Here is a 57,671-nt window from a genome sequence, read left to right on the forward strand (position 1 = left end):
CAGTGCGGTTCGCATTCCTTTTACAAAGCAAGGTATTGGTGCCGATGCTGCACTGAGTACTATTCCGATTGCCGGTGATGTCGCTGGTTTCGCATTGACGTGTTATGCGATTTATAAAGCCAAACAAATTGGTGTGCCTCAACATAAGCTAACGCCAGTCATCAAACTCGCTGTTGTAGATGCAGTAGTCGGATTTGTTCCTGTGGCTGGGACTATTTTTGATATTTTTATAAGACCAAGTCGAAAAGCACTAGATGTAGTTCATACGCATATACGGGAAGAATATGCGATTCAGAGTGATATTCATGTCGTTCATCCATACTTACATGAAAAACTCGAAAAGAAGCAGCAGAACTCAGCTTTTTGGCGCAATCCTGTTGTCAGTTGGTTATGGTTGCATATTCCCGATTTAGTAGGTGCATTAGTACTGCTTTTAATTGGCTTAGCTGTTTGGTGGGGTGCAAGCTATCTTTGGAGTCTTTATCAAACCATGTAATAAAAAATAAAGCCTCCATTTGGAGGCTTTATTTTTACATTAAACGTTTTATGGGCAATCTAATTGATGTAAAGCTGCCACACGTTGTTCAATTGTTGGGTGGGTTTGGAACAAAGCAGCTAAGCTGAAACCTTGTTCTTTACCTTCCGCAATTGCGAAGGCTTTCATTTCTTTTGGCATTTGATCTGGCATTTCTGTCTCAGCTTGGAGACGTAATAATGCAGAAATCATTGCTTGTTTACCTGCTAAACGTGCACCAGCTTCATCAGCACGGTATTCACGATAACGAGAGAACCACATCACAATGGCAGAAGCGAGAATACCAAAGACGATATCCAATACCATGGTAATAATGAAGTAACCCATACCCGGAGCTTCATCGTCTTGACGACCAAAGACATTACGGTCGATAAAGTCACCAACGACACGAGCAAAGAACATAACAAAGGCGTTCACAACACCTTGGATGAGCGCTAGGGTAACCATGTCACCATTCGCAACGTGACCAATCTCGTGCGCAAGCACTGCACGTAGTTCATCTTTGTTCATACGTTCAAGTAGACCAGATGAAACGGCAACTAAGGCATCATTTTTGTTCCAGCCTGTTGCAAAGGCATTGGATTGATATGATGGAAAAATACCAACCTCTGGCATGTTGATACCAGCACGTTGAGAAAGTTCAGCGACTGTTTGCAATAACCAGCTCTCAGCTTGGTTACGAGGAGCATTCGGGTCGATCAGTTCTGTACCGGTCGTTTTCTTAGCCATCCATTTTGACATGAATAACGAGATTAAAGATCCCACCATACCAAACACAAAACAGATCACTAAAAGGTTGCCTAGATTCAAGCCACCCGCGCCATGGTAACTACCGACACCGAAGAGTGACAAAATAATGCCAGCTACAACCAGTACCGCGAGGTTGGTAAGCAAAAACAAACCAATCCGCATCATTGAGAAAATCCTCTTATAAATAAAATGTTATCTGATTTACAAATTCGAAATCATGAAGCTAATATGCGGGGCTTGGGGGAAAAATTCAAGAAAAAAATAAGGAATTGATACATTCTTTCACGTAGCAGAATGTACCTAAATTTAAAGAATAATTGGCTAAATTCGTCAAAATGGTAAAGATCAGGTAATAGATCATTACAATTTAAAACATCTGAACTTACCTAAGAAGAACTGCGAACTGCCGTTCTTCTTTACTGTTTATTCAATTCTTATATGGGCAATTGCGGTGGCATTATTGGTGACATAAGTGCCTGTTGGTGCATCGGTATAGGTACCGTCAGATAAAGTCACGATTTGACGAGAAGATGAATATTTAGGTGATTGAGTCGTAATTTGAGCTGTTGTGTTTTCTGCCAAATTAGAAGGATGTGAAACGGTTTGTACTGAAGCATTAGTAAAAGATGAGAAACCTGAACCCGATGCATATAGGTTTTGGTATCGACTTGTTACACGGCGCACATAATCTTGTGTTTCACGGAAAGGGGGGATACCGCCATATTTGTCGACATTACCTTCACCGGCATTGTAAGCCGCAAGCGCCATTTGTGTGTTTCCATTAAAACGCTTGAGCAACCAACTTAAATATTTAGCGCCTGCAAAAATATTTTGTTGCGGGTCATAGGCGTTAGAGACATTAAAACGACGCGCAGTCGCAGGCATGAGCTGCATTAAGCCTTGAGCACCTACTGGCGAACGAGCTCTTACGTTAAATCCTGACTCGGTATGCATAACGGCTTTAATTAGACCTTCTGAAACACCATGTTGTTGTGCAGCTTGTCTAATAATGTGGTCGAAAGCATTTTTATTCTTATTGTAGCTTGGCAAAACAGAAGCTTCGGATGCTCCCCAGTTTGTATAACTATGAATATTACTATCAGGGTAATAGGTCACTTTTACTTTTTTAAGAGAGTGGTCATAGCTTTTTCGGTTGGTGAGTAATGTACTACCGTTTTTATCTTGGTAAATATACATTTGACCTGCTGAACTCGAAGTTATGCCGACCGTAAAAGTGGTCATCCCCAGCAAACAAGAAATAAGAAATTGAACCGAATTTTTCATTTTATGTTATTCACAATTTTTAGGTACTCAAAACTTGCAAAAGAGTTTATCAAAAAATATTACTTAAAGAAGATTTGTGTAATTTTTTTTATTTCGACTCTTTCAAAAAATCAAGCTGATTTGTTTGAATGCTCATCAAAAAAAATTAAAAAATTTTTTTAAAATGATTCTATTGACATGGTTAACTTGTTGATTATTAAAAATAAAAAACATTGGTTAAAAAATGATCAATTTAAAGAAAACCCTTAACAGAAGGCCAAAACAGTTTGTCAAGTACGAAGAAATCCACAATTTTATCCACAGGTTTTGTGGAAAACTGTGGAAAAGTCCAAAAAGTAAGCATTTTGCACAAATTTTGAACGCTTCAGTCAAAATAGAGCATGTGTTTTGCATCATGCACGAGCAATGTGACGACTTCAAGAATTGAAACTATTCTTTTGATGCGATTCTCTTCTGAATCATATAAAATTGCGCGGTATTTTTATTTATGGGTATATCTCGTCTATGTACGCGCCAGTTGAGTCCAATCAGGGATTTAATTTTAAGCCTGAACTTCCAACAAGCTCGGCCTATTACCGTTTGCTCAAGAAGCTTCGCCGTCAAGTTGGGCATGCTATTCGTGACTTCAATATGATTGAAGATGGCGATAAGGTCATGGTGTGTGTGTCTGGTGGTAAAGACAGTTATACCTTGCTCGATATTTTGTTGCAGTTTAAGCGTATTGCACCAATCAATTTTGAGGTGGTTGCGGTTAACCTTGACCAAAAACAACCAGGCTTTCCTGAAGATGTTTTGCCTCGTTATATGGAAGAGAACAACATTCCATATTACATTTTAGAAAAAGATACCTATACCATTACTAAACGCTTAACGCCGGAAGGTAAAACCTACTGTGCAGTGTGTTCACGTTTACGCCGTGGTTCTTTATATGGCTTTGCACAAGAGATTGGTGCGACTAAAGTTGCTTTAGGTCATCACCGCGATGACATCATTGCAACATTCTTCTTGAATTTGTTCCATGGCGGTAGCTTAAAGGCGATGCCTCCAAAGCTTTTATCGTCAGATAAAAAGAACATTTTGATTCGTCCTTTGGCATATGTTGAAGAAAAAGACATTATTAAATATGCCGAGATTCGTCAGTTCCCAATCATTCCATGTAACCTTTGTGGTTCGCAGGAAAACCTACAGCGTGCCATGCTTAATGAAATGCTACGTGAATGGGATAAACAATATCCGAAGCGCTTACACAGCATTTTCGGGGCATTACAAAACGTATCTCCGTCTCAGTTAGCAGACCGCGAATTGTTTGATTTCGAAGCTCTAGATTCTCAGCGCGAGTTGGATATTAAAGATCCGGAAGAGCTTAAGAACCGTTTAGATGTCGTGAACTTAAGCTTCGCTGCTGAATAAACGCTAGCATAAAGAATGTTAAAGGCACTTTATAAACAAGTGCCTTTAATGTATCAAAATACTAAAAAATGAATGTTCCGTACAAAAAGTCATAGCCCAAAATTTAAATTACATGCTATAACAAGCCACAAGCAGAATTGCTTCACATGATGTTGTCTGGATAGACAACCAGAGAAATTGAACAAATAAATTTGAGGAAGAATCATGCCTGCATTTTTAACTGAAGATTGGTTTGCGACTGTCGAAAAATTAACTGCTGAAGCAGGTGATCTTAATTTGCCGCCCGCTCTTGCGAACTTGGCAATTAATTTAGTAGTTACAGATGCTTCTGGAAATACCGAATTAGCTTTAGATGGGGGTAAAATCCAAAAAGGTTTGTCTTCAAATGCCAAAACAACTTTAAATATGGATGCTGAAACTTTACGTAAAGTATTCTTAGAGTTTGATATGGCTGCTGCTATGCAGGCATTCATGACTGGTAAAATTAAAGTTCAAGGCGACATGTCTCAATTAATGGCTTTACAAACAGCTAAGCCAAGCCAAGAACAAAAAGATTTGTTTAAGAAAGTATTAGAGCATACTGCTTAAATCTAAAAGAATTCATATAAAAAGCTTACCCATAGAGGTAAGCTTTTTATTTGTACAAACAATGAATTTATCAACTTTTAAAAATAAAAATTAGATATTGATTCGTGTTTGCGCCGTTTTGATATGTTCAAGATAAGCACGGATACGAGTGACATATTGAACCGCTTGCTTATATCGACCATTACGCGTTTTATTACTTTGCAAATAGTCATAGAGATTGACCCATTTGTTCGGATCTTTCCCTTGAGACTGCAAGCGCTTTTGAATCTGACTTACCGCACCCGGTCCCATGTTATAAGCCACAAGTGCATACCAGTTCCGATCAGGGAACGGAATATTATCAAATTCGGTAAGCATCAGATCGTAATACTTCGCGCCGCCCTGAATACTCTGAGCAGGATCGCTACGATTGCTTACACCCATTGCTCGAGCAGTGCTATTGGTTAACATCATTAAGCCGCGAACACCTGTGGGAGAAACAGATTCTGGCTTTAAATATGACTCTTGATAACCAATTGCGGCAAGTAAATGCCAATCTAGATCATACTTCGCTGCGCTTTGCTTAAAGCTCGCTTTGTAGATCGGTAAACGTGTGCTTAAGTCACGTTGAATGGTTGACCATGCTTCTGGTTTCACCACATTGCGGTTATAAAAAGAGGCAAGCTGTTGGGTCACACCATTTTGCTTACTTTGGCATACAAAGCCGCTGGCGGTCTGTGTGAGTGGGTCATCAGCCTGTTTAAATACCCAACTCAACTCAGGATTTAAGCCATTTTTTTGCAAATTTGCTGTGTCACCACAACTTGCAGAAAACGACATTAAACCTTTGTTTTCGATTGTGCTTAAACCTGCTGTAGTCATCGCAAAGTTTGCTTTACCTTGCTGAACCCATCTAAGAGCAGTGGCATTGTCTGCCACGATTTTAAAGTCCAGCTTTACATTTAGGTTCTGTGCATAGTTACGTGCTAAGTCGTAACCAAAACCGTGTAAAAACTGATCTTCTTTGAAAACGGTTGTCGGGCTTTCTACCGCAACAACAGTTAAAGTATTTGTGTTAACTACAGTATTGTACTGTAGGGTTTTTCCTGCATTAAGACTATGAAATGGGAGAAATATAGTACTGAGTGCAAGAGCTTTTAACGGGAGAGAAGAAAATAAAGAGTTAAGGCAAAGCCTCGACCCAGAACTTGAATTACTGTGCATGTTGTCTCCGCTACAGATAATTTATGCCCTAAAAGTCAGACAAAAAGCTGCCATAACTTCTAAAAGTTGATAAATTCAATAAGGGGTGGGCAGTCATGACGTCATTCAAAATGACATGAAATGAAAAAAACAAACTGTGTAGATAATCTACATAGTTTTCGAGTGGGTTAAAAAATGCTCAACATTTAAACTGCGCGCATCATAATATTGAAAAAAAGTAATGTCAAATTTTGTACAATTAAAACTTCGATATATCATCATAAACACATGAATTTCTTAAGGAAGAAAATTTATACACTTCTGATGTGAGAAAATAGGGTATAAAATGCTACATCTTGTAAGCGATATGTTGTTGAACAGTGGTTTTTTATCATGAAATCTAACTTAATCACTCGGTCAGGACATGACAAATTAGTTGCTGAATTAAAACAACTTTGGCATGAAGAACGACCGGAAATCACTAAAAAAGTAAACTGGGCTGCAAGCTTAGGTGACCGCAGTGAAAACGCGGATTATCAATATAATAAGCAGCTCCTTCGAAAAATTGATCGACGCGTACGCTATTTAGGAAAACGCTTAGAAGAATTAAAAATTGTTGATTACTCTCCTGAGCAAGACGGCAAAGTTTATTTTGGCGCTTGGGTCGAGATTGAAAACGAAGAAGGTGAGCAAAAAACTTTACGTATTGTTGGAATTGATGAAATTTATGATCATCACCCTCAACATATCTCGATTGAGTCACCTATGGCTCGCGCATTGCTCGGCAAAGAAGTTGATGATGAGATTGAAGTACACACGCCATCTGGAAAAAAGCTGTGGTATATCAATACAATTCGCTATGAAAAGACGGAAAACTCAGAAATTTAAACAGATTTGTGTTTATTTTGAGCGGTTGAATTAAAAATTAAATAAAAGATTTGCCAACTTCAATTTTTATTTATATTATAGCGCTCGTTGGAAGCGTGGCAGAGCGGTTTAATGCACCGGTCTTGAAAACCGACGAGGGTGTGAGTCCTCCGTGAGTTCGAATCTCACCGCTTCCGCCAGATTCTTAAAAGCCCTTGTTAATGACAAGGGCTTTTTTTTACCTGTAATTTTAAACTGTTCAAGTGAAGAAAAAATATAATATGGCGTGATTCAACATAACTATTAAACAGTAGGAATTGTTCCACCATCAATCACATATTCAGTACCTGTAATTGCAGATGCGCGGGATGATGCCAAAAATGCGATAAGATTTGCTATTTCATCTGGTTTAGCTGGTCGTCCCATAGGAATTCCTCCGATTGAATCCATAACTATCTGTTTACCACCTTCATAATCTGTGCCAGCTTGTAAAGCCAGTCGCTCTGCAAGAGCAATAGACGCCTCTGTTTCAATCCATCCTGGCGAGACTTGAACAACCCGAACACCTTTGGGGGAAATTTCTTTTGACAAGCTTTTACTATAAGTCGCTAGTGCTGCTTTTGCGGCAGCATAAGCTGTCGTGGCTTCAGGTAAAGGAAGTGAGCGTTGTATAGACGTAACGTGGATTACAACACCTTGACCTTGCTGAATCATATCGGGAATTAATTGACGATCAATACGTATTGCAGGCATCAGATTTAAGTGAAGTTCTTTGTACCACTCTTCATCGGTTAATGCTGCAAATCCGCCCGCTGGTGCAGATGAGCCACCAAGCATGTGTACAATGATATCTACACCACCTAATAACTCTTGTGCTGCTTGGACGACAGCTTCACAACCTTCTCGAGTTGTGAGATCAGCAGAAACAAAATATGCATTATTCGGTAAATAATCTGGTTGAGTTCTAGCAGTGGTTAGTACTGTTGCGCCGAGTTCATGGAATAATTGAACTGTGGCAGCGCCAGTACCTTTTGTACCGGCAGTGATTAAGGCACGTTTTCCTTTTAACGTAATAAAATCTTCCATTAATAAATCCTCAATTTAACAACTTTGCCATTTTCGAGTGTGAACTGAAACTTAAGTTTCACAGGGCTATTTGGAAAGTTGCCACTCCCTTGTGTTAAAACCGTGCTGATATGGTCTGTATTGGAAACCTCAATAATTTCAAGAGAGTACTGGTATTTTTCTTTCATTGTTAGCAACCATGTACGAATTTCCACAATTCCTTTGTATAGACTGCCATCATCTTCAACAATGGCAGATTCAGAAAAAATATGGTTCAAAGCGTCTACGTCGTTCGCTTGATCAGCATCAAAGTATGCGCTAACCACTTCTGGTATATCTTTCATGATTCTCTCTTTTTGAATGATCCTAATCGATGTCTTAAATTTTATAATTTGACGATTGTCCTAACAATCCGTATAAAATGGGATGTTTAGTTGAATAAATCAGGATAATGGAACGAGCAAATTTAAATGATCTAAAAGCAGTAATGGCAATCGCCAAGCGCGGAACTTTTCGTGGAGCTGCGATCGAACTCGGTATGTCAACAACCGCATTAAGTCATGCAATCGGAAAGTTAGAGGGCAATCTGGGTGTCCGCCTGTTTAATCGGACAACACGTAGTGTCTCATTGACAGAGGCTGGCAGACTTTTTGTGGAACAAGTGGGGCCTGCACTTCAGAATATTCATAGCGCGTTGGATATTGTACGTTCACAGAGAGAATCACCGTCAGGTACATTAAGAATCAATGCGGCTGCATTTGCAGCGAGAGAAATTATTTCTCCTGTGATTATTGAATTTCTTCGACGTTACCCAGAAATGAATATTGATTTGGTCACTGAGGGTAAACTTGTTGACATTATCGCTGATGGTTTTGATTTAGGCATTCGGGTCGCACATCTTGTTCCAAGTGATATGATTGCGGTGTCCCTTGGTAAACTTCAGAAATATGTGGTTGTTGGTTCACCTGAATATTTTAAGCGTTATGGGAAGCCACAAATACCAACAGATCTTTTTAGACATAAATGTATTCGAGTACGTCTACCTGATGGTGCACTATTTCGCTGGAAATTTGAAAAAAATGGAGAAATTATTCAAATTGATGTGCAAGGACCAATTACCCTTGATGAAGCAAGCTTATCAAGAGCAGCAGTATTAGAGAGCATTGGCCTAGGATACTTTATGGAACAGGATGTTCGTGCTGAAATTGAGTCAGGTCAACTTGTTTCTGTATTGGACGATTGGATGCCTTGTATGTCTGGTCTTTGTTTATATTATTCAGGAAGACGTAATCAATCTGCGGGTTTGAAAGCCTTCCTTGCCCTAGTTCGTGAAGTAGCCCTGAATAATGAGTAATTTGTTGTATATGAATTTTGAGGATTAGAATTATAAAAAGCTAGATTGTGCAGGATGAAGTTGGATGATTTTTAATTTAATTTTTTGAAATATATAATTTTATTTTTAAGCCGTATCAGAGAAGAGTTATATAAAAAATTGCTTCCGTCAGATTTTTAAAAAGTCCTTGTTCATGACAAGGGCTTTTTTTATGCCTAGTGTCTACATTACTGTAAGATTTAGCTTAAATATTGCTAACAAATCCTGAAAATTTCATATAAATCAAATGAGTATATATTTTAATCAAAATTATTGTATTTATATAATATATTTTTTGTTTTCAGTATCTTACTTGTAACGCTTCTATATATCAGAATCGAACAAGTTATTTGTAGATTATTCATTTATTGATATATGATGAGCCAATATTTAGAGACTGTTTCAAAACATAATTCTATTGTTCAGCGAGCAAGTTCAAGGAAGGAATGATGCTGAATTCAGTTTTCTAAACCCGATATCTGGAAATTATTTCCGCCCCAAAATTGTATTTTGACCCATTGGTTGGCAATGCCTGACTCTTTTGTAAGACAGGCGTTTCCTATTTTAGGATGTATCTATGAAAAAATTATTTAGTGTTCTGTTCAGCGCATCTGTTCTAACACTGACTGCATGTAATAAAGAACCTGCAAAAACTGAAAATACAGTATCAGCTAAAGACAAAACTGAGTCAGTTCGAACAATTAAACTGGTTTCAACAGGTTCAGACACTGACGTATGGAAATATGTTGCAACGCTTCCTGAAACTGCTCAAGCGGGCATTAAACTCGAAGTGACTAACCTGACTGACTATGTTGTATTGAATACATCTGTAGCAAGTGGCGAACAGGACGTAAATGCATTCCAGTCATTTAACTATTTGGCAGCTTATAACTCTTCAAATACAGCTAAAGTTGCTGCTGTTGCGACAACTTACCTAGAGCCAATGGGTATTTATGCAAATAAAGTTAAATCTGTTGAAGAGTTCCCACAAGGCGCAACTATCGCGATTCCAAACGATACTGCCAATGAAGCGCGCGCTTTAACATTATTACAGTCTGCTAAACTGATTAAACTCAAACCAGACTTTGATCCTGTAAAAGGGACGACCAATGACGTCGTTGAAAACCCTAAAAACTTACAATTAAAACCAATTCAAATGACTACGGCAGTTCGTGTTAAAAACGATGTAGACGCGATTGTGTTGGGTAATACATTGGCACTTGAGGGTGGCCTCAATGTAATGAAAGATTCTATCTTCCGTGAGCCTATTGACCAGTCTACAAAGCTTTATGTGAATTTGTTAGGTGTTGCTGAAGCAAACAAAAATGACCCGATCTATACAAAACTTGGTGAACTTTACCACTTACCTAAAGTTCAAAAGTTTGTGAGCGAAAAATTCGGTGGAACAAAAGTTGAAGTGAACAAACCTGTTTCTGAATTTGCAGACATCAAATAAGTAATTTTTTAATTTAAAATTATTTTTAAAAGCTAAGTCTCGGTAATCGGGGCTTAGCTTTTGTTTTATTTATTTTTAAAGGAAATCCAAAGTTATCGGAACTAGATTAATATTAATTTTAGAAGACTAGCTATCAAATAATTAATAGCATAATTAACTTATTGTCTCTTTATCTGAAAAATTTCTAAACCTTAAATTTTTACCATACAATCAAAAATCACAATAAAATTAAGGTGAAATAATGAAAAAAAATATATTGATTCTTAGCTTGTTAATTATCAGTGTACAGAGTTGGGCCGAATGTAAAATTGGTGATTTAGAGATTGATCCAAGCGCTTCACAAACACCAGAAGGGACACCAAATCCAAGCAACTATATAACAATAACTGGACAGAAAGTGTTAACTAAGGCTTTGGCTAATATAAACATAGGAACACTGATAAAAACTAAAACTGATACCAATATTGCTCAGTCTAATGTGATTGCTTTTGAATATATTTTCAAGAAACCAATAAATCTAAACTCAAATGAACTAGCTTCAGGATTTATCACAGGAACAAGTAATTATGACGGTATTGTTTTTGCCGCGCCAAGTTTTGGAAGTGCGTATGGTTCACAGCAAAATTTGTTCATGAGTTCTATTTCTGGAAACATAACCCCAAATCAGACACAAAAAGAAGTTTTAGCAAATGAAACAGTTAGAGTGGGAATTTATTACAATCAAATCAGCAAGAAAATTGGTTATATTGTAAATGGTGTAGATAGGGGATACATATGGAGTTATACAACTCCATTAAGCAAAATGAAGTTTGCTATTGCAATTGAAGAGGGATTTTATGCTTCTAACTCTAGTGCCCTTGGTAAAGAAATATCATATGAAATAGTTTCTGATCATTCAAAACTACAATTTACTTATCCAACAGGCACCACAGATATTTGTGGAACGCCTCTTTAAAATAAATTACATATCAAATACGCTGCCTCACTACTTTAGTTAGGCAGTTTTAAGGGTCTATTGAGTAATCTATTTTTTTTTCAATAAGCATCCATTCAAACTCTACGGTCATCCATATTGGTATTACCATTTATACTCAATAAATAGTTAAACTCTTGCAAATATTCATAGATTTCAGGAGTGAGATTATATTTTTAGAGTAGTGGTGCTGATGTCTGCTGTGTTCGTAAATCTGAAAATATCTCGGCTAAATCTACTGGGATTGGTTCACTGGTCGTGCCTTGGGTTTATAAATAATTTAATTGAAAATGCTTCTATAGAACAGGGGCTTTTTATAGCTAAACTATAATAATTTATACATTCATTAATATCTAATATATTAAATACATAATAAGATATTTTTATAATATTATGAAAATTGGAAAGCTTTAGGAAAAATTTTAAGAATGTATTTAATGCATATTTGGACATTTAAGTCTATGAAAGAAGGCGAATCTTTATTCGCCTACCAAATACAAAAAGAATTTGCAGATATTTTAGTTTCAATTTTTGATCAGGAAACACTTCCATTTATTTCTGATCTTTCATATGTAGATTACGATTTATATAGTGACAGACAGCTTTATCAATTAATTAACGAATTTAAAAAACTAATTGAAATTTATACAGCTTTTATAGATGAAATTTCTAAAATAATAAGCTTTTTAGAAAAAGCTATTGAGTGTAATGAAAAAATTCTTTTTGATCCCTTTAGAGAATCTATCTTGGGCCTAAATATTTTTTTGAATTTTCCTAAAAAATCAATACACCTCGTATGAAATGAATTAAGTATCTATAATAATGGGTGCATATAAAAATATATGAAGTTAAATATTTAAAAATTATGATACCGGTACAGCCATTCTCTTTTTTCACAATTTTTCTGTTGTTTATTGTTCCATTAATTGGTGTTGTACTAACACTAGGCTTGTTGGTGAAAGCACTATTCTTTTGGCGAAATAAGGCTCAAAAGCCTGTTAGGTTTTTTTCTCGAAAGACATTATTCATTACCGTATTGGCACTAATATGTGACCTATGGGCAGGTTATTTATTTTATATGATTGCATCGGTAGGGTATGAGTTTGCACTTAAAGAGCATTATAAAGAAAGTCGCAGCCATTTCATTTTATCTCAAGATGCGCCATATGGAGAACTGTTGATTCCCAAAGGGAGCTTAATCAGTCGTTATGATGCTTTTGACAACGGTGAGCCTCAATTACCCTTGAGTTTACGGGGATTACAAGCTGTACGTTTTCCTCATCCTGTACAAGTCGCTGGAATGTGGGTAACTGCGATGGAACCTCCTCGAATGGAATTGGCATGGGATCAGCAAATAGGTCCAGTTATGCGCTTTGACCCTAATGAGGAAAATGGTTATGGTAAATGGGTTTACGATACGAAGCGTCCCACCATCACCTGTTCTCGTGGAGACATCGTGTTACTTGAAATTCCATCCATTCATTATGATATTGCAAAAGAATTTGGTAAACCTGAACCCGATGGACCCAATGCACGTTTTCGCCCGAGTGAATGGGGTGTTCAACAATGCGAAAAAGGTCAGGGGCCAATTAAAGTTAGTCCTGCATATACTGGTACTGCACCAAAGAAACCTTGGTTTCAACCTTACTGAAAAGCTCTATTCGACCTCTTTAAAGATTAGGTCAGTAATCTTATGCATTTACATGATCAATTTTAGGTAGTTGTGAACAGAGTGCTTGAGCTTGTTTATGTCCAAATTCACTTAAAGCAATTGAAGCATGCGAAAGGGTTTTTCCATTAATATTGGCTTCACTCTCAGCATGTCGGATCAGAAAAATACTCATATTATTTTATTGTTCAATTGCACGTATAGCACCTAAAGCAGCTACTTTTCTTCCCGCTTTTACTTTTGATATGTCGCAATCTTGCCAAAGCTCAGGAAGGCAGTTTTCTTTAGCAGACTTTAAAGCCGCGTCTAAATAACCGGGTAATTCTATTGTTCCTCCTCCTATTACTAATTGCGATGGATTTAAAAGATTAATAACAGTTGCTATTCCAAGACCTAAAGCTGTGCCTGCCTCTTCTATAACAGTTAAAGTTGCTTGATCTCCATTGTTAGCCATTAATGCTAGATTAGATGGACTGAGTGCACATTGCTTGGTAATTGCTGAGCCACTTGCAACTTCATCTAGACGCTTAATTCCGTCATTACTTTTTACTGGTAGGTAACCTAGCTCACCAGCCCAACCACTAGCTCCCAGTAAGGGTTTTCCATTTATTATGAATGCAGCCCCAATACCTGTTCCAATCATAAGAATGCCGCTTGCAGCATGAGACGAGGAATCATTTAGTTCCGCATGCATGGCAGCTTTTACATCATTTAAGATAATTGTTTTACTACATAATAATTTTAATGCTTCATTTCCTTGCCAACCTGTAAATGCAGGGAGGACATCACAATTAACAATGTGCCCATATTCGTTAACTAGACCCGGCACTGCTAGGCTTATACTTTCGGGTTTAATTCCATGTTTTAAAATAAAAGATTGTAGGTGTGATATTAATTCTTCTGGGGTGAATGAAATTCCTGTACTAAATATCTCCTCAATTTCATCACATAATATTAATAATTTAGTACCTCCAAGATCTACACCAATTTTCTGTCTGTTCATCCCATGCCTTATGTAAAAATCATTTTTTTAAATTCTATCTCGTCTAGAGGATAGTGTTTTTATAATTATCAGTGTTTGTGTAATAACTTTTAAATTTAATTCAAATGAAGATCTATCATTTTCCTTACACTGAATATTCGCGTAAACATAACAAATAGTTGTTTACTAATTTTTCTGTTTTTCTCTCCTTTATAAACCCCCATTTAACAATAATCATCTCATTATTTATCCTTACTTTTTAATGATCTATTTTAAAACAAATGTCATTTTGTGTGCTTGACTGTAAAAGGACAGGGCACTATTCTTTGCCTGCTGGCCACATTGCCAGCCGGTTTTAGCAGACCGTGCTCAAGAACATTGAAAAAATTCATTTTTTGATGTAGACCCGTTCGTCTCCCTTTTTGTAGCGGTAGGACGGAGGGGGGACACCTTCGGGTGTGCTGGGTCTTGAGCCAGTCTGCTAACCCCCTTTCGTTCTGCCACCATAATTCCTATTCATGTCTGGCAGAACTCCCAATAAAAAGGAGTTGGCTTTGCACATTCTTAATTTCTTGGCAGCCTTTGCCAAAGTCTATATCGACACGACTTAAATTTATAAGCAGCTTGATAGCGATTAGCGCTTTCAGGTTTTAATTCGTCGCGACCAAAAACTTAATCAACAATAAAACTTGAGATGTGCAAAACACAGTCTTAACGGCTTTGCTATGCCTTTTTTTCTCCCAAAAAAGCATCTCGCTTATCTACAACAATAATTTTATAACGGTAAAACTATGCCACATTTAGTGATCTCCCCACGTGCCATACAAGTCGTAAATAAATCAATTGATCTGTTTCACCATCACGGATTTCATACCGTTGGAATCGACAGAATTGTGAAAGAATCTCAAATTCCAAAAGCGACTTTTTATCATTACTTTCACTCTAAAGAGCGATTTATCGAAATCTGCATGATCGTGCAAAAAGAACGTTTAAAAGAAAAAGTAGTTTCAATGGTTGAGTACACCAGTCAAACAAGTGTGGTGGATAAACTTAAGAAACTTTATGTCTTACATACCGATTTGGAGGGGCTTTACTATCTATTATTTAAAGCAATTTTTGAAACCAAACTGACCTATCCAAAAGCCTATATCACCGCAATGAGATATAGAACATGGTTGCTTAATGAAATCTATAGTCAGTTAATAAAACTAAAAAAAGATCTTTCCTTTCAGGATGCCAAATTATTTTTATATATGATTGAAGGAACCATTATTCAGCTTTTAAGCTCGAGTCAAGTAGGGGATAGAGAGATGATATTAGAATGTTTTTTGAAGCAGTTTAAATAGGATGAATGAAGCATGAAAATATCCATGCTAAATCTGCTTAAATAAGTTTGCTGGATGTTTCTTCAAGCCATTAATAATTGATACGACGTTTAAATGTCTAATTTAAAAAAGCCCTTTTTGTCTTAAGGGCTTTTGTTGTGGGGCTATTCTTTATATTGCCATGCTTTTAAAAAGGTACGACACACTTCTTCATTTAACTGTTTTAGTTCTTCTGGAGTTGGAATATTTCCACTAATCAACGTAGCGGGATAGGTATAGCCCATTACCGCACCGAGAAAAGCCTTTGTTGCTTCCTCTGGCTGATCAATTTTAACAATACCAGCATTGTGTGCAGTTGAAAGAATATCGGTTAGAGATCTTTTAATATTCCCTTGAGTACGTTGCTGAATTTTAGGAAGAATTTCTTTCATTTCAACTAAGGCAATAATCAGCAATCTTTGCAGGCGAATGACGTCAATATGATAAAAATGATTTTGTACAGACTGTCCAATTTCTAACAATAATTGATCTAGACGCTTATTTTTCAATTCATGCTGCTCAATGAAAGGTGCTTCCATTTCTGCTTTTAAATGATCAAAGACTTCAATGAGTAACGCTGTCTTGGTCGGGAAGTGGTTATATAAAGTTTGTCGATTTGTACCGGCTTTTGCAGCAACAGTCTCTAAGCGGACTTCTAATCCATGCTCAAGAAATAGTTCGCGTGCTGCAGCAATGATAGTAGGGCGAATTCGAGAGGGACGACCTGGAGATTTTTTTAACATATCGGTTTTCTTGCACATCTTATTTATTTACTTTACAGTAAAGTAAATAAATTGTCTATAAGTCTGGGGTCCCAGATATGCTTGATCTAAGTTTTAATTACCGTAAGTTTATATATTTATTGCCTTTATTTGTTTTTTTAAATGGATGTGATTCTGATCAGCCTGCCCCTAAAAATATTCAGCAGGTGGGTACGATCACTATAAAACCAGAGACGATTGAATCTACCTATCAATTGGCTGGAAGAACGGTGGCCTCTGAAATTTCTCAGGTCCGTCCACAAGTCAATGGAGTAGTAATAGAGCAATTATTTAAGGAAGGCACGCAAGTAAGCAAAGGGCAGCTACTTTATAAAATTGATTCATCACTCTATCGGGATAGTGTGGATGAAGCCGCTGGTAATCTTGCATTAGCAAAAGCCACTGTAAATTCGACTCGCCTTCAAGCCGACCGTTATAAAGAATTGATTAAAGTAAATGGGGTGAGTCAACAAGAGCTTGATAATGCTCAAAGTGCATATGAGCAAGCGAAAGCGACTGTTGCCGTAAATGAAGCTGTACTGAAAACAGCACGAACCAATTTACGTTACACACAAGTTAGTGCGCCAATTTCAGGACGAATAGGGCGTTCATCTATTACACGTGGGGCTTTAGTCACCTCTGCTCAAACAGAACCTTTAGCAACGATTCAAAAACTTGACCCCATGTATGTCGATTTGACTCAGTCGAGTGATGAATACATGGCGTTGCGTAAACAGCTTACTGAAAATGGAATAAAACCGACTGAACTTTCAGTGCGTTTGAAGCTTGAGAATGGCACTGCCTATGCAGAACAGGGGACTTTTAAGTTTAGTGATGTTGCTGTAGATGAGGCGACTGGAAGTGTCACCTTACGTGCAGCATTTCCCAATCCTAATAATGCGTTATTACCCGGCCTGTATGTGCGGGCAGAACTTGGAACGGGAACACGTCCTAACAGCGTCTTAATTCCTCAAGGTGCGCTGTTCCGAGACGCAGAAGGAAATCCACTTGTTTGGATTGTTGGAAAAGATAATAAAGCCGAGCAACGAAAAATTACTCTAGGCGATGCAATTGATAATCGTTGGTTAGTGACCTCTGGCTTGAAAGCGGGAGATCAAGTCATTGTTGAGGGGCTGCAAGGCTTAACTGCCGGCATGACGATTGAACCTACCCCAATGAGTTGAGGATTGCGTATGTTGTCGAGTTTTTTTATTGCACGACCTATTTTTGCTTGGGTCCTCTCTATTTGTATTATGGCGTTGGGGACGATTTCGATTTTAACGTTACCCATTGAGCAATATCCTGACATTGCGCCACCGGGTGTAAATGTTACTGCAAATTATCCGGGCGCATCGGCCAAAACTGTTGAAGACAGTGTTACACAGATTTTGGAGCAACAAATTAAAGGGATTGATGGTCTACTTTATTTTTCATCGAGTAGTAGTTCGGCGGGTCAAGCACGGATAAGTCTCAGTTTTGATCAGAATACCAATCCTGACACTGCTCAGGTGCAGGTGCAAAATGCTGTGAATCAGGCGCTGAGTCGATTGCCTCAAGAGGTCCAGCAGCAAGGGATCACTGTGACAAAATCACAAGGCGATAGTTTACTGGTCTTTGCGCTTTACGATGAAAGTGGGACTAGATCTTCTGTCGACATATCTGACTATATGGTGAGTACACTGCAAGATCCATTAAGTCGGGTCGATGGAGTGGGTGAAATCACCGTATTTGGTGCTCAATATGCAATGCGCATCTGGCTTGATCCTCATAAATTAAACAGTTACGGATTAATGCCATCAGACGTTAGAACTGCAATTGAAGCACAAAACACTCAAATTACAGCAGGAGAATTGGGCGCATTACCCACGCGTGATGGGCAGGCTCTAAATGCAACAGTAACAGCATTATCTCGGTTACAAACCGTGAGCCAATTTGAAAATATTATTTTGCGGACACAAACAAATGGTGCGGTTGTATTACTTAAAGATGTTGCCCGAGTCGAGCGTGGTGCAGAGAGTTATCAGACTTCTACACGTTTGAATGGAAAGCCAGCTTCGGGTATGTCTATTCAACTTGCTTCTGGTGCCAATGCATTAGAAACGGCTGAACGAGTTAAAGCTGAAGTCACACGGTTAACTGCCTCTATGCCAGCGGGTTTAAAAGTTGCATACCCACGCGACAGTACGCCATTTGTAGAAGCTTCGGTAAATGGGGTGATTAAAACTTTAGCTGAAGCAATTGTTCTCGTCATTATTGTCATGTTCTTATTTTTGCAGAGCTGGCGTGCGACTTTAATTCCGGCAATTGCAGTTCCGGTCGTATTGTTAGGTACATTTGGTGTGTTGAGCGTACTTGGCTATAGCATTAATACACTGACTTTGTTTGCAATGGTACTCGCAATTGGTTTACTGGTAGATGACGCGATTGTCGTCGTAGAAAATGTTGAGCGGGTTATGCATGAGCAAAATCTTGATGCTCGGCAAGCCACCCTAATTTCAATGCAAGAAATATCTGGCGCGCTCGTGGGTATTGCCATGGTACTCGCAGCAGTATTTTTACCTATGGCATTTTTTGGTGGTTCTGTCGGGATTATCTATCGCCAGTTCTCGGTAACGCTCGTATCGGCTATGGTACTTTCTGCAATTGTTGCTTTAACACTTTCACCTGCGCTATGTGCAACCTTACTCAAACCTGCAAATGAAAAACATAAGCAGAGAAAATTTTTTACTTGGTTTAACTATAAAGTAGAGCAAGGTCAAACAGGCTACCGCACAAAGCTAGTTGCTGTTTTAGGTAAACCCAAAGTCTTTATGGTCATATTCGTAGGTATTACAGCTTTGTTAGGTTGGCAATATACGCGTATGAATACGGGGTTTTTACCTCAAGAAGACCAAGGCTCGGTTATGGTTCAATTTAGTACGCCTGTAGGCACGACACTAGCTGAAACAGAGCGGGTTGGTAATCAGATTGCAGATTACTTTTTGACGAAAGAAAAGAATAATCTCAATGTGATTTTTATGGTGATGGGTAGAAATAACGCAGGCAGTGGGCAAAATGTGGGAATGGCATTTGCCGGACTCAAACATTGGGATGACCGAGAAGGTAGTGAAAATACAGCCGAAGCTGTGATTGCTCGTGCAAATGCACATTTTAAGTCACTGCGTAACGCACGTGTTCAGGTACTTTCACCCGCTGCTGTAAGAGGCCTTGGGCAATCTAGTGGCTTTGAATTTTGGTTGCAAGATGCTGAGAATAAAGGACGAGATGCTTTACTCGCAGCACAAAATAATGTGTTAAAAGCAGCAAATGCTGATTCTGGCCTAGCTGCAGTACGTTTAAATAGCTTAGAAGATAAAGCCCAGTTACAAGTCGATATCGATCAAAGAAAAGCCAGTGCTCTTGGATTAGCCCAAGCAGATATTAGTAATACGCTCTCATCGGCGTGGGGCGGATCTTATATTAACGATTTCATAGATCAGGGACGTGTTAAGCGAGTTTATTTACAAGGAGAGGCAATCTATCGTTCCTTACCCCAAGATATTGGGCAATGGTATGTTCGCGGTGCTACTGGTGAGATGACGCCATTTTCTAGCTTTTCTTCTGTGAAATGGCAGATGGGCCCTCAAATGCTGCAACGCTTTAACGGTCTTTCAGCCGTTCAAATACAAGGCTCTGCGGCAGCAGGTGAGAGTTCTGGTGGGGCTATGGATAAGATGCAGCAGTTAGTTGACCAGCAACAAGGTTTTAATCTTCAGTGGAGTGGGTTGTCTTATCAAGAGAAACTAGCGGGTGGCCAAACGATCTGGTTATATTTAGCCTCAATCATCTTTATCTTTTTATGTTTGGCAGCACTTTATGAAAGTTGGTCTATTCCTGTCTCTGTCATGCTAGTGATTCCTTTAGGTCTTATTGGCGCTGTAGGTGCTGCAAGTCTGGCAGGTTTTGTTAACGATATTTACTTTCAGGTCGCTATGCTTACCACCATTGGGCTTTCTGCCAAAAATGCCATTTTGATTGTTGAATTTGCGGCAGCCAAGTTAGAGGCTGGTCAGGCATTAATGGACGCTATTATTGAAGGTGCGGGTCAGCGATTACGGCCAATTATTATGACATCTCTGGCTTTTGTTGCAGGTGTTCTTCCATTGGCTGTATCTACAGGAGCAGGGGCTGTTAGCCGAAAAGAAATTGGTATAGCCGTAACTGGTGGGATGATTTCGGGAACTCTACTTTCTATTTTCTTTGTGCCTTTATTTTTTCTTTTAGTTCGTCGTTTAACCAATAAGTTAAACACCAAAAAGGCAAAATGATTTTACAAAACAGAATGTCATTAACAATTAGGCCCTCATGCTATAAATAGAATGAGGGCCTAAAATCTGACTAAAAACTTAGAATGTATTTTGAATAATGACATCGTCGTAAGGAAGTTTGCCCACGCGTGGGTAAGGCTCGGAAGCCGACTTACCAACAGCAATCATTAAACACACCACATGGTCTTCAGGTAAGTTAATGAGCTTTGCCATTGCGTCAAAGTCAAAACCATCCATAGGGCAACTGTCTAAACCATGCTCTTGAGCAAGAAGCATCAAGGTTTGAGCAAAAATACCAGCACTACGCATAACTTCGTCACGTTGGGTTTGTGGACGGTCACGGTAATATTGGTCAATTGCGCCAGCCATAATATTTTGTACTTCTGGAGTTGCGCCATCCCACACACGCTTAGCATCAACTTCCCATGTATTTACTTTTGCACACAACACAATAAGTAATGATGATTCTGTAACTTGTGGTTGATCCCAAGCAATGGTGCGAATTTTTTGTCTTAACTCAGTATCTTCAATGATGACTGGACGCCAATGTTGTAAGTTAAAAGCGCTTGGCGCATTTGCTAAAACTTCTTGTAATAACTGCTTTTTGTTATCGTCAGAGAGTTGAAAAGCAGGGTCGAAGCGTTTAACTGCGCGGCGGTTACGGATGGCATCAATAACATTCATAAGATTTTCCTACTTAAGAGTTGGGTAGCGGTACTCGTTAGTTTTTATAACGTTGGGCTACATCAGCCGAAGAAAAGTTTGGTAGTAATGTGATACGTGATTTTTCAAAATTATTCCATTGATTTTCGTCTTTCAGCACAGGAATTGTAATCGTTTCTTTGCGGTCAAAACCAATCAGAGCCGCATCGACCAAATCATTGACATCCATTAATGGTGGGACTTGGCTTAAGTCGATGCCAGAACGTTCCCAAATTTCGGTTTTAGTTGCCGAAGGCAATACGGCTTGAACATGCACGCCATGATTTTTTAATTCTAAATGTAAGCCTTGGCTAAAAAATTGGATGAAAGATTTACTTGCGCCATAAATGGTAGAACCTAATTCAGGAGCTAATCCAAGCACTGAACCTAAATTAATAATCGCGCCTTTACCTTTGCGTAGAAGGGGTTGCGAAATTGCATGAGACAAACGAACGACCGCAGTCATATTTAAAGTAATAAGTTTTTCAATCTCTTTAATATCTTGAGTCAAAAAGTTTCCGTTTAGTGCAATCCCAGCGTTATTTACCAAGATTTCAATATCAGCATCATTTTTGAGTACATCTTCAATCTTACTAATGTCTTGATCGTTTGATAGATCGGCCCGAATGAACTCGACCTGTACACCGTATTTTTCTTGAAGGTCTTTTGATATTTTATCTAAGCGGTTGGTGTCTCGTGCAACCAAGATTAAGTTATGGCCACGTTGAGCAAATCGGTCTGCATAGACAGAACCAATTCCTGACGAAGCTCCTGTAATAAGTACTTTTGATTGAGCTGACATGTGATGTCTCCACACTTTATTTTAGATTATGACTATAATCTAAAATATACAAGTTTTGATGTCAACCATAATCAATGTATAATTATGACGAGTAGGGTGAGTAAAAGTGGGTAGGCCAACATGAAAGTCAGTAAAACTCAGGTAAAAGAAAACCGAGAAAAAATTGTCGAAAAGGCGACTCAACTGTTTCGTAACAAAGGCTACGACGGTGTCGGCATTGCTGAATTAATGTCTAGCGCAGGCTTTACTCACGGTGGGTTCTATAAACATTTCAGTTCGAAAACAGACCTTGTCTCAATTACCGTTAAACATGGACTTGAACAGGTTCTAAAGAAAATAGAAGGTTTAAATTTAGCTCAATTTATTCAGCTTTATGTGTCCCGTACCCATCGAGATAACCGAGATTTGGGATGTACCTTAACAGCGCTATCTTGTGATGCTGCAAGACAGCCAGACGAAGTAAAAGTCGAGTTTGAAGAGGGCATTGAGCAACTTATCCAGTTCATTATGAATGAACGAGCAAAACAATTGTCTTTGGAAGCGCCAGAGTTGAGAAAGCAAGCTATTAATATTCTTGCTCAATCCGTAGGGGCAATTGCCTTGTCTCGCGCATGCCCAGACCAATCTGTGCTTAGCGATGAAATATTGGAAAGCTGTAAAGAGAGTCTTTTAAAATTAGCCGATTAGGCTTTTTTAGCATTTAAGCTGGTTTGGCTAAACTGAATTAATCTCGCTATATCGACTGTTCGCTCATAAATGAGTTCTGCTGCATGTTCGCAGGCGTGTTCTAGGGTGATGGGACCATTGGCTAGTGAAAAAGCAGCGCTTACGCCGTGCTCATAAAGCGCTTGGTAGTCTTCGCCTAATGTTCCTGCAATCACAATGACCAGAACGTTATGAGCTTTTGCAATTTGGCTTACCCCAAAAACTGTTTTGCCGCTTAAGGTTTGCTGGTCAAATTTACCTTCACTGGTAATGACCCAATCTGCGTTAGAAATTTTATGCTCAAGCTGATTCAGTTCAGCCACGACTTTAACTCCAGCTTTAAAGACTGCATCTAAATAACTTTTGGCTGCAAAGCCTAAACCTCCCGCAGCACCAGAACCCGCTTCATCTCGTTTATCGAAACCTAAAAGTTGTGCCGAGACATCGGCAAAATGGGCAAGCGCTTGGTCAAGTAACTTTACTTGAGTAGGGGAAGCCCCTTTTTGTGGGCCAAAAATATGAGATGCGCCGTTTGGACCGCAAAGTGGATTGCTCACATCGGCAGCCAATAAAAACCTCGTTTGCTGAATACGTGGGTCGAGATGTGTTAAATCAATTTTGGATAGGTGTCTAAGAGCAAGGCCGCCAGCTGGTAAAACGTTTTGATTGGCGTTGAGAAAAACTGCACCCAAAGCACTCAGTAATCCTGTGCCGCCATCATTGGTAGCACTGCCTCCCACAGTTAAAATAATATCTTTTGCACCTGCGTCTAAAGCATCCAAAATGAGCTGGCCCGTTCCAAATGTTGTACTGTGGCAAGCATCCCGCTCAGACGGTGGAATTAACTGTATGCCGCTCGCTTGAGCCATTTCAATGATGGCAATTCTTTGTTTTCCTAACCATCCCCATTTGGCTTGAACGGGCTGACCTAATGGCCCGACTACAGTTTTTTCACGCCATTCACCTTCACAGACCTCTAACACTGCTTCAATAGTTCCTTCGCCACCGTCTGCCATCGGGCATAAAATCGTTTCTGCATGAGGAAAAACTTCTTGCCATCCTTTGGCAATGGCCTGAGCTACATTTAAAGCAGTTAAGCTGTCTTTAAATGAATCAGGGGCGATCACAACCTTCATAAGTGCTCTAATATGGATAGATTTTTAATTGTTTTATACTGTTTAATGCGAAAAAAACATAGATAAAGACATGTAAACATCAATTTTAAAAGGCTTTCAATCTGTTAAAAATAAAAGCCAATAATGTTTTGATCTGTAAAAGGCAGAGTTTCTATCTTTTTAACTCATTGTTTTATATGTTTTTCTATAAATAGCGCGGTTGGCCTAAATGATTGTAATTGTAAAAAATATGGCACATATTATAAGAACAGTTGAGCCAGCTTTTTAAAATATGGTGAATAACATACCAAGCGGACTCTACCCCCAAGCTAGATAGCAGCGATTCTTAATATAAGCATAATTAAATTGTGGTTTTATTGGATCTGTTGAATGCCTAAGAAGAAATAAGAGGATGAAAAAGTGGATAATTCAGAAGAACAAAAGCATATACAGGAAAATAACGGTTTTGCGCGAATTGAGCCATACACTCATCCTGCTGGCGGGTGGGGTGCACTCCTTAGTGTTGCTCGAAACTTAAAGCGACAAGATATTTTAGGTAAAGGTTCAATTACCTTACTCAACATTAACCAGCCTACAGGGTTTGACTGTCCTGGCTGTGCATGGCCAGAAAAGAAAGATGCTCATGCCTTTAACTTCTGTGAAAATGGTGCAAAAGCAGTTGCCTTTGAAGCAACCAGTAAAACAGTGACTCCTGAATATTTCGCAGGGCATACCGTCAGTTGGTTATCAGAACAAAGTGACTTTTTCCTCGAAGACTTAGGCCGCTTAACAGACCCAGTTCGCTATGATGCTGCAACCGATAAATATGTGCCTATTTCATGGGATGAAGCATTTCAGATTATTGCTAAACACCTCCATGCGCTAGATCACCCCGACCAAGCGGCATTTTATACTTCGGGCCGTGCCAGTAACGAAGCGGCATTTTTATATCAATTGTTTGTGCGAAGCTTTGGTACCAATAACTTTCCAGACTGCTCGAACATGTGTCATGAAACCACAAGTGTTGGTTTGCTTGACTCGATTGGTTTAGGAAAAGGCACAGTCACCCTAGAAGACTTTGATTTAGCCGATGCTATTTTTAGTTTTGGTCATAACCCTGGCACCAACCATCCACGTATGTTAGGTACTTTACGTGAAGTGTCTAAACGTGGCGGCAACATTATTGCGATTAACCCAATTAAAGAACGAGGTCTTGAGCGTTTCCAAGACCCGCAAGCACCGCTTGAAATGATGACCAACGGCAGTACGCCAATTAGTCGTTATTATTTTCAGCCGAAAATTGGCGGTGACTATGCACTCATGTTGGGTATGTTAAAACACTTAAATGAGTGGGATAAAAAAGCGCTAGCTTCAGGTAAACCGAGTGTTTTTGACCGAAACTTTATTGCGGTGAATACCGTTGGTTTCGATGAAATGATTGCTGAGGTTGAAAGAACTGAATGGGCAGATATTTATAAACACTCAGGCCTATCGCCTGAACATTTAGAAAAACTCGCCAAACTCTTTTTAGAATCAGAGCGTTCAATTTTCTGTTGGGGAATGGGTATCACGCAACACCGCCACGGCACGGCTAACGTACATATGCTGGCAAATTTATTGTTGGCGCGTGGTCAAATTGGCAGACCGGGTGCAGGGCTATGTCCAGTTCGTGGGCATAGTAATGTACAAGGCGACCGAACCATGGGTATTAATGAACTGCCTAGCCCTAAATTACTCGACAACATTGACCGCGTGTTTGGTATTAAATCACCGAGAAAAAATGGACATGGTGTCGTTGAAACAATTAAAGCCATGGCTGAAGGTGAGGTCAAAGTCTTTATTGGTTTGGGTGGAAACTTTGCAGTTGCAACGCCAGATACGCCGTATACCCAAGAAGCACTTAGAAAGTGTAATTTAACTGTTCATGTTGCAACCAAGTTAAACCGTAGCCATTTGGTGTGTGGTAAAGATGCACTTATTTTGCCATGTTTAGGGCGTACCGAAATTGATGAGCAGCTTCATGGCCCACAGGCAATTTCAGTCGAAGATTCGATGAGTAATATTCATTTGTCAGCAGGACGTAACGCTCCAATTTCTGACAATATTTTGTCTGAACCAGATATTGTCGCCCGAATGGCCGAAGCAGTGCTTCCAGACAGTCAGATTAAATGGAAATGGTATATCGAAAGCTATGACCGTATCCGTGACTCAATTGCCGATGTCTTTGATGAGTTCCATGACTTTAATTTACGTGTTTATAAACCGGGTGGCTTCCACCTCGAACATCCAGCCAATCAGCACATCTGGAATACAAAAAGTGGTAAAGCGCAGTTTATGATTACACCGCTGAGTGAAGTCTATGCCGATAAAGAAAATCAGTACGCTGCCGCATATACCGACAGTAAAGTTTATACCTTAATGACCACGCGTTCTCATGACCAATACAACACTACTCTATATGGTCTAGATGACCGTTACCGTGGGGTGTTCGGTCAGCGCCGTGTGTTGTTTATGAACCAAGCTGATATTGATGAAGCTGGTTTTGAAGCAAACCAGTGGGTCGATATTGAAAGTGTTTTTTCAGACGGTGTGAAACGTATCGTGCATAGTTTCCGTATTGTGCCGTACAACATTCCGCGAGGCAGTTTAGCCGCTTACTATCCGGAAACTAATCCTTTGGTGGCATTAAGCAGTCATGATAAATATGCCAAGATTCCTGCTTCAAAAAGTGTTCCTGTGATTTTGCATCCCGGAAATGCGCCAGAGCATTTTAACTTGGCAACGGCAGTAGCCCCTGAAGATGCAGATAGAAAAGTCAGCAGCCTTTAAATCTAAGACGATATTTAAAATGTAATTCAAATAAATGGCGCTCTAAACAAGCGCCATTTTGAAATAAAGGAAATAATTTTGACACCACATTCTTATGGGGTTGAGACATTACTAGTACAGCGGTTTAACAAAACCGACTCTGAAAATGTTTTAGATCATATTGTTCAAGAGTACCCAATCGCCTTGGTGTATAACGGCATTTCGCATGCGGTGATGATGGCGACACCGACCGATGTTGATTTATTTGCTAAAGGATTTAGTCTCTCGGAAGGAATTTTAACAAGCTTAAAAGAACTATATGCGCTTGATGTACATCAAAATGAATTGGGCATTACGGTTGAAATGGCCATTTCATCTAGAGCTTTTGCTGCATTAAAAGAACACCGCCGCATGATGGTAGGCCGTACAGGCTGTGGTTTGTGTGGAATTGAAAGCTTAGAGCAGTTTCAGTTAGATGTTCCTAAAATTACAACGCATGCATCAAAAATATGGCTTGAGCAAATTCCGAGTGCCATTTCCCATTTAAAAGCCCAACAGGAAATTACTGCTTTAACGGGTGGCGCACATGCCGCAGCTTGGGTGGTTGATGGTCACATCGTCGCTTTATTTGAAGATGTCGGCCGCCATAATGCTTTAGATAAATTAATTGGTTATTTAGCACAACAAAACTACGACACCAGTTTAGGTTTTGTGGTGATGACCAGTCGGGCAAGTTATGAGCTAATACGAAAATGTGCTCAGCTGAACATCAGCCTATTGGCGTCAATTTCAGCGCCTACCAGCATGGCCATTCAATTAGCCAAGCAATCTGGCCTGACTTTGGCAAGTTTTTGTAGGGGAGACAGATTTGTTTTATATACAGAAATTTAAAATATATTGTTCAAGATGATGGGCCTAAAATAAAGCTCATCTGACATTTCTTTGGCTTTTAAGCTAAGGATAGGTTTTATGGATTATTATAAAACTCTAAAGGTTCAGAGTCTGTCCAAATGTCTTGGTTACAATCACTAAAAGAATGGGCAAAACGTCTAAAAAAACAAATTATTATGCTTTGGTTTGCATCAAAGCATCCTCAAATGCCATGGTTCCCAAAAGTTATTGCTGTGGTGGCTGTGGCTTATGCCTTTAGTCCGATCGATTTAATTCCAGATTTTATTCCTATTTTAGGCCTTTTAGATGAGGCCATTATTCTACCGATGCTGATTTGGTTAGCTGTTCGTTTTACACCTCAACAAGTCATTTTAGATGCGGAACAACAAGCTGAAGAATGGCTAAATCAACAGGAGCGTCGACCTCAAAATTATTTGGTTGCTGTACTCATAATATTAATTTGGATCACACTGGCAGTGATGGCCTATTTCTACTTTGGTGGTGGCTTGTAATTTGCAAACCGTCAAAGTTTAGAATCGTGAATTTAAAGGCATTAACATTGTGCTTTGCTACAACTCAAAGGATAATAATGTTTTTATAAGCTATGGGTTGCAGACAATGAAAATCGTCGCAGATGAAAATTTGGCATTTACCGATTACTTTTTTTCTGAGTTTGGCGATATTCAACACAAAGCAGGGCGTACTTTAACCCATGCAGATGTAAAAGATGCTCAAGCTTTACTGGTCCGCTCGGTTACTGCGGTTAACGCAAGTTTAATTGAAAACACAGCATTAAAATATGTGGGCAGTGCCACAATCGGGACCGATCATTTAGATATTACGGCGTTAGAAAAACAAGGAATTACATGGGCAAATGCGGCTGGTTGTAATGCGCAAGCGGTTGCTGAATATGTCATTACTGCTTTACTTCATTTAGATGCAAACCTTTTAGAACAACAAGAAAAATTTACCCTAGGCATTGTCGGTCTTGGCAACGTCGGTAAGCGCTTGGCTTATATGGCCCAGTTGTTGGGCTGGAACGTAATTGGCTTTGACCCATATGTGAAACTAGACATAATTGAGAATGTAAGCTTAGAAACTCTGTTGCAACAAGCCAATGCCATTTCAATTCATGTGCCGCTTACAAAAAACGGTCAACATCCGACATATCATTTGTTTGATGAAAAAGCTTTTGCAGCGCTTCAACCTGACACGATTTTAATTAATAGTGCACGTGGTCCAGTCGTGAAAGAAACCGCTTTAATGGAAGATATTCAGCGTACCCAGCGTAAAGTGGTGCTTGATGTATTTGAGCATGAACCAGTCATATCAGAAGAACTCATAGACATGTTGGCTTTAGCAACACCGCATATTGCTGGTTATAGCCTTGAAGGAAAAGCCCGCGGTACACAAATGATTTATGAAGCGTTTTGCCAAAAATTTGGATATGACATGAATAAGCGGTTTGAAACTCAACTACCTGCATGCGAAGACTATTTTTCAGGACATGATTTAAAAGTGGTGTTAAAGCAAAAACTATCTCAAATTTATGATATTGCTCAAGATGATGCCAACATCCGTGCCTGTGTTAAAGACGGCAAAGTAGAGCAAAAAGCATTTGATTTATTACGTAAGAATTATCCGCTGCGCCGTGAATGGGCAGCACATGGGGGACCACAGGCATGAGTTTAAGTTATCAACCTACTTGTTCAATTGATGCCTTAAAAGCACGTGCCAAGCTCTACACCCAAATTCGTCAGTTTTTTGCTGAACGTGGTGTTATGGAAGTCGAGACACCAATCGTTTCACAGGCAGGTGTCACCGATGTACATTTAGCTTCGGTTCAGGCTTTGCGTCATATTAACGGCAAATTGCAAACTCAATATTTACAGACTTCACCAGAGTTTGCCATGAAGCGTTTATTGGCGAGCGGTAGTGGGCCGATTTACCAGATTTGTAAGGTGTTCCGTGATGATGAACACGGGCGTAAACACAACAGTGAATTTACCATGCTTGAATGGTATCGCCCCGGTCTAGACTTAAAAGCGTTAATGCATGAAACAGCCGATTTATTGCAAACCTGTTTGCAGCATCGTTTTGGTGAAGTTCGTCCGTTTATTTTAAGTTATAAACATGCCTTTCAAGATCGACTTGATATCAACCCGTTGCAAGCGACTTTGAAGCAATTCAAAGATACCGCAAATCGTGTGGGGTTAAATCTCGACTTGGGCGATGATCGCCTAGCTTACATGGATTTGTTATTTTCTCATTTTGTTGAACCAAGTTTAGGTTTTGATGCTCCAGTTTTTTTAACTGACTTTCCACCAGAAATGGCCTCTTTGGCAAAAGTGAAAGTAGATGAAGATGGGGAAGAGGTCGCGGCGCGTTTCGAGGTTTATATTGAAGGCTTAGAGCTAGCCAATGCCTACGATGAATTGCTTGATGCAGACGTGTTACGTTCACGCTTTGAAGCAGATAATGCAGAGCGGGCTAAGCAAGGGCTTCATGTTATGCCTTTAGATGAGCATTTGTTAGCAGCATTGCCTCATATGCCGGAATGCTCAGGAATTGCTTTAGGTGTAGACCGTTTACTCATGGTTGCAATGGATCAGGTCAAAATCGAAAAAGTAGTTACCTTTCCAGCGGAAATTGCTTAAACGCTGACAAATAAAAAAGCCACAATATTGTGGCTTTTTTATTGAGGATTTATTCAGCTTAAGCTTGTTGAATACCTGCAACAACCCAGTCTTGCTGAGTGCCAGCAGGCTTAACAAAGTGCCAGATTTCGGTAAACGGTTGTGGCAAGCTGTTTAGATCTTCACTTACTGTACCAGTGAAACGTACGCTTACTACGTATTGACCATTTTCAGTCGCACTGTCTACAACCATCGCATTCAAGTTACTAAATTCAGCAACGTCTTGATCTTGGTTTTCCATGATGTCGTTATACATAGAACTATAAAGTTCTGGTGTTAAGTAACGGCGAATTTCTTCAATGTTACTTGCAGTATTCATCGATTGGATGTGATTAAAACGTTGACGTGCAATACGTAAGAACGCAGCAGGTTCACTACCATCTGGAAGTTGATTGCCATTGCTCGTGGTTACACCACCAAAAGGCGCTTGCGTTGCTGCACCGCCACCCACAGATTGACCAAAGATATTTGTATTATCGCCAGCATTACGTGGAGCTGCTTGTGGTGCAGCAGAACGGCCAAATGGGTTTTGACCGTTGCTATTTGGTGCGTAAGGGTTGTTACCTGCTAATTTTTTTTTTGATCCCAATTTACGGAATACAAAGAAAGCAAGAGCTGCAGCAAGCAATACCCAAATCCAACCTGGGATTCCGCCTTTTTTCTCTTCTTGAGCTTGAGCCTGAGTGGCTTGCTGTTCAGTTGATGTCGGTTTGTCATCAGCTAAAGCATTTGCTGCAACAGCACCTACGGCAGCACCAGCCACACCAGCTGCAACCATTGAACCAACACCTGGACCAGATTTCTGAGGCGCTGTAGTGGTTTGTTGAACTGGAGTCACTTGACGAGGTTGTTGATAAGACTGGCTTGAAGTAGTCGAACGTGCCATACCGTGGCTTTTACCACCACCTGCACGTTTAGCTTCAGCAAGAGGAGAAATTGCTAAAGCAGCCATTAAAATACCGGTAATCAAGCCACGCTGGTGTACTTCCATAGGAAATTCCTGTTTAAAGTTAATTTGTAATAGTATTTATGCAGGCTTTTACTCTAAATTTCAACTATAAAAGTATGTTTTTTTATGTCAATTCATCACTGAGTTGCATAGCTTCTGTCAATGCTTCATGCAAGCGCGCAACAGCAATAACTTGTACGCCCGGAATTGCCTTTTGAGGGGCGTTTCCTCTTGGTAAAATGACATATTTAAAGCCATGTTTCGCTGCTTCTTTTAAGCGCTCCTGACCGTTAGGAACAGGGCGAATTTCACCAGAAAGACCAACTTCACCAAAAACTGCAAGCTGTTGAGGCAATGCTTTAGTACGTAAACTTGAAGCACATGCAAGTAAAACAGCCAAATCAGAACCTGTTTCGGTAATTTTTAAGCCGCCTACAATATTAACATAAACGTCTTGTCCAGTAGTTTGAACACCGCCATGACGATGCATGACAGCAAGCAGCATATTTAAACGGTTTTGTTCAAGACCAAGTGCAACACGTCGTGGTTGTCCTTGAGCATCATCAACTAAAGCTTGTACTTCGACCAAAAGAGGGCGAGTTCCTTCACGGCTAATCATGACAATTGAACCGGGAATCGCTTCATCGTAACGACTTAAGAAAATGGCAGAAGGGTTAGCCACTTCACGTAAGCCTTTATCAGTCATGCCAAATACGCCAAGCTCATTCACTGCACCAAAACGGTTTTTAACAGCACGAATCATTCGATAACGTGAGTCTGATTGACCTTCAAAGTAAAGTACGCAGTCCACCATATGCTCTAAAACACGCGGACCTGCCAGTGCACCTTCTTTGGTCACATGGCCAACAATGAATAGCGCTGTGCCACTATTTTTTGCATAACGGGTTAATAAAGCAGCTGATTCACGAATTTGTGAAACTCCACCCGGAGCAGATTGGAGAGTTTCTGTATAAAGTGTTTGAATCGAATCTAGAATAGCGACTACAGGTTTTTCTTGTTCTAAAACCTCACAAATACGTTCTACACAGGTTTCAGCCATGACTTTTAATTGGTCAGTTGGCAGATCAAGACGTTGCGCACGAAGCGCCACCTGAGATAAAGATTCTTCACCCGTAATATAAAGTGCAGAGCTTTTTGCGCTTGCCATGTGTGTTGCAGTTTGCAAAAGAATGGTTGATTTACCAATACCGGGGTCACCACCAATTAATACAACAGAACCTGTCACCAAACCACCACCAAGCACTCGGTCAAATTCGCTAATGCCTGTAGGTAAACGGGTTTCATGAGAAACAGAGACTTTATTTAGCGTAGTAATATTAGCAACTTGACCCGCATAGCCCCCAATTTTAGGACGTGCACGGTGAGCTGTGGTTGGCTCAAGTTTAACTTCAGTCAGAGAATTCCATTCACCACACTCTGAGCATTGACCAGCCCATTTAAGATGATCGGCACCACATTGCTCGCAACGGTAAACAGTTTTGACTTTACTCATAAAAAATTGAAATTTTGCTCGATATTATATAAATATAGTTCTTAGGAAGTTCTTCGTTCTTGTTTCCTAAAATTATCATAAAAGATATTGAGGAAATTTGAAGGGATCTTCTAAGGAACTAATAAGGGAAAGACATCAAAAATAACACGATATTGGATTTTTACAAGTCAGATAAAGTTTGTTTTCAATGGATATAAAAAATCTAATCTATTCCCCAAGGAAGGTGTTTTTACTGGAGTATGTATCTAGCTGTTTATTATAGATATGGCATGGATATTGCTGAAGTAAAAACGAACAAAATAATATGAGTATTGTATTTTTAGAAATACAAAAGGTTGATATCTATGAGTGCAGCAGAAATTGTTGATTGGGTAAATAGTATTATATGGAGTAAGGCGCTTATCTATTTATGTTTAGGCGTTGGTTTATTCTTTTCTATTTTAACAAGATTTGTTCAGGTCCGCCAAATTAAAGAAATGGCTAGACTTTTAATAAAAGGTACTTCTTCAGAGCAGGGCGTTTCATCTTTTCAGGCATTATCAGTATCTTTAGCAGGCCGTATTGGTGTAGGTAACATTGCGGGTGTTGCAGCAGCAATTGGCTTCGGTGGACCCGGTGCAGTTTTTTGGATGTGGATGGTTGCATTCTTTGGTGCTGGTACAGCTTATGTAGAATCGACACTCGGTCAACTTTATAAAGTTGAGTATCAAGGACAATATCGCGGTGGCCCAGCATTTTATTTTGATAGAGGACTAGGTCAGCGTTGGTTAGGAATTGTATTTGCTATTGCAGCAATTGTCGCTTGTGGTTTGTTTTTACCGGGTATTCAAGCCAATGCAGTAGGTAAGGCATTTACACAGATTACAGGTGAAGGCGCAATTGTTTTTGGTGATGTTGGTGTCTATAAACTCGTTGCTTTGGTCGTCGTGATTGGTTTGCTGGCTATCCTCATCTTCGGTGGGATTAAACGAATTGCTCAGTTTGCTGAACTGGTTGTACCTTTTATGGCAATTGGTTATTTCCTCATGGCTGTTATCATTGTTGTGGTTAACATCTCAGATCTTCCAAAAGTATTAAGCCTGATTTTTACAGATGCATTTACGCCAATGGCAGGTCTTGGTGCTGCAATCGGTTGGGGGGTGAAACGTGGTGTTTATGCCAATGAGGCAGGCCAAGGAACAGGACCACACGCAGCAGCGGCAGCAGAAGTTCAACATCCAGCTCAACAAGGTTTGGTCCAATCTTTTTCAATTCACTTTGATAGTATAATTGTTTGTTCTGCTACTGCATTTATGATTTTAATGACAAGCCAATATAATGTTCAGGGGGCTTTAGAAGCAGGTCAATTCATTGTTCAAAATGTTCCTGCCTCGACTGAAATTGGTTCTCCTGCATTTACACAAATGGCGGTGAGCACTATTTTTGGTAATTTTGGTCAGATCTTTGTTGCTTTAGCCGTATTCTTCTTTGCATTCACCACTATCGTAGCTTACTACTATATTGCAGAAACAAACCTTGCTTATTTGAGCTACATTACAAAATCACCGTCATTACTGTTCATTGTAAAATGTTCAATCATTCTCGCTGTAGGTTATGGTTTACTGAGTGCCACAGGCTATATCTGGGGTATTGGTGATATTGGTGTTGGCTTGATGGCATGGATTAATATTATTGGTATTGTTGTAACGTACTTTATTTATAAACCAACGATTAAGGCATTAAAAGATTACGAAGAACAACAAAAAGCGGGAGTAAAAGAGTACACATTTGACCCTATTAAATTAGGAATTAAAAATGCGACATTCTGGGAAGAGCGCTTGAAGAAAAACCAAGAACTGAATGCGCAAGTTAAGAAAACAGGAAGCTAGAGATTAACAATCAAATAGCTAAAAAGGTGGTCATATTGACCACCTTTTTTCATATGAGATTGATCATTAAATGAGAAACTGGATGTTCCAAAAAAGTGCGTTGTATTGCTAGGGGCTTGTGCGTATTATCGGATTTAATTGTATGTAGCTTGGAATCATCAGCAATACAGACAAATTGGTTAGCTGAAAAGTTGTCAAAAAATATACATTTAAAAGATACCTGCAAATGGTGCGATATCGTCTTTTTGATTTGAATTTAGCTAACGGACTAAAAAAATTACTGGAGTGTATTTATAAAATGTCGAATCAAAATCTGAGCGAGCCTCATGAACAAGGTGAGCTCCATCGAAGCCTCTCCAATCGGCATTTACAACTAATCGCGATTGGTGGTGCAATTGGTACTGGATTATTTATGGGATCAGGCAAAACAATTAGCCTTGCTGGTCCATCAATCTTATTCATTTATTTGATTATTGGTGTGATGGTGTTTTTTGTCATGCGTGCGCTTGGCGAATTACTTCTTTCAAACCTTGCCTATAAATCATTTATTGACTTCACAACAGATTTAATCGGTCCATGGGCGGGTTACTTTGTAGGGTGGACATACTGGTTATGTTGGATCACGATTGGTATCGCTGACCTTTCTGCAATTATCTACTACTTACAATTCTTCAATAATGGTCTACCTTTCTCGCCTGTCGAAGGGGCGATGATCAGTGTTGCCGCGATTGTATTTATTATGGGTTTAAACCTGTTAACAGTTCGCTTGTTTGGTGAGTTAGAGTTCTGGTTTGCGCTCATTAAGATTCTTGCGATTATTATTTTAATCGCTGTGGGTCTATGGATGATCTTTACAGGCTTTACCTCAAGTACAGGTGAAGTTGCATCATTTACTCATCTCTGGGCTAACGGTGGCTTCTTCCCAACAGGTGTACATGGTTTCTTGGCAGGCTTCCAAATCGCAATCTTTGCTTTTGTTGGTGTAGAACTTGTGGGAACAACGGCTGCGGAAACGAAAGACCCAGCACGTAACTTACCAAAAGCAATTAACTCAATTCCAATCCGTATCATTATTTTCTACGTATTGGCATTGTTGATTGTGATGTCTGTAACACCTTGGAATAAAATTGATCCAGCGATCAGTCCATTTGTAAACTTGTTTAGTCAAGCAGGTGTGGCAGCAGCAGCGATCTTGATGAACTTGGTGGTATTGTCATCAGTGATGTCATCAATGAATAGTGGTGTCTTCTCAACAAGCCGTATGTTATTTGGTTTATCTCGTGAAGATCAGGGTCCAAAAGCTTTTGGTAAATTGAACAGACGTGCGGTGCCGGCAAATGCATTGTATTTCTCTGCTGCGTGTTTATTGTTAGGTGCGGCATTACAGTATTTTGTACCAAATACAGTTGAAGCATTTACGCTTGCAACTACACTTTCAACGATTCTGTTCATTTGCGTGTGGTTACTCATTATCTGGAGTTATATCCGTTACTACACTACACGCCCTGAGCTGCATGCCAAATCAACGTTTAAATTACCGGGCGGCTTATTTACATGTTGGATCACGATTATTTTCTTTATTGGTATGATTTACGTGTTGTCTTTAGAGCCAGATACGTTTAAAGCGCTTAAAGTCAGCCCAATTTGGTTTATTATCTTGATCATTGGTTATTTCTTCTTCTATAAACCGCGTCATAAAAAGTAATTAAATTTATTTAGTTATGATCAAACGCCAGCTGAAAAGCTGGCGTTTTTTATGCATATTGTTTTTCTCTTTAAGTTTACTCTTTAGCCGCCTGCATGATCACGGTATACTGCATCGAATTGTTTAAATCAGGTGCTCAGATGCGTCGTGTCATTTGCCTCATCAGTTTATTGAGCAGCAGTATTTTGCTTAGCGCTTGTGGTCAGTCAGGAGCATTACAGCTACCTTCTGATCCGAATTATGACAAACGTGCGAAATACTTGCTCTATCGTAATAAAGAACAGAAACAAGTTGTGCAACAGGATGAACAAGCTGAACAGTCAGTTGAAGCATCAGCCCCAACCCAAACAACTTCACCTTAAGCTTTGAAATAAGGACACATTCATGAGTTTCACTCGCATTAATGGAGTATTGCACGCAGAGCAATGTTCTATGGAGCAGCTTGCGCAGCAATTTGGTACACCTTTGTATGTTTATTCAAAAGCAGCTTTTGAAAAACATTACTTAGATATGGACCGTGCTTTTGATTTTATTGATCATCAAATCTGTTTTGCGGTGAAATCTAACTCAAATATAGCTGTTCTTAATGTCTTGGCAAAACTTGGTGCTGGTTTTGATATCGTATCAGGTGGTGAACTTGCACGCGTTTTAAAAGCGGGTGGAGATGCATCTAAAGTTGTTTTTTCTGGTTTAGGTAAAACCGAAGCCGATATCGAAACATCGTTAAATGTGGGTATTGCTTGCTTTAACGTTGAGTCTTATGCAGAGCTGGACCGCCTTCAAAAGGTTGCAGCACGTCTAGGCAAAAAAGCGCCAATTTCTTTACGTGTAAATCCAGACGTAGATGCAAAAACTCATCCTTATATTTCAACAGGTTTAAAAGAAAATAAATTTGGTATTCCAAGTGATACCGTTTATGAAACTTATCAATATGCTGCATCTTTACCAAACCTTGAAATTATTGGAATTGACTGCCACATCGGTTCGCAATTGACCGAGACTAAACCGTTTGTTGATGCTTTAGATCGTGTCATGTTGATGGTCGAAGAACTAAAAAAACTTGGTATTACTCTTAAACACATCGATATCGGTGGTGGTTTGGGGGTTTGTTATAAAGATGAAACACCGCCAAGTGTTGAAGAATATGCCAACTCAATGAAACCTGCTTTAGAAAAATTAGGTCTCAAGGTTTATATGGAACCGGGTCGTAGCATTAGTGCAAATGCAGGTGTGCTTCTAACAAAAGTTGATTTGCTCAAGCCAACGAGCCACCGTAACTTTGCCATTATTGATGCTGCAATGAATGATTTAATTCGCCCTGCTTTATATGAAGCTTGGATGGATATTCAACCTGTAGTGCCAAGTTCAGATAATGAAGAAAAAACTTGGGATCTCGTTGGAGCAATCTGTGAAACAGGTGACTTCATTGGTAAAGATCGTTCATTGGCTTTAAAAGAAAATGACTTGTTAGCTGTTCTTGGCGCTGGCGCTTATGGTTTTGTAATGAGTTCAAATTACAACACACGTGGTCGTGCCGCAGAAGTGATGGTGTCAGGCGATAAAGCCCATTTGATTCGTGAGCGTGAAACGGTTGAGTCCCTTTGGGAAAATGAACGCTTGTTGCCTGAGGAGTAAATGAAATGTTGTTAGAATTTACTAAAATGCATGGCCTAGGCAACGACTTTATGGTGGTTGATCTAATCAGCCAACGTGCTTATTTGGATACAGAAACAATTCAACGCTTAGCCGATCGCCATTTCGGTATTGGTTTTGATCAGCTTTTAATTGTTGAACCACCAGATTTACCGGAAGCAGATTTTAAATATCGTATTTTTAATGCCGATGGTTCTGAAGTTGAACAATGTGGTAATGGTGTACGCTGTTTTGCTCGTTTTGTACATGAGCGCCATTTAACAACCAAAACAAGTATTACTGTCCAAACCAAAGCAGGTATTGTAAAACCTGAATTGGGGCAAAATGGTTGGGTTCGCGTCAATATGGGCTACCCGAAATTCTTGCCGAATGAAATTCCATTCATTGCAGAACGACCTGAAGCTTTATATACACTTGAGTTAGCTAACGACCAGAACATTAATATTGATGTGGTCAATATGGGCAATCCTCATGCTGTCACTATTGTTCCAGACGTACTAACTGCTGATGTTGCTGGCATTGGTCCACAAGTTGAATCACATAAACGTTTCCCTGAGCGTGTTAATGCTGGCTTTATGCAAGTGATTGATGAAAAACATGTTCGCTTACGAGTATTTGAACGTGGTGTTGGTGAAACATTAGCTTGTGGTACAGGGGCATGTGCTGCTGCGGTAAGTGGTATGCGCCGTGGTCTACTTGCGAACTCAGTTGAAGTTGAACTTGCTGGCGGTAAGTTACAAATTGAATGGCAAGAAGGCGATGTGGTTTGGATGACTGGTCCAACAACTCATGTATATGATGGGCGTTTGGATTTACGTTATTTCCAAGGCTAATCGCATCACTTAAATAGAAGCCTCTTTTCATCAGCTAAAGTGATAAAAGAGGCTTTTTTTATATGTACAATAATATTTGATTTAATTATCTTTTACTCAAAGCTAATTTCAAAGCAAACAACACAAAAATACTGCCAGTAATTCGGTCCATATATTTCACAAATTTGGGTTGCTTAAGATAACGTGACAGTGGCTGCATAACCAAAATTAATAAAGTTGACCATAACATTCCAATGACGACATGAATCATTACCAGTCCCATCACCCAAGTAACTGCTGATGCTTGTGGTGGAATAAACTGTGGAAGAAATGAAATATAAAAAATACCAACTTTGGGATTAAGTAAATTACCCAAAAAGCCTTTAATAAACCAATTTTGTGAAGGAGAGGTATTTGAACTATTCTCTTGAATATCTGCAAGTTGGCTACGTGGTTTTAAAATCATATTTAAACCTAACCATGCTAGATAAGCTGCTCCCATCCATTTTAGAATATTAAAAGCGAGATCAGATGCCATGAGCAAAGCACCTAGACCACAGGCAACCATAATTCCCCATACAATACAGCCAAGGCTAATGCCGACCGCTGCTTGAAACGCTTTCGATTTACCTTCAAGTGTTGCTGTACGAATAATTAAAGTCGTATCTAAACCTGGGGTCAGTGTAAGTAAGGTAATCGCAATTAAATAAGGAATGAGTATGGTGGTCATGGCGGCATGGTCCAATGAATACTTGGTTTAAATTGTAATATATAAATTAGATCAGCATTAGGTTGTGCGATATCAAATTTTCATGATCACATAGTTTTTGATACACTCAAAAAAATGAGCAAATAAATGGAGAGCAATTTGGATTTTGCATTACAACTGCTCTCAATGTGGTTAAAAGAAAGAAAAATACAGAATCAATCTGAGCACACGATTACTGCTTATGAACGAGATGTTAAAAGCTTTCTTGAGTTCTGCGAGCACAAACAACTAGATTTGAGAAATATTGAAGCTTCAGATTTAAGAGAGTACTTAGCGCAGCGTGTCGAACAGGACCAGTTAAGTTCAAGTAGCATGCAACGTCATCTCACCTCAATTCGTCAATTTATGAAGTGGGCTGAACAAGGTAAATATCTAGAAATTAATCCTACCGACGATTTTAAGTTAAAACGCCAACCTAGACCTTTGCCCGGCATGATCGACATAGAAACGGTTAATCAAATTTTGGATCAACCTATGCCAGAAAAACCGGTTGATCAGCAATTGTGGTTAAGAGATAAAGCGATGCTCGAGTTACTTTACTCAAGTGGTTTACGTTTGGCTGAATTACAGGGTTTAACAGTTAAGGATGTAGATTTTAATCGCCAACTTGTTCGTATTACAGGTAAAGGAAATAAAACCCGTATAGTACCATTTGGGAAAAAAGCAAAAGAAAGCCTATTGAATTGGTTGAAAGTTTACAAAATTTGGAAAGGACATTTCGATCAAAACGATTCTGTCTTTATTTCCTTGCGAGGAGGGGCGCTCACTCCAAGACAAATTGAAAAACGTGTGAAGCTTCAAGCACAAAGAGCAGGTGTAAATGTCGATTTACATCCGCATTTACTCAGACATTGTTTTGCTAGCCATATGCTATCGAGTAGCGGTGATTTGCGTTCAGTACAAGAAATGCTAGGCCATAGTAATTTATCTACCACACAAATTTATACGCATATTGATTTCGATCATTTGGCACAAGTGTATGATCAAGCGCATCCAAGAGCACATAAAGACTAAAATTTAAAAATAGACTCAATAAATAGATAATTAAGTTGAGAGGTTTTAGGAGAATGTAGAGATCATTTGTATTTTTTTACAAATTTGTTTAAGAGAAATAGTCAAAACAGCCAAATTGACCATTTTGATCTTTGAGTATTTTGTGGACGACTGGGTCTAAAAAACGTCGGATTTATGGTTTTTAAAAGTAATCTTATGTTTCTAGCTAATATGCTAAATAAGATAAAAAGATAATAAAAATCAATGTATAAAATAGAGTTTAAAAAGAATAAAATAGGCCTTCATAGAAGTCTAAAATTTTTTTATGAACTGATGATTTCATTTTTTTTGTGCTGTTCCAGAAAATTGTGACTTGACCGAAATGCCAAACACATTGCAAGATAGGGTACCTAAAAAATTTTAATTGAAGAGTTAATATACTTTTCTCAACATTTACTTTTGCTAGAACAGCCGAGGATTACATGAAGGCTCTTGTTGCTGTAAAACGCGTGGTTGATGCCAACGTTAAAGTTCGTGTTAAGCCGGACAATAGTGGGGTTGACCTTACCAACGTAAAAATGTCAATTAACCCATTTTGTGAAATCGCAGTGGAAGAAGCGGTTCGCTTAAAAGAAAAAGGAACAGTATCAGAAATCGTTGTTGTTTCTGTTGGTCCTAAAGAAGCTCAAGAACAAATCCGTTCTGCAATGGCTCTAGGCGCAGACCGTGGTATTTTGGTTGAAACTACTGATGAAATTGGCGCTTTAGAAGTTGCTAAAATTTTAAAAGGTGTTGTTGAAGCTGAAAAACCAGAACTTATCCTTCTTGGTAAACAAGCAATTGATGATGACTCTAACCAAGTAGGTCAAATGCTTGGTGCATTATTAGGTGCTGGTCAAGGTACATTCGCTTCTGAAGTGAAAGTTGATGGCGGTAAAGTACAAGTGACTCGTGAAGTTGACGGTGGTTTACAAACTGTTGAACTTACACTTCCTGCAATCATCACGACTGACTTGCGTTTGAACGAGCCACGTTATGCAGCATTGCCTAACATCATGAAAGCTCGTAAGAAGCCACTTGATACTAAATCTCCTGCGGATTATGGCGTTACAGCTGGTACTAAGCTTAAAACTGTTAAAGTTGAAGCTCCAGCAGAACGTAAAGCTGGCGTACAAGTGAAATCTGTAGATGAGCTTGTTGAAAAATTGAAAAATGAAGCGAAAGTGATCTAATACGGAAGGATAAAATCATGAGTATTTTAGTTATCGCTGACCACAACAACCAAGTACTTAACGGTGCTACTTTAAACGTTGTTGCTGCAGCACAAAAAATCGGTGGTGATATTACTGTATTAGTTGCTGGTTCTGGTGCTCAAGCAGTTGCTGATGCTGCTGCTAAAGTTGCTGGTGTAAGCAAAGTTTTACTTGCTGACAACGCTGCTTATGCAAACCAATTAGCTGAAAACGTAGCTGGCCTAGTTGCTGACTTGGCTAAAGGTTACAAATACGTTTTAGCTGCTTCTACAACGACTGGTAAGAACATTCTTCCACGTGTTGCTGCTCTTCTTGATGTAAGCATGATCACAGATATCATTTCTGTTGAATCTGCGAACACATTCAAGCGTCCTATCTACGCAGGTAACGCGATTGCAACTGTTCAATCTGACGAAGCAATCATTGTTGGTACCGTTCGTGGTACAGCATTTGATCCAGTTGCTGCGGAAGGCGGTTCAGCTGCTGTTGAAACAGTTGGCGAAGTAAAAGATGCGGGTATTTCTCACTTCGTATCTGAAGAAATCGTTAAACTTGATCGTCCAGAATTAACTGCGGCTCGCATCGTAGTTTCTGGTGGTCGTGGTGTAGGTTCTGGTGAGAACTACCATAAAGTACTTGATCCATTAGCTGACAAGCTTGGTGCAGCACAAGGTGCTTCACGTGCAGCAGTTGATGCAGGCTTTGTACCTAACGATTTCCAAGTTGGTCAAACTGGTAAAATCGTTGCTCCTGAGCTTTATGTTGCTGTAGGTATTTCTGGTGCGATCCAGCATTTAGCTGGTATGAAAGATTCTAAAGTTATTGTTGCAATCAACAAAGACGAAGAAGCGCCAATCAACAGTGTTGCTGACTACTGGTTAGTTGGTGATTTGAACACTGTAGTACCAGAATTGGTATCTAAACTTTAATCTTTACTGATTAAAGCTAAAAAACCCTTAGTTATTACTAGGGGTTTTTTATTATGAATAGTGATCTGAAATGTATAACTGAGACTTTTATCTCATTTCAGGTTTGATTTTTATAGAATAAAAATCACATAGTTTTATTAAGAATAGAAGATGCTCGTTATAGCGATATGATAAGAATAATATGCAATTAAATTATACAAATATCACCAGATTGGCGGTGTAGATTCCGCACATTACAAAGTGCTTTTATGCTATAGTATACAGCTATATTTTTTTCGATTTTAGTTCAGTTTCCGGAACTAAATTTTTTGCAAGATCAAGACATATAAGCAGATGGAAATTTCTATCTGTAAGAAGGAGTATGCATGAGCGTATCGGAAATCCGACCGATTGCCATTGAGGACGAACTCAAGCATTCATATTTAGATTACGCGATGAGTGTAATCGTATCTCGTGCATTGCCGGATGTGAGAGACGGTCTTAAACCTGTTCACCGTCGTGTGCTTTATGCCATGCACGAATTGGGCAATGACTATAACAAAGCCTACAAGAAATCTGCGCGTGTTGTTGGGGACGTAATCGGTAAATATCACCCTCACGGTGACTCAGCTGTTTATGAAACCATTGTACGTATGGCTCAGGACTTTAGCTTACGTTATTTATTGGTAGATGGTCAGGGTAACTTCGGTTCGATTGATGGTGATAGCGCAGCTGCGATGCGTTATACCGAAGTCCGTATGACCAAGCTTGCACACGAGCTTCTTGCAGATCTAGAAAAAGACACGGTTGATTGGGAAGATAACTACGACGGTTCTGAGCGTATTCCTGAAGTACTTCCGACACGTGTTCCTAACTTGTTAATTAATGGTGCTGCTGGTATTGCCGTAGGTATGGCAACCAACATGGCACCGCATAACATGACAGAAGTTGTGAATGCGTGCTTAGCCTATGCTGACAATCCGAATATCTCGATTGAAGGATTGATGGAATACATTACGGGTCCTGACTTTCCTACAGGCGGTATTATTTACGGTAAATCAGGTATTGTTGATGCCTACCGTACAGGTAAAGGCCGCTTACACATTCGTGGTAAGTACCATTTCGAAGAAGACGAAAAGACAGGCCGTACAACCATCGTCTTTACTGAAATTCCATATCAAGTAAACAAAGCAAGAGTTATTGAACGTATTGCCGAGTTAGTGAAAGAGAAAAAACTTGAAGGTATTTCAGAACTTCGTGATGAGTCTGACAAAGAAGGTATGCGTATTGCAATTGACTTAAAGCGTGGTGAAAACGCTGAAGTCGTTGTAAATAACTTATTCTTAAATACTCAACTTGAAAACTCATTCAGCATCAACATGGTTTGTCTTGATAACGGACAACCAAAATTGATGAATCTGAAAGATATTATTGCGGCATTTATCCGTCACCGCCAAGAAGTTGTGACACGCCGTACCATGTTCGAACTGCGTAAAGCACGTGAACGTGGTCATATCTTAGAAGGCTTAACCGTTGCTTTAGCCAATATCGATGAAATTATCGAGACGATTAAAACTTCTGCTAACCCTGCTGAAGCGCGTGAGCGTTTACTTGCAGGTGAGTGGGCAGGTGGTGGTGTCGTTTCATTGCTTGAAAAAGCTGGCGCAATTTCTGTTCGTCCAGATGAAATCGAAGGTGAAGATCCAAATCGTCCATTTGGTTTAACTGAATCGATTTATCGTTTATCACCAACACAAGTAGGCGCAATTTTAGAATTACGTTTACATCGTTTAACAGGTCTTGAACAAGACAAATTACATGCAGAATATACTGAGATCTTAGGTCAAATCGCTGAGCTTACTGCGATTTTGAATGATTTCAATTTATTGATGGTTGTAATTCGCGAAGAGTTGGCACTGGTACTACAACAGTATGGTGATGGACGTCGCACTGAAATTATTGAATCACGTATTGATTTTAGCCGTGAAGATTTAATTCCTGAAGAGCAAGTTGTATTAACGGTTTCACAAACAGGTTATGCAAAAACTCAACCACTTTCAGATTATCAGGCTCAGCGCCGTGGTGGACGTGGTAAGTCTGCAACTTCAATGAAAGATGATGACTTTATTCAACATCTGATTGTAGCTTCAAACCATGCGACTGTGCTGTGCTTTACCAACGTAGGTAAAGTATATCGCCTTCGTGTGTTTGAAGTGCCTCAAGCATCACGTGGTGCCAAAGGCCGTCCGATTGTGAACTTGTTACCTTTAGATGCGAATGAAACAGTAACAGCTATCTTGCCGTTGACTGAGTTCCCAGAAAACCATTACGTATTTATGGCGACAGCATCAGGTACGGTTAAACGTGTTGAGTTAGAGCAATTCGCTAATATCCGTTCAAATGGTTTACGTGCAATTGAGCTCAATGAAGAAGATACCTTAATTGGTGTTGCGATTACTGATGGTAATCAGCAAATCATGTTGTTCTCGAACGAAGGTAAGGCAATCCGTTTTGCTGAGACTGACGTACGTGCAATGGGTCGTACTGCGAAAGGTGTTCGTGGTATGCGCGTGAGCTTTGCAAACAGTACTTTAAGTGAAGAAGATGCAGAAGTTGAAAATGATGAATCAGATGACAATGACGATTCAGCAGATTCAAATTTAGTAAGCCGTATCGTATCGCTTGTAGTTGTACCTGAAACAGGTGAAGTGCTGTGTGCAAGTGCCAATGGTTACGGTAAGCGTACTCCAGTAAATGACTTCCCGACCAAGAAACGTGGCGGTAAAGGTGTAATTGCGATTAAGACGAGCGAACGTAACGGTGAGCTTGTTGGTGCAGTGTCTATTGACGAAACCAAAGAATTGTTACTTATTTCTGATGGCGGTACGTTAGTTCGTACTCGTGCAGCAGAAGTTGCAATGACTGGTCGTAATGCACAAGGTGTGCGTCTAATTCGCTTAAGCGAAGAAGAAACTCTAGTAGGCGTTGTGTCTATTGAAGCTGTCGAGGATGAAGAAGAATTTCTCGAAGGCGAAGTAGATACTACCGAGACTGATAGCGAAGAAGCTGTATCAAATAATGAAGATGCTTCTGAAGAGTAAGTAAAACTTTAATAAAAAAGGAAGCATAAGCTTCCTTTTTTATTTTTATGAAGAAGATTTTTTAACAAGCCGATAATAAGATAAACTCACCAATATTAATCCAAGGGTCCCAAGAAATATCAGCTTTGGTACAACCGTGGCTAATGGAACGCCCATCTGGTTAAGTTGCACAAACATTTGTACCGCATGTGTTGAGGGTAAACACCATGCCAACCATTGTAACCATTCTGGCATGGCTTGATGAGGCCAAGCGGCTCCAGTTAGTAAGAATAAAGGTACTGAGCTAAATACAATAATATGTCCGGCACGTTCCGGCATATCTAAAAGTGAACCGATCAACATGCCTAGTCCAATAATACAACTAATAAAAATTGGAACGGCAATGAGGAGACCTATAAAATTTCCACCGTGTGGATAGTCATTGAACCACAGCGTAAAACCAAAAAGATAAAAACTACTTAAACAACCAATGGTAAATATACTTGCGAAAATTCCAGTGAAGCGAACAGCTGTAATTTTTTGGTGTTGCTCACGGTAGCTTGCAATCAGCATCGCTAAACCTAACACAATAGTTTGATGAATAATCAAAGATGCAACAGCCGGAAAAATATAACTTCCATATCCTGAAAGAGGGTTAAATAACGGCACTTGATGAATAGAAAGCGCTGGCTGGAAATGTGTGCGCTGTCCAAATTTTTCAATATATTCTTTTAATGTAGCTTCTATCGAGGTTGCTAGACCTAAACCAATTTCTTTAGTTTTTAAAAAGTTGGTTGTGCTTAAGTATAAGCCGATTCCACCTGTTTCTCCTCTGCGTAAGCTTTGGGTTAAGTTATTTGGTAAAAGTAAAATACCATCGGCTTTTTGCTCACGGACCATTTGTTCAGCTTGTAAAAAATTGCTGGTAACTGTAACGATATGAATATGGGGGCTATTTGCACTTTGGCCAATCAATTGAGAAGTTAAGAGGCTTTGTTCTTCATCAACAATGACAATAGGAATAGATTCTGCCCGCTCAGCTTTATAGGCGGTAGGATAAAAAAAACTATAAAGAATGACCGATAAAATCAGAGTTGTGAAAACTGAACTATTTCCTACAATATCTTTAAAAGTTTGCAAATATGCCTTTAAAAATTCTTTCATTGCACTGCTCCCCGAATTAATTTTTTAAGCAGTAGAGAACTTAAAAAGAAGTAAATCAGGCAATAACCGATGAGTATTAAAAAAGGAATCATTGAAATGAAAATTGGACTGCCGATCATCCATTGTTCGGTTTGAAGCTTGGCATAAGGGGTATAAGGAATAATGAGTGACCAAAACTTGGTGAAAATAGGCGCATTATTTAAAGGTAGCGTAACGCCTGCGAAACTTAAAGAAGACCCACCATATACCGCGATAAAGCCAAAAGTTTTACTTAAATTTTTGGTTGCTAAAATAACTGTGCTGCTAATCAAAGCATAGGCAAAATAAAGTAGGAACTGTGCGCATAGCAATAAACTAAGAGAACCCGCTACGAACCAGCCACGAATTTCGACTAGCCAAAACATCCATAGCCATGTCCATGCACAAAATATAAGGCTATAAAGCAAATTTTTAGCCAATAAGCCTTGTATAAAACTTTCTCGGTTTACCCAGGCTGTTAATGTGCCACGTTTCAGTTCTTGTCCAATAGCAAAGGCAACACAACAACATAACAATAAGTGCAATACCGCTGGAACCATGAAAGGTTCTAAATAAAATTCATAGCTCATGCTGGGGTTATAGAGCGTTGAGATTTTGACATGAGCTGTAGGAACATCTAAATAGGGAATACTATTTACAAGATAACTTTGACCAGCATAGTCTGCTAAAGCATTGAGGGTACTGACCAACATTGCGGAAGAAATGGTATTTCCGACACTAAAAAAAGACTGGTTAAATGCAATGCTGATTTGAGCATCTTGTGCTTTAACGAAGCGTTTTTCAGCACCGTCTGGAATAAAAACGTAACCCCATATTTTAGTTTCGTTAAGTAATTGTTCAGCTTCAGTTGAGCTTGCCGTAATCGTTTTAATATCTACCGTATGATTTAACGAAAGATATTTTTCAATATTACGGCTGAGTTCACTTTGGTCCTGATCAATAATCGCAATTGGTAAATGTTCAGCTTTACCTGCATAAAACATGCTGCTAAACAAAAAAATGATAAAAGCAGGGATAAGTGTCACCATACACAAATCCCATTTATTGCTTTTTAGATAGTTTAGTTCCCGTAATATACTGGCAAACATGCTTTATTTTTCTTCTTTAATTTTAAATAGAACGCTCATGCCAACCTTTAAATCTTTGACAGGACGTTCAGGCACCAGATGTAATTTAAAGCTACGTATATCATAGCCCCCAGTTTGGCGAGTCGTTTTTATAGTGGCAAATTCACCTTCCGCCTCAATATTCTTGATTTTAAAATTCACATTCTGATTAAGAGCAGGTATGAATCCTTCAAGGGTTTTATTTTTATAAACGGATGCATATTGATTTTCACCGACGTTTAAACTTACCCATAAATCATCATCTTCTAAAATGCTAACAACAGGCACGCCCATAGCGACTAATTCGGAAGGCTTACCATAAGTTTTTGAAACCGTACCTGAAATAGGTGAGAGTAAGCGTGTCTCTGCTTCCAGTGCTTTTGCTTCGCTTACCGCTGCTTTTGCAATTTCAACTTGTGCATCTGCTGTAGATTTTTGCTGGCTAGTACTTCCACGTTTTGCACGAGCATATTGTTGATAAGAGGCTTCGCTTAATTCTTGAGCAGAAGTTTGAGCTGCAAGCATTTCATCTCGTCTTTGACGCGAAATGACACCTTGTCTATATAAATTTTCACCACGTTGGTAAGTGGTTTTTGCAAGGTTTGCTTGTGCTTTTGTGCTTTGCCAGTTGGCATAAAGTGTATCGATATTCTCTTGTTGAGAACCACGATCTACCGTAGATTGAAATGCTAAAGCAGATTGTAAGGTAGCCAAAGCTTGTTGCTTTTTAGCTTCTATTTCCGGGCTAACTAAACGAACAAGTGGTTGGCCTTTGGAAATTTTCTGGCCTTCTTGTACATAAATTTCTTCAATACGACTCGGAACTTTTGTGCTTACGTGAATAGTTTCGGCTTCAACTCGGCCTTGTAGTTCAATAGGTTTAGGCTGATAGCTTTTCCACAAACCAAAAATAATTAAACCTAATAAGGCAATGATGATCAGGCCAATAATCAGTTTAATTTTGGAATTTTTAGGAGGATTGGCGTCATTTTTATTTGTACTTGATTCTTGATGGTCACTAACAGGATCATCTTTTTTAACTTGAGTGGTTTCTGCTGTATCCGCAACAGGAGAATCTTGTTCTGAATGAGCTGAGTCTTGATTCATTTTATACTCCCATTAACGAATATAGTCGGTATGTGGTTGATTAACGTAAGCTTTAAACTGGTCAATTGAGCCGTGACTTTGTAGTAAAGTCGCGAGTGACATGACATATTTATAAGCATTTAAAGCCATTTCAGTTTTTAACGCACTTAATGCATTTTGCGCATCAATCACTTGGGTTGCTGTACCCATTCCTTCACGAAAAGAAAGTTCTTGAATACGTAGGTTTTCTTGAGCAGCATTTACGTTTCTTTGTAAAAGCTGATGACTTTGCTGAGCAGAGTTGAGCTCGTTATATGATTTATTCAAAAGAGCTTCAATCTCTTGTTTAGTTCGTTCAGTCATGAGCTCTGAAGCGTAGCGCTTCAATTCGGCAGCATGAATATTCTTATTTTTATCTACCCCAGAGAATAGGTTGTATTTTGCCATTACACCGACAATCCAGTTTTCATTTTCATCAAGCGCATATTCACCAAATGCAAATAGACTTGGTTTTTTTGCGGCTTGTTGAGCTTGAATATTGACATTAGCCAGTTGAGTATCCATCTGCATTTTTTGTACAAGGCTAGATTTTTGTGAATAACTGGTTAAAAGTGATTCTAGAGACTGGCTTGGGGTGTTGTTTACAAATAAAGGTGTACTTAAATCTACATTATTTTGTTGATGTAAAAGATTATTAAGACTAAAACGGCTGGCGTTTAAGTTAGCTTGAGTATTTTGTAAAGTACGTTCCGCATTATTACGCGCGACTTCAAATTGCATGCGTTGCCCTTTACTAATAAATCCTTGTTGTTCCAGCTTTAGGGCATTGTTGTAATGTTTTTGCATCGCATTAAAGTTAAATAAGCTACTTGCGACCAGTTGCTGCTGTAATTGCACATTAAAGTAACTTTGTACCACTTCAAATCGCTGTATATCTTGTTGTTGTTGACTTGAAAGTTCAGAACGCTGTGCTTGTATATTTGCTATTTTTTTAGCGCTGCTGGTTAAGCCGCCTGTATAGAGTGGCATTACGACTGAGATAGAAGGGCGTACCACCTGATCTTCGATAGTCAGGTTTGCGTAATCAGGAAAGCGATTTATACCATCATGTATGGTTTGGTTTGCACCTTCTTGAACTTGACCCAGCACGTCTGATGGAATGACATTGTTCCACTGTGAAAGTTTATCATTTAGCCCTTGGCTTAAATCATTCTCAAGTTTTTGTTTAAAAGCGCCAAGAGGTACATCTGTTTCACTATGAAAAGCGTAGGCTCTGACATTTAAATCAACTCTAGGTAATCCGAGGCCCTTAACTGCTTCAGCTTCTAATTGAGATGCTTGCTGTAATGCTTGGTTGGCTTGAGTACTATATGAACTTTTCAAAGCTTGTTGTTCTGCTTCAGCATAACTTAAGCTTCCGGCGTATAAATGATTAGTGAAAAAAAAGCCTAAAGCCAAAGCAAGATGTTTTGGTTTAAATGAAAATGGAAAAATAGAATGTCTATATCTGTGTGTTGGCATTTTAAATAACAATTTTTGGCATCCCTTATAGTTTAAATTTCTTGTTATTAAATTCAATTATCATCTTGTTTATTATACATTTGTATAAAAACATGGTGGTTTTTAGCTCCTTTAATTATTGAATTTACTAAGCCAATATTTTTGTAATAGCTATCAAGGTATGTGAAATGATAATCACAAGTCAAGTTGATCTTTTTGCTTAAAAATTTTTTTAAATGGGGAAGCTGGTCATTAAAACTAAGTAAATAACGACACCAATAATTGAAAAAATAAAGCTAAATACAGTCCAGCATTGAAATATTTACTTGAGAAGCTGCTGCAAGCTTAAGCAATCTGTGGTTAAATGCCATTTTTATTGTGTTTGACTTTATACAAGGGAAAAATCATGCGCGCGTACAATTTCTGTGCTGGTCCTGCTGCATTACCTACTGCCGTTTTAGAAAAAGCTCAACAAGAATTGTTGGATTGGCAGGGTAAAGGTCTATCCATCATGGAAATGAGTCACCGTAGTGCTGACTATGTTGCTGTGGCTGAAAAAGCTGAAGCAGATTTACGCAAGTTAATGAACATTCCAGAAAACTATAAAGTACTGTTTTTGCAAGGCGGTGCGTCATTACAATTTTCTGCTATTCCTTTAAACCTTTTAGGTAAGAACAGTAAAGCCGATTATATTCACACTGGCATCTGGTCTGAAAAAGCGTTAAAAGAAGCGAAACGTTATGGCGATATTAATGTTGTAGAAGCTGGCATTAAAGTAGATGGCAAGTTCGCAATTTCTGAACAAAGCGAATGGAATTTATCTGATGATGCAGCATATGTACATTATGCGGATAATGAAACGATTGGTGGCTTACAGTTCGCAGGAATTCCTGATGTAAAAGCGCCACTTGTTTGTGACTATTCATCAAGTATTTTGTCTGCTCCATTAGATGTGACTAAGTTTGGTTTAATCTATGCTGGCGCACAAAAAAATATTGGTCCTGCTGGTTTAACAATTGTCATTATTCGTGATGACTTACTTGATCAGGCTAAACCAGAAATTCCAAGTATTTTAAAATATGGCGACCAAGCCAAAAATGGTTCTATGGTAAATACACCATCGACTTACGCTTGGTACTTGTCTGGTTTGGTATTTGAATGGTTGCTAGAGCAGGGTGGGGTAGAGGCTATTCATAAAGTAAACCTTGAAAAAGCTCAGTTGTTATATGGTTATATCGACTCAAGCGATTTCTACAATAACCCGATCGCAATTCCAAACCGTTCAATTATGAATGTACCGTTTACCTTGGCAGATGAAGCTTTAGAAAAGCAATTCTTAAAAGAAGCGGAAGCTAATCACTTGTTGAATTTAGCTGGACACCGTTCTGTAGGTGGTATGCGTGCAAGTATTTATAATGCCGTACCATTAGAAGGCGTACAGGCTTTAATCAACTTTATGGATGATTTTGCAAAGCGTAATGGTTAAGCAAATCAAATAAATAAAGCCCTCAAATGAGGGCTTTATTTATTGAATAAGTTATAAATTAAAAAGGCACTAAACCAAACTGGTGCATGAATATGGCAGCTAAGAACATACCCAAGACAAAAAAGCAAAACGCACCAGTATCGACCTTTACGCGCAGGCTACTGGATTGAATGAGGCTGGTAGTTTGTTCGGGTATAATCTTCATTCAATAACCTAATTATTAAAATATTAGTGAAATTCAATTAGTTTCACCCTTTTTAGCACAAATAGTCGCCTGAATCCAGATATTACCGCGAATATATTCGCCAATATTAAAGTTTTTATACAAATCGTTTTTGGTCGCAATGCGCACTAATATGGCAGGAAGATCATCTTCTAAAACCAAAGTGACATCATAAAGGGTATATTCTGCCCCCATAAATGTCATAGAAGTTTTACCAACAATATTACCTTGGAACCATGCTTCATCTTCTTGACCAAGATTTTCACCATATAAATAGGCGACCATTTTAGAAAAATCAACGGTTACAGGTTCTTGATCTTCTGGAGTATTTGGTTGCCATTCATTAATGAGTTCCTGTAAGTTTTCAGGAGCAACACCATTATGTTCAGTTAAAATTGCATTTAATGCACGGTGATGTTTAATAGAAGCGGGGTCATCAACAATGATTTTTTCACCTGCTGGAACAGGTTCTAATTCATAAGCCCATGCATTAAATTGGACTTGATAGTTTTGATTTTTGTCATATTGACAGTAGTTAACACTAAATAAATTATCAAATGCATAAACGGTTGTATTTTTATTTAGTCTTAAACTTAACACGGCTTGTGTAGCAGAGTCACAAGTAATGATGCGTTCAATTTTCGCATTATATTGATATGGACTTTCAAAACTTGGGAAGGCTGTTTTAAGCGCACGAGGTTTTTGATTTTCAACAGCAATAATTTGATTGATCGTAACTTTTTGGTCTTGAGGACCTTGAATGAGCCAAAAAGATGGGTCCATGTCTTCTTCATGTTCACATAAACCCATTGGCATAACAGGTGCATCAAGTGCCAGTCCTAACCATTTTGGTACATCTGTTTCGGGATGGGACGTCAATAGATTCCAATGTTCTCCATGACTACCAAAATTTTGGTCATTTACTTTAATAACTTCTGGACTGTTTTGATTTTTCATAAGCATGATGCTGTTGGGTTCACATTACTTGTTATATTAAATCGAGGGTGTTTGCTATTTTTCAAGTCACCATATGTAAATTCTCTTGTAAAAGCGCATATTTAGTCATTTAAAGGGAAGCGGCGTTTCTATTTGTAAGTTAAAAGTACGTTTAATTTATAAAAAATTTAAATGTTGAAATTAAAAATCAGTTTAATCGTTATTTTTACTCACCTTAGAAAAGCATCTGTTAGACTAATATTTTTAGTGGAAATAGAGAATAACGTGCTGCCATTTAAGCTATGGGTAGACGCAGACGCCTTACCGAAAATTTTACGTGAAGTGATTTTACGCGCATCAGATCGTTATCAATTAGAAGTCATTTTTGTAGCCAATCAAAATGTTGGGATTACGCCTTCAGTACGAATTAAGTCAATACAGGTTTTAAGTGGTGCCGACCAAGCAGATAAAGAAATAGTTGATCGTATGGTTGAAAATGACATTGTCATTACGCAGGATATTCCTCTGGCAGCTCAAGTGATTGAGAAAGGAGGCGTTGCTATCCATCCGCGTGGTGAAGTCTATACAACTGCGAATGTTAAAGCACGTTTACATCTACGTGATTTCATGGATACGCTTCGTGGTGCGGGTGTGCAAACTGGTGGACCACCTCCTATTTCCGAACGAGATAAACGTGAATTTTCAAGTTCATTAGATCAAACGATTTTAAAGCAAAAACGTAAAACAGCTAAGTGAGCATCGCATGCCATCGCAAACCAATTTGGCTCTAACCTATGCCTTGTTAGTGTTTATCTGGGCAACAACTCCGTTGGCAATTGTCTGGAGTGTGTCTGATCTACATCTGATGTGGGCATTGTTATTACGCTTTTTTATTGCATTGCCTTTGGCTGTCATCATATTACTAATTTTGAGAACACCTTTTCCAACGCATCGACAAGCAGTTCATAGCTACATTGCCGGATCTTTTAGCTTAATTGGTTCTCAAATTTTCACTTATGCCGCGACCCAATATTTAAGTTCAGGCATGATCGCACTTATGTTTGGCTTAGCACCGATTATGGCGGGGCTTATTGGGCGGTTTGCTTTTGGCCAACAACTTTATAAGCTGCAATGGTTGGGTATGGCAATTGCGGTCTGTGGGCTAGCTATTATTTGTCTGAGCGGTGCGAATCAGCATGTACACCCGTTTGGTATTGTTCTTATGCTGATCAGTGTGTTTGTTTATTCATTTTCAATTTTCTGGGTCAAAAAAGTTAATGCACAGATTCAGCCAATGGCTCAGGCAACAGGCTCTATTTTAGTGTCTTCTATTTTTGCTAGTTGTTTTATTCCATTTATTTGGCAATATGCACCGACACATTTGCCAGAAGCCAAATCACTATTTGCCCTAATTTATACGGTACTCATGGCTTCACTCGTTGCCATGTTCTGTTATTTCAAACTTATACAAAATATTCAGGCAACGACTTTATCTTTAACAACGGTTATTACCCCTATGTTAGCGATGATGATTGGGGCTGCTTTAAACCATGAACAACTTTCAATTATGGTTTTTGTAGGCGCTTTGATCATCTTGTCTGGACTCTTTCTATATTTCTATAAAGACATTCAGGCAAACCGGAACTTTGCTCAACATATGAAGTCTAAATAGGAGAAGATTTGGGTAATTTGTTGAGCTTATTCATTAAATTGTTCTAATTCGTAGCGAAATGCACGATCAAATTGATCTCCCAACTCAACTAGTAGAAAATAGCGCAGCAATATAATATTAGGATTATTAAGGATAAGTCAGAACTTACTGATTTTTAAACCTTAATACAGCATCTAACGGTATGGCCAAATAGTAGATGTGGGTGCAATTTGACATCAACATCTTATATTTTCCATCAATGACCTTGGATTTAGAAGGTATGTTTAAACCAATCTCACTGTATATAGGGTTGAGATATACTCGCGCAAGACGCAGTAATCATTTTATTTCTTTTATTGCATTGGTTTCGATGGTCGGTTTGACACTAGGTGTCGCTGTGCTGATTACAGTACTTTCTGTCATGAACGGTTTCGATCGCGAATTGAAAAACCGTGTGTTAGGAATGGTGCCGCAAGCAACAGTTTCATCTACACAAATCCTCACGGATTGGCCTGAACTCGTGAAGCGAGTTGAACATCATCCACATGTAACAGGGGTTGCACCTTTTACGCAATTGCAAGGTATGTTAACTGCGCAAGGGCAAGTCGCTGGTATTATGGTGACGGGTATTGACCCAAAATATGAAAAGAATGTCTCTATTATTCAAAATCATATTGTTGCCGGGAGTTTAGATTCACTTAAAAAGGGTGAATTTGGTATTGTGCTTGGTAAAGATATGGCTGATTCATTGGGCTTACGTCTAAATGACAGCGTGACATTGGTTTTACCTGAAGCAACGCCATCTCCAGCAGGTGTTGTACCTCGTTTCAAGCGTTTTAAAGTGGTTGGTATTTTTAGTGTAGGCGCTGAAGTCGACTCTATGGTGGGTTATATCGCCCTATACGATGCTTCAACCTTATTACGCTTACCAGATGGTGCCCAAGGTGTCCGTTTAAAACTAGATGATATTTTTGCAGCGCCGCAAGTTGCTGACGACTTAGTAAAAAGTTTACCAAGCAATTTCTACGCGACGAACTGGACCTATACGCATGGTAATTTATTTAATGCCATTCAAATGGAAAAAACTCTAGTCGGTTTATTGCTTGTCCTTATTATTGTGGTTGCAGCATTTAATATTGTTTCATCATTGGTCATGGTGGTGACTGATAAAAAATCTGATATCGCAATTTTGCGTACATTAGGCGCTTCGCCATCGATGATCACTAAAATATTTATGGTTCAAGGTACCGTGATTGGGGTGATTGGTACAGTTGCAGGTACGGTTTTAGGTGTAATTTTAGCTTTAACTATTAGTGATATCATTTCATGGTTTAACAATGTATTGGGCTTAAATCTATTTGATGCTTACTTTGTACATTACCTTCCTTCTTATTTAAGATGGCAAGATGTAACGATTATCGTGATTGTTTCTTTACTTTTAAGCTTCTTGGCGACTATTTATCCGGCACTTCGTGCTGCCAAAGTTCAACCTGCCGAGGCACTGCGCTATGAGTAAAATTGTTTTAGAAGCGAAAGAAATATATAAACATTTTGATGACGGAAAATCTAAAGTTGAAGTCATTAAAGGTCTTTCTTTACAAGTTGAAGCAGGGCAGTTTGTTTCGATTGTCGGTGCGAGTGGTTCAGGTAAAAGTACTTTGCTTCATGTGCTAGGTGGTTTAGAGCAGCCAACTCAAGGGCAAGTATTTTTAAATGGTCAGCGTTTTGATAATTTAGGTGAAGCTGAACGTGGTTTTCAGCGTAACCAATACCTCGGTTTTGTTTATCAATTTCATCATTTATTACCTGAGTTTTCTGCGCTTGAAAATGTCGCGATGCCTTTAATGCTTCGTGCAGATAGCCAATTTAAATCTGTAAAAGCGCAAGCTGAATATTTACTTGATCGAGTTGGGTTATCTCATCGTATGGATCATAAGCCAGGTGAGCTTTCGGGTGGTGAGCGCCAACGTGTGGCTTTAGCGCGTGCTTTAGTCACTAAACCTGCGGTTGTTCTGGCTGATGAACCTACAGGTAATTTAGATCGTAAAACAGCTCTAGGTATTTTTGAATTACTGACCGATCTTAAGAAAGAACTCAACATGGCAATGTTAATTGTGACCCATGATGAGCATTTAGCTCAGGCTGCTGATTCTATTTTGCACATGCAAGATGGACTCTGGGTGAGTGGTTCTTAAAAAATTGTCATTAAATCACATTGTTAAAGCCCACTTAGTTGGGCTTTAATTTTGCCCCTAAAAAGATAATGATATGACTTTGCATGTTAAAACTTATTTTAATGGGGTGGATTGGGGGTATTGCATTTATGGGGATAGATATCCCTTTAATAATGCAATATGGGTGGTTAGGTAAAGTCTTGCTTGTTATGGGCTTTATTTTTTATATTTTTAAGAGAAATATTTTCTTAAATCGCCCCATATTAAAAACCATTTACTGTTTAGTCTGCGCTATTAGTTTTTTTACTATAGGACATCAATATGCTCAGTATGCCTTAAATGAAAGATTAGAACTGCGACAAATGCAGCCTAAATCTTTAGATATTATTGTGTATGTCGACCATATAAGTGAAGAAAAAGAAGATAAAACACAACAACCCGTTCAGGTACTAGGGCAGTCCTTACATCCCGTTAATTGGCTATTATATTTAAAAAATCAAAAAGTAATCTCAGCCATAG

51 protein-coding genes, 1 tRNA gene and 2 pseudogenes (2 of these 54 cut by a window edge) are annotated in these 57,671 nt (G+C 39.0%); 34 read left to right on the forward strand and 20 right to left on the reverse strand.

The features are described 5' to 3' along the window. Window positions 1-496: the 3' portion of a DUF4112 domain-containing protein gene (locus RMB06_RS01405; RefSeq protein WP_304594669.1), read on the forward strand. 80 nt of this gene lie to the left of the window's left edge; 496 of the gene's 576 nt are visible here — the last part of the coding sequence; its start codon lies off the left edge, out of view; its stop codon occupies window positions 494-496. A gap of 48 nt (window positions 497-544) precedes the next feature. On the opposite strand, the gene htpX is transcribed toward RMB06_RS01405, so the two are convergent. Together htpX and RMB06_RS01415 are read right to left on the reverse strand one after the other, a co-directional pair. Further along, entirely contained in the window at window positions 545-1,450 is a 906-nt protein-coding gene (gene htpX / locus RMB06_RS01410; RefSeq protein ID WP_002118851.1) for a protease HtpX, read from the reverse strand. A gap of 258 nt (window positions 1,451-1,708) precedes the next feature. Then, window positions 1,709-2,500, reverse strand: a pseudogene (locus RMB06_RS01415) (lytic transglycosylase domain-containing protein); the annotation flags it as partial. 573 nt (window positions 2,501-3,073) lie between these two features. Here RMB06_RS01415 and ttcA point away from each other — a divergent pair. Both ttcA and RMB06_RS01425 read left to right on the forward strand, forming a co-directional pair. Next, entirely contained in the window at window positions 3,074-3,979 is a 906-nt protein-coding gene (gene ttcA / locus RMB06_RS01420; RefSeq protein WP_002118895.1) for a tRNA 2-thiocytidine(32) synthetase TtcA, read from the forward strand. A 204-nt stretch (window positions 3,980-4,183) separates the two neighbouring features. Then, window positions 4,184-4,567: an SCP2 sterol-binding domain-containing protein gene (locus RMB06_RS01425; RefSeq protein WP_002118641.1), complete on the forward strand. Its 384-nt coding sequence runs from the start codon at window positions 4,184-4,186 to the stop codon at window positions 4,565-4,567. Between the two features lie 90 nt (window positions 4,568-4,657). Here RMB06_RS01425 and RMB06_RS01430 read toward each other — a convergent pair whose 3' ends face one another. Continuing rightward, the gene (locus RMB06_RS01430; RefSeq protein WP_005067642.1) at window positions 4,658-5,770 is read right to left on the reverse strand and encodes a transglycosylase SLT domain-containing protein; all 1,113 of its coding nucleotides are present in this window, start codon (window positions 5,768-5,770) and stop codon (window positions 4,658-4,660) included. A 372-nt stretch (window positions 5,771-6,142) separates the two neighbouring features. Between RMB06_RS01430 and greB the strand changes: the two genes are divergently transcribed. After that, a complete protein-coding gene (greB, locus tag RMB06_RS01435; RefSeq protein ID WP_002118865.1) occupies window positions 6,143-6,637 on the forward strand; it encodes a transcription elongation factor GreB in 495 nt (164 codons plus the stop codon). A gap of 89 nt (window positions 6,638-6,726) precedes the next feature. Continuing rightward, a tRNA-Ser gene (locus RMB06_RS01440) sits at window positions 6,727-6,816 on the forward strand. Between the two features lie 103 nt (window positions 6,817-6,919). Here the strand turns inward: RMB06_RS01440 and RMB06_RS01445 are convergent. Both RMB06_RS01445 and RMB06_RS01450 read right to left on the reverse strand, forming a co-directional pair. Then, window positions 6,920-7,702: an SDR family oxidoreductase gene (locus tag RMB06_RS01445; RefSeq protein ID WP_068614383.1), complete on the reverse strand. Its 783-nt coding sequence runs from the start codon at window positions 7,700-7,702 to the stop codon at window positions 6,920-6,922. Then, the gene (locus RMB06_RS01450; protein ID WP_311077912.1) at window positions 7,702-8,025 is read right to left on the reverse strand and encodes a nuclear transport factor 2 family protein; all 324 of its coding nucleotides are present in this window, start codon (window positions 8,023-8,025) and stop codon (window positions 7,702-7,704) included. The genes RMB06_RS01445 and RMB06_RS01450 overlap by 1 nt, the downstream gene beginning before the upstream one ends. 107 nt (window positions 8,026-8,132) lie before the next feature. Between RMB06_RS01450 and RMB06_RS01455 the strand changes: the two genes are divergently transcribed. The 5 genes from RMB06_RS01455 (at window position 8,133) to RMB06_RS01475 (ending at window position 13,133) form a co-directional block, all read left to right on the forward strand. Then, the gene (locus RMB06_RS01455) at window positions 8,133-9,035 is read left to right on the forward strand and encodes a LysR family transcriptional regulator (RefSeq protein WP_274858327.1); all 903 of its coding nucleotides are present in this window, start codon (window positions 8,133-8,135) and stop codon (window positions 9,033-9,035) included. A gap of 595 nt (window positions 9,036-9,630) precedes the next feature. Continuing rightward, complete coding sequence (locus RMB06_RS01460) at window positions 9,631-10,509, forward strand: MetQ/NlpA family ABC transporter substrate-binding protein (protein WP_311077916.1); 879 nt, start codon at window positions 9,631-9,633, stop codon at window positions 10,507-10,509. A 241-nt stretch (window positions 10,510-10,750) separates the two neighbouring features. Next, complete coding sequence (locus RMB06_RS01465) at window positions 10,751-11,464, forward strand: DUF4882 family protein (RefSeq protein ID WP_311077918.1); 714 nt, start codon at window positions 10,751-10,753, stop codon at window positions 11,462-11,464. 455 nt (window positions 11,465-11,919) lie between these two features. Next, window positions 11,920-12,282, forward strand: a complete 363-nt coding sequence (locus tag RMB06_RS01470) for a hypothetical protein (protein WP_208753385.1) — start codon at window positions 11,920-11,922, stop codon at window positions 12,280-12,282. A 107-nt stretch (window positions 12,283-12,389) separates the two neighbouring features. Next, window positions 12,390-13,133 carry a hypothetical protein gene (locus tag RMB06_RS01475; protein WP_141314374.1) on the forward strand — a complete coding sequence of 248 codons (744 nt, stop codon included), beginning with the start codon at window positions 12,390-12,392 and terminating at the stop codon, window positions 13,131-13,133. Between the two features lie 40 nt (window positions 13,134-13,173). Here RMB06_RS01475 and RMB06_RS01480 read toward each other — a convergent pair whose 3' ends face one another. Then, on the reverse strand, window positions 13,174-13,326 hold the full coding sequence (locus tag RMB06_RS01480; protein ID WP_014207433.1) for a phosphoglycerate mutase family protein: 153 nt from the start codon (window positions 13,324-13,326) through the stop codon (window positions 13,174-13,176). A 6-nt stretch (window positions 13,327-13,332) separates the two neighbouring features. Beyond that, window positions 13,333-14,154 (reverse strand): ROK family protein, encoded by an 822-nt coding sequence (locus tag RMB06_RS01485; protein ID WP_063099472.1) that lies wholly within the window; start codon window positions 14,152-14,154, stop codon window positions 13,333-13,335. Window positions 14,155-14,924: 770 nt separating this feature from the next. Here RMB06_RS01485 and RMB06_RS01490 point away from each other — a divergent pair. Continuing rightward, window positions 14,925-15,479, forward strand: a complete 555-nt coding sequence (locus RMB06_RS01490) for a TetR/AcrR family transcriptional regulator (protein ID WP_161282557.1) — start codon at window positions 14,925-14,927, stop codon at window positions 15,477-15,479. Window positions 15,480-15,622: 143 nt separating this feature from the next. On the opposite strand, the gene RMB06_RS01495 is transcribed toward RMB06_RS01490, so the two are convergent. Beyond that, window positions 15,623-16,240 carry a TetR/AcrR family transcriptional regulator gene (locus tag RMB06_RS01495; protein WP_311077924.1) on the reverse strand — a complete coding sequence of 206 codons (618 nt, stop codon included), beginning with the start codon at window positions 16,238-16,240 and terminating at the stop codon, window positions 15,623-15,625. A 77-nt stretch (window positions 16,241-16,317) separates the two neighbouring features. Between RMB06_RS01495 and adeD the strand changes: the two genes are divergently transcribed. Together adeD and adeE are read left to right on the forward strand one after the other, a co-directional pair. After that, on the forward strand, window positions 16,318-17,442 hold the full coding sequence (gene adeD / locus RMB06_RS01500; protein ID WP_311077926.1) for a multidrug efflux RND transporter periplasmic adaptor subunit AdeD: 1,125 nt from the start codon (window positions 16,318-16,320) through the stop codon (window positions 17,440-17,442). Window positions 17,443-17,451: 9 nt separating this feature from the next. Then, a complete protein-coding gene (gene adeE / locus RMB06_RS01505) occupies window positions 17,452-20,565 on the forward strand; it encodes a multidrug efflux RND transporter permease subunit AdeE (RefSeq protein WP_311077928.1) in 3,114 nt (1,037 codons plus the stop codon). A 78-nt stretch (window positions 20,566-20,643) separates the two neighbouring features. Here the strand turns inward: adeE and RMB06_RS01510 are convergent, their stop codons facing one another. Next, entirely contained in the window at window positions 20,644-21,249 is a 606-nt protein-coding gene (locus tag RMB06_RS01510; RefSeq protein ID WP_032057642.1) for a nitroreductase family protein, read from the reverse strand. Between the two features lie 37 nt (window positions 21,250-21,286). Beyond that, on the reverse strand, window positions 21,287-22,069 hold the full coding sequence (locus tag RMB06_RS01515) for an SDR family oxidoreductase (protein WP_311077930.1): 783 nt from the start codon (window positions 22,067-22,069) through the stop codon (window positions 21,287-21,289). Window positions 22,070-22,189: 120 nt separating this feature from the next. Between RMB06_RS01515 and RMB06_RS01520 the strand changes: the two genes are divergently transcribed. Beyond that, entirely contained in the window at window positions 22,190-22,756 is a 567-nt protein-coding gene (locus RMB06_RS01520) for a TetR/AcrR family transcriptional regulator (protein WP_311077932.1), read from the forward strand. Here RMB06_RS01520 and RMB06_RS01525 read toward each other — a convergent pair. Further along, window positions 22,753-23,910 carry a glycerate kinase gene (locus RMB06_RS01525; RefSeq protein ID WP_311077933.1) on the reverse strand — a complete coding sequence of 386 codons (1,158 nt, stop codon included), beginning with the start codon at window positions 23,908-23,910 and terminating at the stop codon, window positions 22,753-22,755. The genes RMB06_RS01520 and RMB06_RS01525 overlap by 4 nt on opposite strands. A gap of 399 nt (window positions 23,911-24,309) precedes the next feature. Between RMB06_RS01525 and RMB06_RS01530 the strand changes: the two genes are divergently transcribed. The 5 genes from RMB06_RS01530 (at window position 24,310) to epmA (ending at window position 30,245) form a co-directional block, all read left to right on the forward strand. Continuing rightward, entirely contained in the window at window positions 24,310-26,718 is a 2,409-nt protein-coding gene (locus RMB06_RS01530; RefSeq protein WP_311077935.1) for an FdhF/YdeP family oxidoreductase, read from the forward strand. Between the two features lie 78 nt (window positions 26,719-26,796). Then, entirely contained in the window at window positions 26,797-27,588 is a 792-nt protein-coding gene (gene fdhD, locus RMB06_RS01535; protein ID WP_311077937.1) for a formate dehydrogenase accessory sulfurtransferase FdhD, read from the forward strand. A 119-nt stretch (window positions 27,589-27,707) separates the two neighbouring features. Then, a complete protein-coding gene (locus tag RMB06_RS01540; protein WP_126645247.1) occupies window positions 27,708-28,100 on the forward strand; it encodes a YkvA family protein in 393 nt (130 codons plus the stop codon). Window positions 28,101-28,206: 106 nt separating this feature from the next. Further along, the gene (locus RMB06_RS01545) at window positions 28,207-29,274 is read left to right on the forward strand and encodes a 4-phosphoerythronate dehydrogenase (protein WP_311077939.1); all 1,068 of its coding nucleotides are present in this window, start codon (window positions 28,207-28,209) and stop codon (window positions 29,272-29,274) included. Further along, the gene (gene epmA, locus RMB06_RS01550) at window positions 29,271-30,245 is read left to right on the forward strand and encodes an EF-P lysine aminoacylase EpmA (protein ID WP_311077942.1); all 975 of its coding nucleotides are present in this window, start codon (window positions 29,271-29,273) and stop codon (window positions 30,243-30,245) included. The genes RMB06_RS01545 and epmA overlap by 4 nt, the downstream gene beginning before the upstream one ends. Before the next feature lie 58 nt (window positions 30,246-30,303). Here epmA and RMB06_RS01555 read toward each other — a convergent pair whose 3' ends face one another. After that, the gene (locus RMB06_RS01555; protein WP_057070344.1) at window positions 30,304-31,275 is read right to left on the reverse strand and encodes a Tim44 domain-containing protein; all 972 of its coding nucleotides are present in this window, start codon (window positions 31,273-31,275) and stop codon (window positions 30,304-30,306) included. Between the two features lie 82 nt (window positions 31,276-31,357). Further along, window positions 31,358-32,746: a DNA repair protein RadA gene (gene radA, locus RMB06_RS01560; RefSeq protein ID WP_005073053.1), complete on the reverse strand. Its 1,389-nt coding sequence runs from the start codon at window positions 32,744-32,746 to the stop codon at window positions 31,358-31,360. A gap of 344 nt (window positions 32,747-33,090) precedes the next feature. Between radA and RMB06_RS01565 the strand changes: the two genes are divergently transcribed. From RMB06_RS01565 to dapF, 5 genes are all read left to right on the forward strand, one after another. After that, on the forward strand, window positions 33,091-34,614 hold the full coding sequence (locus tag RMB06_RS01565) for a sodium:alanine symporter family protein (RefSeq protein WP_014207419.1): 1,524 nt from the start codon (window positions 33,091-33,093) through the stop codon (window positions 34,612-34,614). 298 nt (window positions 34,615-34,912) lie between these two features. Continuing rightward, the gene (locus RMB06_RS01570; RefSeq protein ID WP_031944527.1) at window positions 34,913-36,319 is read left to right on the forward strand and encodes an amino acid permease; all 1,407 of its coding nucleotides are present in this window, start codon (window positions 34,913-34,915) and stop codon (window positions 36,317-36,319) included. Between the two features lie 140 nt (window positions 36,320-36,459). Beyond that, a complete protein-coding gene (locus RMB06_RS01575) occupies window positions 36,460-36,681 on the forward strand; it encodes an LPS translocon maturation chaperone LptM (RefSeq protein WP_016140224.1) in 222 nt (73 codons plus the stop codon). A 22-nt stretch (window positions 36,682-36,703) separates the two neighbouring features. Further along, on the forward strand, window positions 36,704-37,954 hold the full coding sequence (lysA, locus tag RMB06_RS01580) for a diaminopimelate decarboxylase (protein ID WP_311077947.1): 1,251 nt from the start codon (window positions 36,704-36,706) through the stop codon (window positions 37,952-37,954). A gap of 5 nt (window positions 37,955-37,959) precedes the next feature. Continuing rightward, entirely contained in the window at window positions 37,960-38,805 is an 846-nt protein-coding gene (gene dapF, locus RMB06_RS01585) for a diaminopimelate epimerase (protein ID WP_057070343.1), read from the forward strand. 85 nt (window positions 38,806-38,890) lie between these two features. Here the strand turns inward: dapF and RMB06_RS01590 are convergent, their stop codons facing one another. Continuing rightward, window positions 38,891-39,514: a LysE family translocator gene (locus RMB06_RS01590; RefSeq protein ID WP_262728318.1), complete on the reverse strand. Its 624-nt coding sequence runs from the start codon at window positions 39,512-39,514 to the stop codon at window positions 38,891-38,893. Between the two features lie 165 nt (window positions 39,515-39,679). On the opposite strand from RMB06_RS01590, the gene xerA reads away from it, so the two are divergent. From xerA to gyrA, 4 genes are all read left to right on the forward strand, one after another. Beyond that, window positions 39,680-40,567 carry a site-specific tyrosine recombinase/integron integrase gene (gene xerA / locus RMB06_RS01595; RefSeq protein WP_075383545.1) on the forward strand — a complete coding sequence of 296 codons (888 nt, stop codon included), beginning with the start codon at window positions 39,680-39,682 and terminating at the stop codon, window positions 40,565-40,567. Between the two features lie 461 nt (window positions 40,568-41,028). Continuing rightward, window positions 41,029-41,778 (forward strand): electron transfer flavoprotein subunit beta/FixA family protein, encoded by a 750-nt coding sequence (locus RMB06_RS01600; protein ID WP_002118903.1) that lies wholly within the window; start codon window positions 41,029-41,031, stop codon window positions 41,776-41,778. 17 nt (window positions 41,779-41,795) lie between these two features. Beyond that, a complete protein-coding gene (locus tag RMB06_RS01605) occupies window positions 41,796-42,728 on the forward strand; it encodes an electron transfer flavoprotein subunit alpha/FixB family protein (protein ID WP_002118921.1) in 933 nt (310 codons plus the stop codon). A gap of 365 nt (window positions 42,729-43,093) precedes the next feature. Then, window positions 43,094-45,808, forward strand: coding sequence for a DNA gyrase subunit A (gene gyrA / locus RMB06_RS01610; RefSeq protein ID WP_311077952.1), 2,715 nt, complete (start codon window positions 43,094-43,096; stop codon window positions 45,806-45,808). A 45-nt stretch (window positions 45,809-45,853) separates the two neighbouring features. Here gyrA and RMB06_RS01615 read toward each other — a convergent pair whose 3' ends face one another. From RMB06_RS01615 to RMB06_RS01630, 4 genes are read right to left on the reverse strand one after another with little or no spacing between them, the layout of a single operon-like run. Then, window positions 45,854-46,951: an ABC transporter permease gene (locus RMB06_RS01615; protein WP_311077954.1), complete on the reverse strand. Its 1,098-nt coding sequence runs from the start codon at window positions 46,949-46,951 to the stop codon at window positions 45,854-45,856. After that, window positions 46,948-48,078: an ABC transporter permease gene (locus tag RMB06_RS01620; RefSeq protein ID WP_311077956.1), complete on the reverse strand. Its 1,131-nt coding sequence runs from the start codon at window positions 48,076-48,078 to the stop codon at window positions 46,948-46,950. Before RMB06_RS01620 ends, RMB06_RS01615 begins: the two co-directional genes overlap by 4 nt. Window positions 48,079-48,081: 3 nt before the next feature. Then, the gene (locus RMB06_RS01625; protein WP_311077958.1) at window positions 48,082-49,203 is read right to left on the reverse strand and encodes an efflux RND transporter periplasmic adaptor subunit; all 1,122 of its coding nucleotides are present in this window, start codon (window positions 49,201-49,203) and stop codon (window positions 48,082-48,084) included. A gap of 12 nt (window positions 49,204-49,215) precedes the next feature. Beyond that, window positions 49,216-50,703: a TolC family protein gene (locus RMB06_RS01630; protein WP_130173551.1), complete on the reverse strand. Its 1,488-nt coding sequence runs from the start codon at window positions 50,701-50,703 to the stop codon at window positions 49,216-49,218. Window positions 50,704-51,088: 385 nt separating this feature from the next. Between RMB06_RS01630 and serC the strand changes: the two genes are divergently transcribed. After that, window positions 51,089-52,168, forward strand: coding sequence for a 3-phosphoserine/phosphohydroxythreonine transaminase (gene serC, locus RMB06_RS01635; RefSeq protein ID WP_005067728.1), 1,080 nt, complete (start codon window positions 51,089-51,091; stop codon window positions 52,166-52,168). 238 nt (window positions 52,169-52,406) lie between these two features. On the opposite strand, the gene RMB06_RS01640 is transcribed toward serC, so the two are convergent. Continuing rightward, the gene (locus RMB06_RS01640) at window positions 52,407-53,348 is read right to left on the reverse strand and encodes a hypothetical protein (RefSeq protein ID WP_064784601.1); all 942 of its coding nucleotides are present in this window, start codon (window positions 53,346-53,348) and stop codon (window positions 52,407-52,409) included. 246 nt (window positions 53,349-53,594) lie between these two features. On the opposite strand from RMB06_RS01640, the gene RMB06_RS01645 reads away from it, so the two are divergent. Further along, the gene (locus RMB06_RS01645; RefSeq protein WP_078210287.1) at window positions 53,595-54,083 is read left to right on the forward strand and encodes a YaiI/YqxD family protein; all 489 of its coding nucleotides are present in this window, start codon (window positions 53,595-53,597) and stop codon (window positions 54,081-54,083) included. Window positions 54,084-54,090: 7 nt separating this feature from the next. Then, a complete protein-coding gene (locus tag RMB06_RS01650; protein WP_063099457.1) occupies window positions 54,091-54,999 on the forward strand; it encodes a DMT family transporter in 909 nt (302 codons plus the stop codon). 29 nt (window positions 55,000-55,028) lie between these two features. Here the strand turns inward: RMB06_RS01650 and RMB06_RS18245 are convergent. Next, window positions 55,029-55,130 (reverse strand): annotated as a pseudogene (locus tag RMB06_RS18245) (PilZ domain-containing protein); the annotation flags it as partial. A 128-nt stretch (window positions 55,131-55,258) separates the two neighbouring features. Between RMB06_RS18245 and RMB06_RS01655 the strand changes: the two are divergent. The 3 genes from RMB06_RS01655 to RMB06_RS01665 form a co-directional block, all read left to right on the forward strand. Next, on the forward strand, window positions 55,259-56,494 hold the full coding sequence (locus RMB06_RS01655) for a lipoprotein-releasing ABC transporter permease subunit (RefSeq protein ID WP_004790618.1): 1,236 nt from the start codon (window positions 55,259-55,261) through the stop codon (window positions 56,492-56,494). Continuing rightward, window positions 56,487-57,173, forward strand: coding sequence for a lipoprotein-releasing ABC transporter ATP-binding protein LolD (gene lolD / locus RMB06_RS01660; RefSeq protein ID WP_002118798.1), 687 nt, complete (start codon window positions 56,487-56,489; stop codon window positions 57,171-57,173). Before RMB06_RS01655 ends, lolD begins: the two co-directional genes overlap by 8 nt. Before the next feature lie 83 nt (window positions 57,174-57,256). Further along, window positions 57,257-57,671: the 5' end (the start) of a DNA internalization-related competence protein ComEC/Rec2 gene (locus RMB06_RS01665; protein WP_311077968.1), read on the forward strand. 2,018 nt of this gene lie beyond the right edge of the window; 415 of the gene's 2,433 nt are visible here — the first part of the coding sequence; its start codon is at window positions 57,257-57,259; its stop codon lies off the right edge, out of view.

Source organism: Acinetobacter sp. V104_13 (assembly GCF_031798995.1).
In the GTDB taxonomy this organism is placed as follows: domain Bacteria; phylum Pseudomonadota; class Gammaproteobacteria; order Pseudomonadales; family Moraxellaceae; genus Acinetobacter; species Acinetobacter pittii.

Bases quoted from the DNA above. Each gene is read 5' to 3' on its own strand.
- epmA (WP_311077942.1), top strand. From the start codon at position 29,271: ATGAGTTTAAGTTATCAACCTACTTGTTCAATTGATGCCTTAAAAGCA.
- RMB06_RS01470 (WP_208753385.1), top strand. From the start codon at position 11,920: ATGCATATTTGGACATTTAAGTCTATGAAAGAAGGCGAATCTTTATTC.
- ttcA (WP_002118895.1), top strand. From the start codon at position 3,074: ATGTACGCGCCAGTTGAGTCCAATCAGGGATTTAATTTTAAGCCTGAA.
- lysA (WP_311077947.1), top strand. From the start codon at position 36,704: ATGAGTTTCACTCGCATTAATGGAGTATTGCACGCAGAGCAATGTTCT.
- dapF (WP_057070343.1), top strand. From the start codon at position 37,960: ATGTTGTTAGAATTTACTAAAATGCATGGCCTAGGCAACGACTTTATG.
- RMB06_RS01625 (WP_311077958.1), bottom strand. From the start codon at position 49,203: ATGAATCAAGACTCAGCTCATTCAGAACAAGATTCTCCTGTTGCGGAT.
- RMB06_RS01490 (WP_161282557.1), top strand. From the start codon at position 14,925: ATGCCACATTTAGTGATCTCCCCACGTGCCATACAAGTCGTAAATAAA.
- RMB06_RS01515 (WP_311077930.1), bottom strand. From the start codon at position 22,069: ATGTCAGCTCAATCAAAAGTACTTATTACAGGAGCTTCGTCAGGAATT.
- RMB06_RS01600 (WP_002118903.1), top strand. From the start codon at position 41,029: ATGAAGGCTCTTGTTGCTGTAAAACGCGTGGTTGATGCCAACGTTAAA.
- RMB06_RS01480 (WP_014207433.1), bottom strand. From the start codon at position 13,326: ATGAGTATTTTTCTGATCCGACATGCTGAGAGTGAAGCCAATATTAAT.
- RMB06_RS01425 (WP_002118641.1), top strand. From the start codon at position 4,184: ATGCCTGCATTTTTAACTGAAGATTGGTTTGCGACTGTCGAAAAATTA.
- RMB06_RS01640 (WP_064784601.1), bottom strand. From the start codon at position 53,348: ATGAAAAATCAAAACAGTCCAGAAGTTATTAAAGTAAATGACCAAAAT.
- RMB06_RS01650 (WP_063099457.1), top strand. From the start codon at position 54,091: ATGCCATCGCAAACCAATTTGGCTCTAACCTATGCCTTGTTAGTGTTT.
- RMB06_RS01620 (WP_311077956.1), bottom strand. From the start codon at position 48,078: ATGTTTGCCAGTATATTACGGGAACTAAACTATCTAAAAAGCAATAAA.
- RMB06_RS01465 (WP_311077918.1), top strand. From the start codon at position 10,751: ATGAAAAAAAATATATTGATTCTTAGCTTGTTAATTATCAGTGTACAG.
- RMB06_RS01590 (WP_262728318.1), bottom strand. From the start codon at position 39,514: ATGACCACCATACTCATTCCTTATTTAATTGCGATTACCTTACTTACA.
- RMB06_RS01510 (WP_032057642.1), bottom strand. From the start codon at position 21,249: ATGAATGTTATTGATGCCATCCGTAACCGCCGCGCAGTTAAACGCTTC.
- xerA (WP_075383545.1), top strand. From the start codon at position 39,680: ATGTGGTTAAAAGAAAGAAAAATACAGAATCAATCTGAGCACACGATT.
- greB (WP_002118865.1), top strand. From the start codon at position 6,143: ATGAAATCTAACTTAATCACTCGGTCAGGACATGACAAATTAGTTGCT.
- lolD (WP_002118798.1), top strand. From the start codon at position 56,487: ATGAGTAAAATTGTTTTAGAAGCGAAAGAAATATATAAACATTTTGAT.
- RMB06_RS01525 (WP_311077933.1), bottom strand. From the start codon at position 23,910: ATGAAGGTTGTGATCGCCCCTGATTCATTTAAAGACAGCTTAACTGCT.
- RMB06_RS01570 (WP_031944527.1), top strand. From the start codon at position 34,913: ATGTCGAATCAAAATCTGAGCGAGCCTCATGAACAAGGTGAGCTCCAT.
- adeE (WP_311077928.1), top strand. From the start codon at position 17,452: ATGTTGTCGAGTTTTTTTATTGCACGACCTATTTTTGCTTGGGTCCTC.
- RMB06_RS01575 (WP_016140224.1), top strand. From the start codon at position 36,460: ATGCGTCGTGTCATTTGCCTCATCAGTTTATTGAGCAGCAGTATTTTG.
- RMB06_RS01450 (WP_311077912.1), bottom strand. From the start codon at position 8,025: ATGAAAGATATACCAGAAGTGGTTAGCGCATACTTTGATGCTGATCAA.
- RMB06_RS01565 (WP_014207419.1), top strand. From the start codon at position 33,091: ATGAGTGCAGCAGAAATTGTTGATTGGGTAAATAGTATTATATGGAGT.
- radA (WP_005073053.1), bottom strand. From the start codon at position 32,746: ATGAGTAAAGTCAAAACTGTTTACCGTTGCGAGCAATGTGGTGCCGAT.
- RMB06_RS01430 (WP_005067642.1), bottom strand. From the start codon at position 5,770: ATGCACAGTAATTCAAGTTCTGGGTCGAGGCTTTGCCTTAACTCTTTA.
- serC (WP_005067728.1), top strand. From the start codon at position 51,089: ATGCGCGCGTACAATTTCTGTGCTGGTCCTGCTGCATTACCTACTGCC.
- RMB06_RS01495 (WP_311077924.1), bottom strand. From the start codon at position 16,240: ATGTTAAAAAAATCTCCAGGTCGTCCCTCTCGAATTCGCCCTACTATC.
- adeD (WP_311077926.1), top strand. From the start codon at position 16,318: ATGCTTGATCTAAGTTTTAATTACCGTAAGTTTATATATTTATTGCCT.
- htpX (WP_002118851.1), bottom strand. From the start codon at position 1,450: ATGATGCGGATTGGTTTGTTTTTGCTTACCAACCTCGCGGTACTGGTT.
- RMB06_RS01520 (WP_311077932.1), top strand. From the start codon at position 22,190: ATGAAAGTCAGTAAAACTCAGGTAAAAGAAAACCGAGAAAAAATTGTC.
- RMB06_RS01630 (WP_130173551.1), bottom strand. From the start codon at position 50,703: ATGCCAACACACAGATATAGACATTCTATTTTTCCATTTTCATTTAAA.
- RMB06_RS01455 (WP_274858327.1), top strand. From the start codon at position 8,133: ATGGAACGAGCAAATTTAAATGATCTAAAAGCAGTAATGGCAATCGCC.
- RMB06_RS01485 (WP_063099472.1), bottom strand. From the start codon at position 14,154: ATGAACAGACAGAAAATTGGTGTAGATCTTGGAGGTACTAAATTATTA.
- RMB06_RS01460 (WP_311077916.1), top strand. From the start codon at position 9,631: ATGAAAAAATTATTTAGTGTTCTGTTCAGCGCATCTGTTCTAACACTG.
- RMB06_RS01545 (WP_311077939.1), top strand. From the start codon at position 28,207: ATGAAAATCGTCGCAGATGAAAATTTGGCATTTACCGATTACTTTTTT.
- RMB06_RS01615 (WP_311077954.1), bottom strand. From the start codon at position 46,951: ATGAAAGAATTTTTAAAGGCATATTTGCAAACTTTTAAAGATATTGTA.
- gyrA (WP_311077952.1), top strand. From the start codon at position 43,094: ATGAGCGTATCGGAAATCCGACCGATTGCCATTGAGGACGAACTCAAG.
- RMB06_RS01605 (WP_002118921.1), top strand. From the start codon at position 41,796: ATGAGTATTTTAGTTATCGCTGACCACAACAACCAAGTACTTAACGGT.
- RMB06_RS01445 (WP_068614383.1), bottom strand. From the start codon at position 7,702: ATGGAAGATTTTATTACGTTAAAAGGAAAACGTGCCTTAATCACTGCC.
- RMB06_RS01540 (WP_126645247.1), top strand. From the start codon at position 27,708: ATGTCTTGGTTACAATCACTAAAAGAATGGGCAAAACGTCTAAAAAAA.
- RMB06_RS01655 (WP_004790618.1), top strand. From the start codon at position 55,259: ATGTTTAAACCAATCTCACTGTATATAGGGTTGAGATATACTCGCGCA.
- RMB06_RS01555 (WP_057070344.1), bottom strand. From the start codon at position 31,275: ATGGAAGTACACCAGCGTGGCTTGATTACCGGTATTTTAATGGCTGCT.